This window comes from Halogeometricum sp. S3BR5-2 (assembly GCF_031624635.1).
Classification (GTDB): domain Archaea; phylum Halobacteriota; class Halobacteria; order Halobacteriales; family Haloferacaceae; genus Halogeometricum; species Halogeometricum luteum.
On sequence record NZ_JAMQOQ010000001.1, the window covers coordinates 940386 to 995563 of the forward strand.

Annotated in this window: 56 protein-coding genes and 1 pseudogene (2 of these 57 cut by a window edge); 26 read left to right on the top strand and 31 right to left on the bottom strand. The window is 69.8% G+C overall.

Translation table 11 applies throughout. The annotated features are described in order from the left end of the window. From pyk to NDI79_RS04895, 7 genes are all read left to right on the top strand, one after another. Positions 1-1369, top strand: the 3' portion of a protein-coding gene (gene pyk / locus NDI79_RS04865; protein WP_310927313.1) for a pyruvate kinase. 401 nt of this gene lie to the left of the window's left edge; the window shows 1369 of its 1770 coding nt (coding positions 402-1770); its start codon lies off the left edge, out of view; its stop codon occupies positions 1367-1369. A 116-nt stretch (positions 1370-1485) separates the two neighbouring features. Beyond that, a complete protein-coding gene (locus NDI79_RS04870) occupies positions 1486-1833 on the top strand; it encodes a DUF7312 domain-containing protein (RefSeq protein ID WP_310927314.1) in 348 nt (115 codons plus the stop codon). A 135-nt stretch (positions 1834-1968) separates the two neighbouring features. Beyond that, positions 1969-3762: a DUF7282 domain-containing protein gene (locus NDI79_RS04875; RefSeq protein ID WP_310927315.1), complete on the top strand. Its 1794-nt coding sequence runs from the start codon at positions 1969-1971 to the stop codon at positions 3760-3762. Between the two features lie 37 nt (positions 3763-3799). After that, on the top strand, positions 3800-5065 hold the full coding sequence (locus NDI79_RS04880) for a restriction endonuclease (RefSeq protein WP_310927316.1): 1266 nt from the start codon (positions 3800-3802) through the stop codon (positions 5063-5065). Between the two features lie 35 nt (positions 5066-5100). Beyond that, entirely contained in the window at positions 5101-5727 is a 627-nt protein-coding gene (locus tag NDI79_RS04885) for an NfeD family protein (RefSeq protein WP_310927317.1), read from the top strand. Positions 5728-5811: 84 nt separating this feature from the next. Then, a complete protein-coding gene (locus NDI79_RS04890) occupies positions 5812-7092 on the top strand; it encodes an SPFH domain-containing protein (RefSeq protein ID WP_310927318.1) in 1281 nt (426 codons plus the stop codon). Between the two features lie 158 nt (positions 7093-7250). Next, positions 7251-7877 carry a winged helix-turn-helix transcriptional regulator gene (locus tag NDI79_RS04895; RefSeq protein WP_310927319.1) on the top strand — a complete coding sequence of 209 codons (627 nt, stop codon included), beginning with the start codon at positions 7251-7253 and terminating at the stop codon, positions 7875-7877. Between the two features lie 269 nt (positions 7878-8146). On the opposite strand, the gene NDI79_RS04900 is transcribed toward NDI79_RS04895, so the two are convergent. Continuing rightward, the gene (locus tag NDI79_RS04900) at positions 8147-8395 is read right to left on the bottom strand and encodes a DUF7123 family protein (RefSeq protein WP_310927320.1); all 249 of its coding nucleotides are present in this window, start codon (positions 8393-8395) and stop codon (positions 8147-8149) included. Between the two features lie 246 nt (positions 8396-8641). On the opposite strand from NDI79_RS04900, the gene NDI79_RS04905 reads away from it, so the two are divergent. Beyond that, on the top strand, positions 8642-10474 hold the full coding sequence (locus NDI79_RS04905; RefSeq protein WP_310927321.1) for a flippase-like domain-containing protein: 1833 nt from the start codon (positions 8642-8644) through the stop codon (positions 10472-10474). Between the two features lie 3 nt (positions 10475-10477). On the opposite strand, the gene yjjX is transcribed toward NDI79_RS04905, so the two are convergent. Together yjjX and NDI79_RS04915 are read right to left on the bottom strand one after the other, a co-directional pair. Further along, on the bottom strand, positions 10478-10984 hold the full coding sequence (yjjX, locus tag NDI79_RS04910; protein ID WP_310927322.1) for an inosine/xanthosine triphosphatase: 507 nt from the start codon (positions 10982-10984) through the stop codon (positions 10478-10480). A gap of 36 nt (positions 10985-11020) precedes the next feature. After that, the gene (locus NDI79_RS04915) at positions 11021-11788 is read right to left on the bottom strand and encodes a cobalamin-binding protein (RefSeq protein ID WP_310927323.1); all 768 of its coding nucleotides are present in this window, start codon (positions 11786-11788) and stop codon (positions 11021-11023) included. Between the two features lie 328 nt (positions 11789-12116). Here NDI79_RS04915 and NDI79_RS04920 point away from each other — a divergent pair, with 328 nt between their 5' ends. Both NDI79_RS04920 and NDI79_RS04925 read left to right on the top strand, forming a co-directional pair. Then, the gene (locus NDI79_RS04920) at positions 12117-13088 is read left to right on the top strand and encodes a transcription initiation factor IIB (RefSeq protein WP_310927324.1); all 972 of its coding nucleotides are present in this window, start codon (positions 12117-12119) and stop codon (positions 13086-13088) included. Positions 13089-13204: 116 nt separating this feature from the next. Next, a complete protein-coding gene (locus NDI79_RS04925) occupies positions 13205-13669 on the top strand; it encodes a zinc ribbon domain-containing protein (RefSeq protein ID WP_310927325.1) in 465 nt (154 codons plus the stop codon). Between the two features lie 207 nt (positions 13670-13876). Here the strand turns inward: NDI79_RS04925 and NDI79_RS04930 are convergent, their stop codons facing one another. The 3 genes from NDI79_RS04930 to NDI79_RS04940 form a co-directional block, all read right to left on the bottom strand. Next, positions 13877-14071 (bottom strand): hypothetical protein, encoded by a 195-nt coding sequence (locus NDI79_RS04930; RefSeq protein WP_310927326.1) that lies wholly within the window; start codon positions 14069-14071, stop codon positions 13877-13879. A 181-nt stretch (positions 14072-14252) separates the two neighbouring features. Then, on the bottom strand, positions 14253-15449 hold the full coding sequence (locus tag NDI79_RS04935; protein ID WP_310927327.1) for a 3-dehydroquinate synthase II: 1197 nt from the start codon (positions 15447-15449) through the stop codon (positions 14253-14255). Between the two features lie 123 nt (positions 15450-15572). Then, positions 15573-16592, bottom strand: coding sequence for a DMT family transporter (locus NDI79_RS04940; RefSeq protein ID WP_310927328.1), 1020 nt, complete (start codon positions 16590-16592; stop codon positions 15573-15575). 240 nt (positions 16593-16832) lie between these two features. On the opposite strand from NDI79_RS04940, the gene NDI79_RS04945 reads away from it, so the two are divergent. Further along, positions 16833-17627: a helix-turn-helix transcriptional regulator gene (locus NDI79_RS04945; RefSeq protein ID WP_310927329.1), complete on the top strand. Its 795-nt coding sequence runs from the start codon at positions 16833-16835 to the stop codon at positions 17625-17627. A 102-nt stretch (positions 17628-17729) separates the two neighbouring features. Continuing rightward, a complete protein-coding gene (gene ppk2 / locus NDI79_RS04950) occupies positions 17730-18566 on the top strand; it encodes a polyphosphate kinase 2 (protein WP_310927330.1) in 837 nt (278 codons plus the stop codon). 72 nt (positions 18567-18638) lie between these two features. Here ppk2 and NDI79_RS04955 read toward each other — a convergent pair whose 3' ends face one another. Genes NDI79_RS04955 through trpC form a run of 4 tightly spaced genes read right to left on the bottom strand, consistent with a single transcriptional unit; the run spans position 18639 to position 22374 of the window. Next, the gene (locus NDI79_RS04955) at positions 18639-19433 is read right to left on the bottom strand and encodes a 2-amino-3,7-dideoxy-D-threo-hept-6-ulosonate synthase (protein ID WP_310927331.1); all 795 of its coding nucleotides are present in this window, start codon (positions 19431-19433) and stop codon (positions 18639-18641) included. A 37-nt stretch (positions 19434-19470) separates the two neighbouring features. Continuing rightward, a complete protein-coding gene (gene trpA / locus NDI79_RS04960) occupies positions 19471-20313 on the bottom strand; it encodes a tryptophan synthase subunit alpha (protein WP_310927332.1) in 843 nt (280 codons plus the stop codon). A gap of 1 nt (position 20314) precedes the next feature. Continuing rightward, complete coding sequence (trpB, locus tag NDI79_RS04965; RefSeq protein ID WP_310927333.1) at positions 20315-21562, bottom strand: tryptophan synthase subunit beta; 1248 nt, start codon at positions 21560-21562, stop codon at positions 20315-20317. Continuing rightward, on the bottom strand, positions 21559-22374 hold the full coding sequence (gene trpC, locus NDI79_RS04970; RefSeq protein WP_310927334.1) for an indole-3-glycerol phosphate synthase: 816 nt from the start codon (positions 22372-22374) through the stop codon (positions 21559-21561). The genes trpB and trpC overlap by 4 nt, the downstream gene beginning before the upstream one ends. Before the next feature lie 84 nt (positions 22375-22458). Here trpC and NDI79_RS04975 point away from each other — a divergent pair, with 84 nt between their 5' ends. Continuing rightward, positions 22459-22911, top strand: a complete 453-nt coding sequence (locus tag NDI79_RS04975; protein WP_310927335.1) for an MGMT family protein — start codon at positions 22459-22461, stop codon at positions 22909-22911. Positions 22912-22924: 13 nt separating this feature from the next. Here NDI79_RS04975 and NDI79_RS04980 read toward each other — a convergent pair whose 3' ends face one another. Both NDI79_RS04980 and lonB read right to left on the bottom strand, forming a co-directional pair. Continuing rightward, positions 22925-23848: a CPBP family intramembrane glutamic endopeptidase gene (locus NDI79_RS04980; protein WP_310927336.1), complete on the bottom strand. Its 924-nt coding sequence runs from the start codon at positions 23846-23848 to the stop codon at positions 22925-22927. Positions 23849-23854: 6 nt separating this feature from the next. After that, positions 23855-25948 carry an ATP-dependent protease LonB gene (lonB, locus tag NDI79_RS04985; RefSeq protein ID WP_310927337.1) on the bottom strand — a complete coding sequence of 698 codons (2094 nt, stop codon included), beginning with the start codon at positions 25946-25948 and terminating at the stop codon, positions 23855-23857. A 168-nt stretch (positions 25949-26116) separates the two neighbouring features. On the opposite strand from lonB, the gene NDI79_RS04990 reads away from it, so the two are divergent. Together NDI79_RS04990 and NDI79_RS04995 are read left to right on the top strand one after the other, a co-directional pair. Beyond that, entirely contained in the window at positions 26117-26656 is a 540-nt protein-coding gene (locus NDI79_RS04990) for a nicotinamide-nucleotide adenylyltransferase (protein ID WP_310927338.1), read from the top strand. A 56-nt stretch (positions 26657-26712) separates the two neighbouring features. Further along, the gene (locus NDI79_RS04995) at positions 26713-27306 is read left to right on the top strand and encodes a trimeric intracellular cation channel family protein (protein WP_310927634.1); all 594 of its coding nucleotides are present in this window, start codon (positions 26713-26715) and stop codon (positions 27304-27306) included. Between the two features lie 66 nt (positions 27307-27372). Here the strand turns inward: NDI79_RS04995 and thsA are convergent, their stop codons facing one another. Next, positions 27373-28932 carry a thermosome subunit alpha gene (thsA, locus tag NDI79_RS05000; RefSeq protein WP_310927635.1) on the bottom strand — a complete coding sequence of 520 codons (1560 nt, stop codon included), beginning with the start codon at positions 28930-28932 and terminating at the stop codon, positions 27373-27375. A gap of 250 nt (positions 28933-29182) precedes the next feature. Here thsA and NDI79_RS05005 point away from each other — a divergent pair, with 250 nt between their 5' ends. Next, positions 29183-30013: an amidohydrolase family protein gene (locus NDI79_RS05005; RefSeq protein ID WP_310927339.1), complete on the top strand. Its 831-nt coding sequence runs from the start codon at positions 29183-29185 to the stop codon at positions 30011-30013. A gap of 4 nt (positions 30014-30017) precedes the next feature. Here the strand turns inward: NDI79_RS05005 and NDI79_RS05010 are convergent, their stop codons facing one another. From NDI79_RS05010 to NDI79_RS05020, 3 genes are all read right to left on the bottom strand, one after another. Continuing rightward, entirely contained in the window at positions 30018-30920 is a 903-nt protein-coding gene (locus NDI79_RS05010; RefSeq protein WP_310927340.1) for a glycosyltransferase family 2 protein, read from the bottom strand. A gap of 155 nt (positions 30921-31075) precedes the next feature. Next, positions 31076-31798 carry a class I SAM-dependent methyltransferase gene (locus tag NDI79_RS05015; protein WP_310927341.1) on the bottom strand — a complete coding sequence of 241 codons (723 nt, stop codon included), beginning with the start codon at positions 31796-31798 and terminating at the stop codon, positions 31076-31078. A gap of 124 nt (positions 31799-31922) precedes the next feature. Then, positions 31923-32315, bottom strand: a complete 393-nt coding sequence (locus NDI79_RS05020) for a PPOX class F420-dependent oxidoreductase (RefSeq protein ID WP_310927342.1) — start codon at positions 32313-32315, stop codon at positions 31923-31925. A 137-nt stretch (positions 32316-32452) separates the two neighbouring features. Here NDI79_RS05020 and NDI79_RS05025 point away from each other — a divergent pair, with 137 nt between their 5' ends. The 4 genes from NDI79_RS05025 (at position 32453) to NDI79_RS05040 (ending at position 34872) form a co-directional block, all read left to right on the top strand. Next, positions 32453-32725, top strand: coding sequence for a MarR family transcriptional regulator (locus tag NDI79_RS05025; RefSeq protein WP_008389180.1), 273 nt, complete (start codon positions 32453-32455; stop codon positions 32723-32725). A gap of 100 nt (positions 32726-32825) precedes the next feature. Further along, the gene (locus tag NDI79_RS05030; protein WP_310927344.1) at positions 32826-33614 is read left to right on the top strand and encodes an MBL fold metallo-hydrolase; all 789 of its coding nucleotides are present in this window, start codon (positions 32826-32828) and stop codon (positions 33612-33614) included. Positions 33615-33676: 62 nt separating this feature from the next. Next, positions 33677-34375 (top strand): YkgJ family cysteine cluster protein, encoded by a 699-nt coding sequence (locus NDI79_RS05035; protein ID WP_310927345.1) that lies wholly within the window; start codon positions 33677-33679, stop codon positions 34373-34375. Positions 34376-34461: 86 nt separating this feature from the next. Next, the gene (locus tag NDI79_RS05040) at positions 34462-34872 is read left to right on the top strand and encodes a TRAM domain-containing protein (RefSeq protein ID WP_310927346.1); all 411 of its coding nucleotides are present in this window, start codon (positions 34462-34464) and stop codon (positions 34870-34872) included. A 155-nt stretch (positions 34873-35027) separates the two neighbouring features. Here NDI79_RS05040 and NDI79_RS05045 read toward each other — a convergent pair whose 3' ends face one another. Both NDI79_RS05045 and NDI79_RS05050 read right to left on the bottom strand, forming a co-directional pair. Then, complete coding sequence (locus NDI79_RS05045; protein ID WP_310927347.1) at positions 35028-36755, bottom strand: radical SAM protein; 1728 nt, start codon at positions 36753-36755, stop codon at positions 35028-35030. An 84-nt stretch (positions 36756-36839) separates the two neighbouring features. After that, positions 36840-37685, bottom strand: coding sequence for a DUF429 domain-containing protein (locus NDI79_RS05050; RefSeq protein ID WP_310927348.1), 846 nt, complete (start codon positions 37683-37685; stop codon positions 36840-36842). 135 nt (positions 37686-37820) lie between these two features. Between NDI79_RS05050 and NDI79_RS05055 the strand changes: the two genes are divergently transcribed. The 4 genes and pseudogenes from NDI79_RS05055 to NDI79_RS05070 form a co-directional block, all read left to right on the top strand. Beyond that, complete coding sequence (locus NDI79_RS05055; protein ID WP_310927349.1) at positions 37821-38450, top strand: GNAT family N-acetyltransferase; 630 nt, start codon at positions 37821-37823, stop codon at positions 38448-38450. Positions 38451-38535: 85 nt separating this feature from the next. Next, entirely contained in the window at positions 38536-39321 is a 786-nt protein-coding gene (locus NDI79_RS05060; RefSeq protein WP_310927350.1) for a helix-turn-helix transcriptional regulator, read from the top strand. A gap of 458 nt (positions 39322-39779) precedes the next feature. Then, positions 39780-39938: a DUF7559 family protein gene (locus NDI79_RS05065; RefSeq protein ID WP_310927351.1), complete on the top strand. Its 159-nt coding sequence runs from the start codon at positions 39780-39782 to the stop codon at positions 39936-39938. Then, a pseudogene (locus NDI79_RS05070) lies at positions 39935-40426 on the top strand (Hsp20/alpha crystallin family protein); the annotation flags it as partial. The gene NDI79_RS05065 and the pseudogene NDI79_RS05070, both read left to right, overlap by 4 nt. 279 nt (positions 40427-40705) lie before the next feature. On the opposite strand, the gene NDI79_RS05075 reads toward NDI79_RS05070, so the two are convergent. The 4 genes from NDI79_RS05075 to NDI79_RS05090 are packed head-to-tail and all read right to left on the bottom strand — an operon-like array spanning position 40706 to position 43856. Next, positions 40706-41890 (bottom strand): NAD(P)/FAD-dependent oxidoreductase, encoded by a 1185-nt coding sequence (locus tag NDI79_RS05075; protein ID WP_310927352.1) that lies wholly within the window; start codon positions 41888-41890, stop codon positions 40706-40708. Continuing rightward, entirely contained in the window at positions 41887-42660 is a 774-nt protein-coding gene (locus NDI79_RS05080) for a creatininase family protein (protein ID WP_310927353.1), read from the bottom strand. The genes NDI79_RS05075 and NDI79_RS05080 overlap by 4 nt, the downstream gene beginning before the upstream one ends. 50 nt (positions 42661-42710) lie before the next feature. Then, the gene (locus NDI79_RS05085; protein ID WP_310927354.1) at positions 42711-43028 is read right to left on the bottom strand and encodes a hypothetical protein; all 318 of its coding nucleotides are present in this window, start codon (positions 43026-43028) and stop codon (positions 42711-42713) included. Positions 43029-43073: 45 nt separating this feature from the next. Continuing rightward, entirely contained in the window at positions 43074-43856 is a 783-nt protein-coding gene (locus NDI79_RS05090; RefSeq protein ID WP_310927355.1) for a DUF7388 family protein, read from the bottom strand. A 208-nt stretch (positions 43857-44064) separates the two neighbouring features. On the opposite strand from NDI79_RS05090, the gene NDI79_RS05095 reads away from it, so the two are divergent. Further along, positions 44065-44589: a DoxX family membrane protein gene (locus NDI79_RS05095; protein ID WP_310927636.1), complete on the top strand. Its 525-nt coding sequence runs from the start codon at positions 44065-44067 to the stop codon at positions 44587-44589. Between the two features lie 46 nt (positions 44590-44635). Here the strand turns inward: NDI79_RS05095 and NDI79_RS05100 are convergent, their stop codons facing one another. From NDI79_RS05100 to NDI79_RS05115, 4 genes are all read right to left on the bottom strand, one after another. Continuing rightward, a complete protein-coding gene (locus NDI79_RS05100; RefSeq protein WP_310927356.1) occupies positions 44636-45235 on the bottom strand; it encodes an NUDIX hydrolase in 600 nt (199 codons plus the stop codon). 76 nt (positions 45236-45311) lie between these two features. Further along, positions 45312-45833, bottom strand: a complete 522-nt coding sequence (locus NDI79_RS05105; protein WP_310927357.1) for a DUF7109 family protein — start codon at positions 45831-45833, stop codon at positions 45312-45314. After that, positions 45830-46927: a glycosyltransferase family protein gene (locus NDI79_RS05110; protein WP_310927358.1), complete on the bottom strand. Its 1098-nt coding sequence runs from the start codon at positions 46925-46927 to the stop codon at positions 45830-45832. Before NDI79_RS05110 ends, NDI79_RS05105 begins: the two co-directional genes overlap by 4 nt. Before the next feature lie 49 nt (positions 46928-46976). Continuing rightward, on the bottom strand, positions 46977-48173 hold the full coding sequence (locus tag NDI79_RS05115) for an MFS transporter (RefSeq protein ID WP_310927637.1): 1197 nt from the start codon (positions 48171-48173) through the stop codon (positions 46977-46979). A 184-nt stretch (positions 48174-48357) separates the two neighbouring features. On the opposite strand from NDI79_RS05115, the gene NDI79_RS05120 reads away from it, so the two are divergent. Next, on the top strand, positions 48358-48528 hold the full coding sequence (locus NDI79_RS05120) for an HVO_0758 family zinc finger protein (protein ID WP_310927359.1): 171 nt from the start codon (positions 48358-48360) through the stop codon (positions 48526-48528). Positions 48529-48534: 6 nt separating this feature from the next. Here NDI79_RS05120 and NDI79_RS05125 read toward each other — a convergent pair whose 3' ends face one another. The 5 genes from NDI79_RS05125 to NDI79_RS05145 form a co-directional block, all read right to left on the bottom strand. Further along, entirely contained in the window at positions 48535-49629 is a 1095-nt protein-coding gene (locus tag NDI79_RS05125; protein ID WP_310927360.1) for an aldo/keto reductase, read from the bottom strand. Positions 49630-49669: 40 nt separating this feature from the next. Then, on the bottom strand, positions 49670-50860 hold the full coding sequence (locus NDI79_RS05130; RefSeq protein ID WP_310927361.1) for a DHH family phosphoesterase: 1191 nt from the start codon (positions 50858-50860) through the stop codon (positions 49670-49672). Between the two features lie 80 nt (positions 50861-50940). Further along, positions 50941-51849, bottom strand: coding sequence for an SDR family oxidoreductase (locus NDI79_RS05135; RefSeq protein WP_310927362.1), 909 nt, complete (start codon positions 51847-51849; stop codon positions 50941-50943). Further along, on the bottom strand, positions 51850-52281 hold the full coding sequence (locus tag NDI79_RS05140; RefSeq protein ID WP_310927363.1) for a DUF5791 family protein: 432 nt from the start codon (positions 52279-52281) through the stop codon (positions 51850-51852). A gap of 50 nt (positions 52282-52331) precedes the next feature. Then, positions 52332-55178: the 3' portion of a DUF7286 family protein gene (locus NDI79_RS05145; RefSeq protein ID WP_310927364.1), read on the bottom strand. It continues 210 nt past the right edge of the window; only the last 2847 of its 3057 coding nucleotides appear in the window; its start codon lies off the right edge, out of view; it ends in the stop codon at positions 52332-52334.

Consider the following 55178-nt stretch of genomic DNA (forward strand, 5'->3'; position numbering starts at 1 on the left):
CGCCGTCGTCGCGCGCATCGAGTCGGGGGGAGAACTGGGGGCGCGGAAGGGGGTCAACCTCCCGGGCGTCAAACTCGACATCGACCTCATCACGGAGGGCGACCAGCGCGAACTGGAGGTCGCCGCCGAGAAGAACGCCGACTTCGTGGCCGCCTCGTTCGTCCGCTCGGCCGAGGACGTCTACACCATCAGCGACGCCCTCGAGAACCTCGGCGCCGACATCCCCGTCGTCGCCAAGATAGAGCGCGCGGGCGCCGTCGAGAACCTCGACGAGATAATCGAGGCGTCCTACGGCGTGATGGTCGCGCGCGGCGACCTCGGCGTGGAGATGCCGCTCGAAGAGGTGCCCATCATCCAGAAGCGCATCATCCGGCGGTGTCACGCGACGGGGACGCCCGTCATCACGGCGACGGAGATGCTCGACTCGATGGTCCACTCGCGGCGCCCGACGCGCGCGGAGGCCTCGGACGTGGCCAACGCCGTCCTCGACGGCACCGACGCCGTGATGCTCTCCGGCGAGACGGCCATCGGTGACAACCCCGTGCGCGTCGTCCAGACGATGGACCGCATCGTCCGGCAGGTCGAGTCCAGCGAGGAGTACGCCGAGAACCAAGAACAGCACGTCCCCGTCGCGCAGGACGACTCGCGGACGGAGGCGCTCGCTCGCTCGGCGCGCTACCTCTCGCGGGACGTGAACGCCAGCGCCATCGTCGCCGCCTCCGAGTCGGGCTACACCGCCCGGAAGACGGCGAAGTTCCGCCCCGGCGTGCCCGTCGTCGCGACGACGCCGAACGACCGCATCCGCCGGCAGTTGACGCTCTCGTGGGGCGTCATCCCGAAGTACGCCGACTACCGCGACGGCATCGACGACATCATGGACGACGCCGTCGACGCCGCCCTCGACGCCGACGTCGCCAGTTCGGGCGACACGCTCGTCGTCCTCTCGGGGATGATGACCGAACTGGAGGGGACGAACACGACGAACATGCTGAAGGTCCACGTCGCCGCCGAAGCCGTCGCGACCGGAAGGAAGGTCGTCGGCGGCCGGGTCGCCGGACCGCTGGCCGTCTCCGACGACGGCGACCTCTCGGACGTGCCGGAGGGGGCGCTGCTGGCGCTCACCGCCGCCTTCGACGGCGAGTTCGACGGCGACGCGAAGAAACTCGGCGGCATCATCGACGCCCGTCCCGGCATGACGGGCTACCCCGCCTTGGTCGCCCGCGAACTCGACCTCCCGATGATTTCGGGCGCGCCCATCCCCGACACCGTCTCGGTCGGCACCGAAATCACCCTGCACGCCGAACGCGGCATCGTCTACGAGGGCAACGTCATCAAACACGAGTCCGACCGGAACCGGCCGGTGCGGTAGCGACGCGGAGACCGAGCGACCGCGGCGCACTCTCGGACCAGAGTGGGAGCGACGGGACAGGGAAGGCGAAGCCGAGGGCGGTAGGCCTTTGCCGGCCCGTCGCCTAGGTCGAACCGATGGACACCCGCGACGACGGCGCCGACGACCCCGACGGCCGGCGGGACGGCACCGCCGCCGACGCTGACGCTGACGTCGACCGACGCGGCGGCCCGGACCGCACGCCCCCCGACCCGAGAGCGGAGCGACCGGACGACGCCGCGGGCGCGGACCGCGCTATCGACGCGACCGACGCCCGCGACGGCGCGAACGAGGCCGAGAGCGACGAGGTGGGTATCGCGGAGGCCGTCGGCGAGGACCGCCCGCCGCTCGGACCGCTCGAACCCGGGTCGCCCACGCCCGAGAACGTCCTCTTCGTGGTGCTGGGCGCGTTGGCCACCGTCGCGCTGATCGCCACGTTGCTCTGAGCGCCGAAGCCGGCGATTCCGCCGTGCCGGGACGCCCCGGCGCTCGCTCCTGTCGGCCGCCGAGATTATCAGTTCTGAGTACTCGACCGCAGTCTTTTATGCCGGATACCGGGTAGAGGGGGTAACTGCCGCCCGATGCATCCGACACGCCCACTCGCGGCGCTGGTCGCGGCGCTCCTACTCGTCGCCGCCGCCGTCGCCCCCGCACTCGCCCTCCCGCCCGACGAGCGGACGCGGTCGGTCGCCGTCGACGCCGACGCGTCCCCCGTCTTCGCCGCCGACGCCGCCTCCGCCTCCGTCGACGGCGACCTGACCGTCACGCGCGGCGACGAGGTGACGTTCACCGTCAGCCACTCCGGCCCGGCGAACGTCACCATCGGCGAACCGGGGAGCGGGTTCCACCTCGTCGTCGCCCTCGGCGGAAGCGGCACCGACGAGGTGACCATCGACACCTACGCGTCGACGGCCGCCGACCCCGACGAGTTCGTCGACGGCGGCGACGCGACGCTTTTGTCGGAACCGCTCTCGAAGCCGCTCATGCCGTCGAAGTACCTGGTGAACGTCAGCATCGACGGCGACGAACGCGCCGTGGCGACGCTCACCGTCGAACCGCGCGGGGAGATGCGCGCGGAGTCGTTCGTCGCGCCCGCCGAGTTCGAGGTGACCGAGTACGCCGTCGGCGGCGACGGCGACGACGCGGACGTCGGTCCGCTGACGGGCGTGACGTCCGATTCGAACGTCGTCGCCGCCGGCGACTACGCCGTGATGCGCGTCGAGGAGTCGGGACTGGAGTCGGCGCTGAACGCCGAGGACCTGACCGGGGACGCGGCGTCGAACGGCGTCGAGTGGTCCGTCTCGCAGGTGTCGCCGTCGCCGAACAGCGAGACGGACGGGTTCGTCGCCGGCACCCCCGAGGCCAACGTCACCGTCCTCCCCGCCTTCGAGGACGATATCGTCTACTTCGTCTGGGACACCTCCGAAATCGTGCCGGACGAGGACCGCCCCGAGCGCAACGAGTACGAGGCGCGCCTGACGCTCACCGCGGCGAACGGACTGGTCGAGGAGGACACCGTCGTCGCCGCGACGACGTTCGAGATAGTCGAGTCGGAGGCGTCGCTCGAACCGGTGAACGACGCGACGCAGTACCCGTGGGAGAACGACACGTTCGTCGTGCGCGGGGAGACGACGCGCGCGCCGAACGCAACGCTGGAGGTGCGCCTCCGGTCGCCGCGCCCCGACGCGTTCCTCCTCATCAGCGAGGCCACCGTGGACGCGAACCGGGAGTACGAGACGACCATCGACCTCGGCGGCGCGACGCGAGGCGTGACGGCGACGCTGTGGACGGACGAGTTCTACCCGGAGACGGCCCAGGAGGTGACGCTCGTCGCCCCGAACGCGACCGTCCGGTTCGACGACCAGTCGGCCGGCGACGCCGCGGTGACGCTCGCGTTCGTCGAAGTCCCCGAGGGCGGGTTCGTCCGCGTCCACGACGCCGACGGGAACGGCGTCGGCCGCTCGGACTACCTCGCGCCGGGGCGACACGAGAACGTCAGCGCCGGCCTGTCGCTGCCGCTGTACGAGGAGCAGACGCTCCGCGCGGAACTCGTGAACGACTCGGACGGCGACGCGGCGTACTCGCGGAACGACAGCGAGTACACGCGCTCCGGGTGGGTCGTGAACGACACCGCGCGGGTCGCCTTCGAGTCGCCGCCGACCGAAACGCCGGCCGCGGCAACGGGGACGCAGACGGTCACGGCCACGCCGGCGCCGACGGCGACGCCCTACCCGGTGCTGTCGGAGACGCCGCTGGGTCCGTCCGACGGCACCTCCGAGACGGGCGTTCCGCTGTCGCCGGCCGTCGCCGTCGCGGCGATTCTGGCGGCCGCGGGGCTGTTCGCGCGCGGGACGAAGGGGGAGACCGACGAATGATGGGAACACACGACGCGGACCGACGGGAGGAGCACTGATGGAGAAACTGCCGGAACTGGAACCGGAGGCGTTCGTCTCGTTCCTGGCGGACCTGTGGGACGAGCGGGGATGGGATACCTCGGTCAAGCAGCGCCCCGACGAGACGTACTTCATCGTCGGTCAGCGCGGCGACGGCAAGCGGGGGGTCCTCTACGTCTTCCCGACGACGGAGTCGCACGTGTCGGTGCAACACCTGAAGCGGTTCGTCGGCTTCTGCCGGAAGAAGGGCGTCGACGTGGCCGTGATGGCGACGCAGGGCGCCTACGCCGGAGAGGTGAGAGAGGTCGCCGAGTCGAAGGGTATCCACCTCCTCGACCGCGAGACGCTCGCCGGAACCGTCGAAGAGGGCGGCTTCGAGCACGTCCTGCGCGCCTACGCCGGCGGGGGCGGCGAGGGACCGCTGGACCGACTGCTCGCCGCCCTGCGCTCCTACGGCGTTCCGGTCCCCGAGGCGCTTCCGTTCGACTTCGAGGCGCTTCTCGCCCGATTGCCGGTCGGCGGCGACGGGAGCGGGGACGACGCCGAGGAGGGGCGAGAGGGGTCGAACCGAAGACCGAAGAAGTCCGAGTCGAACTCCGAGACCCCGGCCGAAGCGGGCGGCGGGAAGTCCGACGCGTCCGGCGGCGCGAACGGAGACGGAGACGGAGACGGAGACGACGGCGGACGGACCATCGCGAGCGCGCTCCCCGGTCCGCTGACGGGGGTCCCGCGGCCGAACGTCGTCCTCCCGGCGGCGTTGCTCGTCCTCGTCGTCTTCCTCCTCGGGTCGGCCGTCGGTCCGGCGCTCGGACTCCCGGCCATCGGCGCGGGCGCGGCCGGCGGCGAGGGCGACCTCGCGGTCTCGGCGCTCTCGACGGCCGGGGCGAACGCGACGGCGGAGGTGCGGTGGAACGCGCGGACGGCCGACTCGCTGACCGTCAACGGGACGGCGTACGACGCGCCGCCGAACGAGACGTTCGTCCTCGTGCGGATGAACGTGAGCAACGTCGGGGAGACGCCGCTGTCGATGGACGAATCGTCGCTGGCGCTGGAAGTCGCGGGCGAGCGGTACGGATACCAGCCGCTGGACGGCGTCGTCGGCTTCGATCAGGGCGGACTGTTCGCCCCGGACGACCCGCGCGAGGTGTGGGTCGTCTTCTCCGTCCCCGACGACGCCGAGAGCGCGACGCTGGTGCTCCGCGGCGACGAGTCCGTCCGGTTCGTCCGCGACGGCGCCGTCGAGGCCGAGGCGACGTCACCCCGGCGTGACGGCCGTGCGGCGTGACAACGCTTAATCGACCCCCTTCCCTAGGTCCCCGTATGCTCCGGTCGCCGCTCACGGCGTTCCTCCAGCCCCTCATCCCGCCAGAGCTTCTGCCGTACCTGCTCGTCGTCGCGGGCGTCGGCGTCTCCCTCGCGGAGGCGCTGGCGCCGGGGGCACACCTCGTCGTCCTCGGCGTGGCGCTGCTGGCCGCCGGGTTGGTCGGCCTCCTCCTCGGTCCGGCCGCCGGCCCCGTCGTCCTCGGCGTCCTCGTGCTCCTGTTCGGCGCCCTCGCGCTGTACGGCTATCGCGAACTCGACATCTACGGCGGCAAGGGAAGCGGGAAGACGAGCGACTCCGCGTCGCTCCGCGGGCGGACCGCGCGCGTCACGGAGCGCGTGACGCCGACGGAGGGAGAGGTGAAACTGGACGAGGGCGGCGGCTTCAACCCCTACTACGCGGCCCGGTCGGTGAGCGGCGAGATTCCCGAGGGCAGCGAGGTCATCGTCGTCGACCCCGGCGGCGGCAACGTCATCACCGTCGAATCGCTCGACGACGCGTTGGACGACATCGACCGCGAACTCGAACGGGAGCGCCGACGGCGGGAGAACTGGGACGGGGGAGACGGCGAACGGCGCGGGGATGCGACCGAGACAGAGACGGAAACCGAAACCGAACGCGCCTGAATGCGCCGCGGAGGCGCGACGCGGACGGCGTCCGCCGGTTGTCACGTGCGAAGCCTTATTTGACCAACACACTAACCCCCGACTATGGTAGTGGACCCCGTGACACTGCAGGTAGCGGCGTTCGGAGCCTACGCCGTCGGCCTGTTGGTGCTCCTCCTCGCCGTCGTGACCGTCTACCAGATGGTCGAAATCGTCGACGCCTACGAGAAGAAGGCGCTGACGGTGTTCGGCGAGTACCGCAAACTGCTCGAACCGGGTATCAACTTCATCCCGCCGTTCGTCTCGCGGACGTACGCGTTCGACATGCGGACGCAGACGCTCGACGTGCCGCGCCAAGAAGCGATCACCCGCGACAACTCGCCGGTGACCGCCGACGCCGTCGTCTACATCAAGGTGATGGACGCCCGGAAGGCCTTCCTCGAAGTCGACGACTACAAGCGCGCCGTCTCGAACCTCGCGCAGACGACGCTCCGGGCCGTCCTCGGCGACATGGAACTGGACGACACGCTGAACAAGCGACAGGAGATCAACGCGCGAATCCGCAAGGAACTGGACGAACCCACCGACGAGTGGGGCGTCCGCGTCGAGTCCGTCGAAGTCCGCGAGGTGAACCCCTCCCAGGACGTCCAGCAGGCGATGGAGCAGCAGACGTCCGCCGAGCGTCGCCGCCGCGCCATGATTCTGGAGGCGCAGGGTGAGCGACGCTCCGCCGTCGAGGAGGCCGAGGGTGAGAAGCAGTCGAACATCATCCGCGCGCAGGGTGAAAAGCAGAGTCAGATCCTCGAAGCGCAGGGTGACGCCATCTCGACGGTTCTGAGGGCCAAGTCCGCCGAGTCGATGGGCGAACGCGCCATCATCGAGAAGGGGATGGAGACGCTCGAACACATCGGCCAGGGCGAGTCGACGACGTTCGTCCTCCCGCAGGAACTCACCAGCCTCCTCGGCCGCTACGGCCGGCAGTTGAGCAACTCCGACGTGCAGGAGCAGGCCGGCCTCGACAGCCTCGAGTTCGACGAGGAGACGCGCGAACTCATCGGCCTCGACGACATCGAGGAGATACTCGGCCAGATAGACGAGGCCGCCGAGATGAACGTCGAGGAACTCGAACAGGAGGCCCAGGCCATCAAGGAGGGATCCGACCCCGGGATGAAGAGCGCGGACGAAGTCGTCGCCGAGGCGGACGCGGCGGACAAATCCGACATCAAGAGCGCGGACGAAGTCGTCTCCGAGGCCGACGAGGAGTCCGGAGGGCCCGCAGGCGCCGCGGGCAACGGGACCGAAGCCGAGACCGGTTCCGCCGGCGCCGACAGCACGGACGGAAGCGACGCCGGCGACGGGGAACGCGAGACCGAAAAAGAGCTGTGAGCCTCGAAAGCCCCGTTATCGACGGGTTCGGGCGTGAACGGCGCGGCTGGTAGGAGCGCACTACCGCCGGTAAATCTCGCGAACGGAGATATGTCGGACGCCGTCCGTCGGAGCGAAGAGTTTTTGACCGCCAACCGTCCTACTCAGAACGAGAACCGATGACGAACCGAGGCGTAGACGAGGAGAAACGCGCGACGCTCCGGCGCTTCGCGGCCCTCGGTGCCGCGACGCCGTTCGCGGGTCTCGGGGCGGCCGAATCCGACGAGGAGGAGGCCCCCGAGTCCGGCAGCGACGCGCGCGACGCCATCGTCGGCTACGTCGCCTCGACGCCGGGCGCCCACTTCTCGAAGGTGCGCGACGACCTGCGCCTCGGAACCGGCGAGACCCAGTACCACCTGCGGCGCCTCGTCGACGACGGCGTCGTGGAGTTCAGCCGCGACGGCGACTACAAGCGCTTCTTCCCCGCCGGGCGGTTCACCGCCTTCGAGCAGACGGCGCTGGGCTACCTCCGCCGCGGTACGGCGCGCGGGATGCTCGTCGCCCTCCTCCGAACCCCGGACGCCACCGGGTCGGCGCTGGCCGCCGAACTCGACGTCTCCCGCGCGACGGTGAGCAACTACGCCCGGAAACTCGACGAGGCGGGACTGCTCTCCCGCGAGGACGGCTACGCCGTCGTCCGCCCGGAGACGCTCATCACGCTGTTGATTCGCTACGCCGACTCGTTCGGCCCCGCGGCCGTCTCGCTGGCGGACGACGCCGCGAGCCTCATCCGCTACGACCCCTGATCCCGAGCGGGCGCCGAATCCGCACGGCGTCCGGTCCGTCGTCTCCGCTCCGCGTTCTCTCGGTACTCTTCGACTTTCGCTTCGATGGGAAAAGCGAGCGACCGCTCGGAGACTCGGAGTTCGAGGCGCTCGAATCCGCGGCGGAGGGCCGAAGCGTCGCGGAGACGCGAGACGATTGGGTCGAACGCGAGGCGTGCGACGCCCACGCCGAAACCGCGTCGGTCCGGGGGACGATGAACGCCCGAGTGGTACGGACGCCTAGCGCCCGTTCAGACGGTTACTTTCCACGTCGTCCCCGAGGAGTAACCCCACTTCTCGATGGTCACGTCGTGTTCGCCGTCGATGATGGTGCGCATGTTCGCGCCGACTTCCTTCGCGGAGAGCCCCAGTTCCTCGGCGATGAGGCGGGACTTGAAGTACGTCTGTTCCGCGGCGTTCGCGCGGAGGTACCGGAGGATGTTCTGCTGTTTCTCCGAGAGGTTGGCGACGGGTTCGGCGGTGGACGCGGTTGCGCTCATACCTCTACGAAGGGGTGAGACGGGTATGAGGGGTTTGGTACGGGAGCTTAACAGACCGCGGGCTCCCGGTTTCGACGCCGCGAGCGTCCGGCGTCGGACGCCATCGACGGCGCGGCGGTACGGTCGTCTAACATCCACCTAATCGTGAGAATCACGCCGTAGAGAGCCGCTATTCGGGTGAGACGGACGGTCACGCTCGCCGAAAGCCAGAAACTACATACGGGACCATGGCCGAATAGAGAGGCAATGGGTCGCCCGACCACCGAGCAGTCGGTGACAGAAGTGAGCGTCGTTCTCCCCGCCTACAACGAGGAGGACACCATCGAGGAGACGGTGGAAGAGACGCTCAGGACGCTGTCGTCGTTTCTCCCCGCGGACTCGTTCGAGGTCATCGTGGCCGAGGACGGCTGCGACGACCGGACGCCGGAACTCGCGGAACGGATGGCCGCCCGCGACGACCGAGTGAGACACTTCCACAGCGACGAGCGACTCGGGCGCGGCGGCGCGCTCGAACACGCCTTCGCCGCGGCGAACGGGGAGGTGCTCGTCTACTTCGACACGGACCTCGCGACGGACATGAGCCACCTCGAAGAACTGGTCGACCGCGTCCGGTCCGGACGGTACGACGTCGCCACCGGGTCGCGCTGGATGCCCGGACGCGTCGCCGACCGCCCGACCAAACGCGGCGTGCCGAGCCGCGCGTTCAACCTCCTCGTGCGCCTCTTCCTCGGGTCGTCGCTCCGCGACCACCAGTGCGGGTTCAAGGCGTTCAGCCGCGAGGCGTTTCAGGACCTGCGGACGCAGGTCGAGGACGAACACTGGTTCTGGGACACGGAGATGCTCGTCCGCGCCCAGCGCGCCGGTTACCGCGTCGACGAGTTCCCGGTCGACTGGACGCCGAAGGGCGACACGAAAGTCGATCTCGTCCGCGACGTGTTCGGCATGGGCAGTCAGATCGTCCGGACGTGGTGGCAGGTCGCCGTCAAGCCCCGCGTGACCCAGCGGGTCGCGCTGGCGGCGGGCGCGATTCTGACGCTGCTCGCCTTGGTGTTGATGACGCAGTACATCAGTTTCGGCGCCGTCCTCGACCAGATGCAGGCCGCCGACCCCGTCCTCGTCGCCGTCGCGGCCCTCGTGTACGTGCTCTCGTGGCCCGTCCGCGGGGTGCGCTACCGCGACATCCTCGCGGAGTTGGGGTTCCGCGAGAAGGCGTCGTTCCTGACGGGCGCGGTGTTCATCAGCCAGACCGGTAACCTGGTGTTCCCGGCACGGCTGGGAGACTTCATCCGCGCGTACGTCGTGAAGGCCCGCCGCGGCATCCCGTACCCCTCGGGTTTCGCCTCGCTGGCGGCCGAGCGCGTCTTCGACCTGCTCACCATCACGGCGCTCGCGGGCGTCGTCCTCGTGGGCTACACGGTCACCGGACAGACCGCCGAACTGGCTGAGACCGTCGTCGGCGCGGAGGGTGCCGGACAGGTCGCCGTCCTCGTCGCCGTCGGCGTCGCCCTCGCGGCCATCCTCGCGGTGGCGGTCATCATCGCCTCCGCGCAGTCGGACGGCAACCTCGCCGGCCGACTCGTCCGCCGGGCGAGTTCGGACTCCTACGCGGAACTCGTCGCCAAGGTGGTCGAGCGCTTCGTCGACGACCTGCAGGCCGTCGCCGGGACGCGGCGCGGGTTCGCCCGCATCGGCGTCTCCAGCCTCGGTATCTGGATGCTGGACGTGGCGACGGCGATGCTCGTCCTCGCCGCGTTCGACCCCGGACTGGCGCCGATAGAGTTCGTCTCGGTGTGTTTCTTCGCGGTCAGCGTCGGCAACCTCGCGAAGGTGCTGCCCCTCTCGCCGGGCGGCGTCGGCCTCTACGAGGGCGCGTTCACGCTCCTCGTCATCGGCCTGACCGGCATCTCGCCGGAGTTGGCGCTCGGCGCGGCCGTCCTCGACCACGCGGTGAAGAACATCGTCACCGTCGTCGGCGGCTACGCCTCCATGCTCGGTCTGAACGTCTCGCTCACGACGGCCGTCGAGGAGAGCAAGGAGGTCCGCGAGAGCCGCGAGGCGGAGCCGGCCGAACTGGACTGAACGTCAGTACAACTCGCAGAGAAACGGCGCCGCGGCGGCGACGACGGCCGATTCGAGCGCGTCCGTCCGCGATAGCTTTCCGCCGGTGAACGCGCCCGCCGCGCCCTGCTTTTTCGCCACGTCGGTCGTCCCCAGCACGTCGTCCATCACGGGGCCGAGTTCCTCGCCCGCCGCGATTCGCTTCGAGATTCCGTCCGGGAGACGGAGGCTCGGGCCCGTCCCGCGGCCCCACCGGTCGCCGTCGGTCACGGCGGCCCACATGACGAGAAACAGGTCCTCCCGGCCCTCGAAGCGGGCGACGCCGCCCTCGATGCCGACGCCGAGGTCGTACGCGCCCGCGTCGAGACAGGCCCGCGCGCGGTTCTCCGCGCCGGTTCGGGTCTCGGCGTGGCCCGTCGGTTGCTCTCCGACGCCGGAAGGGACGGGTTCGACCTCGACCGTCGCCTCGGGGAAGGCGCGGACGGTCGCGTCGCGCTTGACCGGGTTGCCGCTGCCGACTGCAACTTGCATGCTCGGAGATACGGAGCGACCGCATTGGGCGTGTCGCTACGCGTCCGCGGGGTGGAGCAGGTCGGCGAGCGTCTCGACGCCGTCGACGAGTCGGGGACTCGGCTGGTTCAGGAGGGAGTCGTCGAGGACGTGGACCGCCGCGTCGACGTCCCACCCGCGGTCGCGGAACGACTCGGGGGAGACGCGGTCGCCGCGGCCGCAGAGGTGGAGGACGACGTGGTCGGGGTCGGCGCGTTCGACCGCCTCCCGGTCGACCTCGCGCGAGCGGTCGCCGGCGTCGACGAACGGACAGCGCCCGCCGGCGGCGGCGACGGCGTCGGGCACCCAGTTGCCGGCGGCCATCGGCGGGTCCGACCACTCCTCGCAGTAGACGACGGGGCCGGAGTCGGGTCCGTCGGGCGTGCGCGCCTCGACGGCCGCGAGTCTGTTGCGGCAGTCGGCTGCGAGCGCTTCCCCCGCCTCCGGACGGCCGACGGCGGCGCCGAGCGTCTCGAAGGAGTCGAGCACCTCGTCCAACCGCGCGGGTTCGACGTGACACACTTCGTACCCCCGGTTCCGCAGTTCTTCGCGGACGTCCGACTGGAGGGCGTCGCTGGTGCAGACGAGGTCGGGGTCCGCCTCGGCGAGTCGGTCGTAGTCGGGGTTCAGCCACCCGCCGACGACCGGGGCGTCGGATTCGGACTCGCAGTGGGCGGTGACGCCGACGAGGCGGTCGGCCGCCCCCATCGCGTCGAGCGTCGCCGTCGCACTCGGGGCGAGGGAGACGACGCGCGTCGGGGCGCCTCGGGTGTCGGACTCCTGCATACCCGAGGTTCACGGCGGCACCCGTCAAGACGGTGGCGCTCGCGGGCGCGTCGCGTGTCACTGATACCATATAAACGTGATTGATATGTAGTCACAAACGGCGATTCGAGGGGCTGTGCGCCGCGTTCGCGCGAGCGATTCCGAACGTCTTATGTATCGATACTCTGTCTGTGATGTACGGAACGCTCCGAGCCTTTTCCACAGCCGTGCCTGTGCTCTGGAGCATTCGTCGCCTACATCCATGAGCGAGAAGAGTACCTTCACTCGCCGGAACGCGAGAACGAAAGAGGAACGAGCGGATACCAACGAGAGCGAGTCGAAGCGGTCCATGGGACAGAAGTGGGGCCGTCGCGACGAGGACGAGTCGGAGACCGAATCCGAGTCCGAGAGCGCCGCCGAGGAACTGACCTGCCCCGAATGCGGCGGCAACGTCGTCGTCGACGACGAACACGGCGAGACGGTCTGTGACGACTGCGGTCTCGTCATCACCGAGGACTCCGTCGACCGCGGGCCCGAGTGGCGCGCGTTCGACTCCCAGGAGAAAGACCAGAAGTCCCGCGTCGGCGCGCCGACGACGAACACGATGCACGACAAGGGGCTGTCGACCAACATCGACTGGCGCGACCGCGACGCCTACGGCAACTCGCTGTCGTCGAACCAGCGTCAGAAGATGCAGCGACTGCGGAAGTGGAACGAGCGCTTCCGCACCCGCGACTCCAAGGAGCGCAACCTCAAGCAGGCGCTCGGCGAAATCGACCGCATGGCGTCGGCGCTCGGCCTGCCCGAGAACGTCCGCGAGACGGCCTCGGTCATCTACCGCCGCGCCTTGGACGACGACCTGCTTCCCGGCCGCTCCATCGAGGGCGTCGCCACCTCCTGCGTCTACGCGGCCGCGCGGATGGCCGGCGTCCCGCGCTCGCTGGACGAGATTTCGGAGGTCTCCCGCGTCGAGAAGAGCGAGGTCGCCCGCACGTACCGCTACATCGCGCGGGAGCTTTCGCTCGAAGTGAAGCCCGCCGACCCCGAGCAGTACGTCCCGCGCTTCGGCTCCGAACTCGGCCTCTCCGACGAGGCGAAGATGCGCGCGCGCCAACTGCTGCAGAACGCCAAGGAGAAGGGCGTCCACTCCGGTAAATCGCCCGTCGGCCTCGCCGCCGCGGCCGTCTACGCCGCCGCCCTCCTCACGAACGAGAAGACGACGCAGGCCGCCGTCAGCGAGGTGGCCGACATCTCGGAGGTCACCATCCGCAACCGCTATCACGAACTCCTCGAAGCCGAGGAGAGCCTCGGAGTCGCCTGATTCGGACGCTCGCGTTCGACGCACGGCGACCGACGGAGTCGATTCTCGATTTCTTCGCCCGGAGAGCGGCGGCGAAACCCGACAGTTAAGCACGGGGGGCGCTTCGGGGTTTGACGATGGCCGGCGCACGACGGCGCGCGATGGTGGCCGCGTTCGTGGGCGTGCTGGGTGCCAGCGTCGGTATCGCCGGCGCGGGCCACGTCTACCTCCGCGAGTGGCGACGCGCCGCCTCCTGGTTCGCCTTCGTCGTCGGCGCGGGGCTGATTCTCCTGTCAGTGTTCGCCGACCCGACGGCGGTCACGCCGTCGACGCTCGATCAGGTTCCCTCCGAGGTGACGGGGCCGCTGTTCGTCCTGCTGTTTCTCAGCACGTTCGACGCCTACTACGTCGCCGCCCGCGACGCGCGGGACGAGGGCGGACCGCGCTGTCCCGCCTGCGGCGGCGAACTCGACCCGGAGGTGCGGTTCTGTCCGTGGTGCGCGACGGAGTTCAAGCGCCGCCCGGTCGAAACCGGCGCCGACCCCGAACCCGTCGACCCGGAGACGTCGGAGGGCGGAAGCGAACATTCGGAGCGGGAGTGAGCGGTGAGAATCCAGAAGGCGAGACGAGTGCGTGCCGATGAGCGCGAGCGTCGGCGCGCGGTCGCGTCGCGTTTCCGTCGGCCAGATGCTGTCGAACCCCCCGAAGTCAGACAGCAATCGGGTGCTGACTACAGAGGGTGAGTGCAGCAGACAGTCATCCGTCATTCCATACAGGACGGGTTGAGCGAACCGGTTAGAGGAGCGTGCTCACTCCTCAATGGCTTCCTTGTACGACTGCCACGCGAAGGGAACGAATATGAGGAGAATACCCACGACCAATACTGCAAAAGGGTTGATACTGGCGTTGAACACGCTTGCCACAAAGGCAGTGAGAAAGACGAAGCCGTAGAGAATCCCGCCCCACCCGCCGGAGACCGAATTAGCGAGGTCAGCAGCCTTCATTACAGGGCCACAAGCGATACTTGCATAAATTGTTATCTCTCCATAATATGAAGGAGAACTCCTGCATCCGTGGTTATCCCTCTGGTACAGGGTTCTGAACTCGTGACCGACTTGCGCTCTCTATTCAGCACGACCGACGAAACCTATCGCCGCGGGAAAATATCGGCGGAGCCGTCGGACGCTACTTCTCGATGATGCTCTCTTCGACGGCCTCGCCGAAGTGCCGGGCGGTGTCCTCGTAGTAGAGCAGAATCTCGTCGCCCGCTTCGAGGTCCGTGACGGCCTTGCGGCCCTCGCGGGTCCGCACCTTGATGGTCTCGGCGTTCTGGAGGAGCGTCTCCACCCTGTCGCCCTCCACGTCGGCCTCGACGCGGAACATCGGTCGCTTCTCTATCTTCACGCGGCCGACGATGGCCTCGCGGGTGCGGCCCTCGCTGTCGACGACCTGGACCTCGTCGCCCGATTTGAGTTCCGAGAGGTACTTCGTCCCGCCGTCGGGCGTGCGCACGTAGGCGTGGACGGCGCCGGCGTTGACGCGGAACGGGCGGGAGGCGACGTACGGCGACTCGGCCGTCTCCGCGTGGACGAAGAAAAGGCCGCGACCCATGCTCCCGACGAGCATCCCCTCGTCGTGTTCGAGGAGGTTACCGGTGTCGACGCAGACGCGGTCGGCCATCCCCGTCCGCTCGACGGCCGTCACCTCGGCCCAACTGAGTTCGAGCGTCTCGCGTTCGGCGGCGTCGCGCGCCTCCGCGGTCTTGCGAATCTCGTCGGGGTCGTCGCTGTCGAGGAGGACGCCGTCGGCGCCGAGTTCGAGCGTCTCGAAGGCCGTGCGCGCTTCCTCCGCAGTGGTGACGCCCGCGATGAGGTCCGTCTCCTCGCCGATGCGGGCGATGAGATTTTCGAGGGGAATGATGGTCCAGTCCTCGCCGACGACGATGGTGTAGTCGGCGTCCTCGGCGGCCGTCTCGGCGAACGACTCGTACTCCTTCGAGAGGATGCGGACGTAGGCACCGTTCGCGCGGTTGTCGCCGCGGCGGAGCGTCGTCAGGTCGGCGGACCCCGAGAAGTCGCCCGGCAGGTCGATGGTGCCGTCGCCCTCGCCGTCCTTGCCGACGATGTACGCGTCGGCGGCGGCCCCCGCCTCGGCCTCGGCGTCGGGGTTCTCCGCCTCCTCGACGTCGTCGATGAGGCTCGCGTCGGTATCCGTCCGGAAGGCGGCCACGTTCACGTCACCCAGCGACCGGACGCGCCCGACGTCCGCCTCGTCGACGAGAACCCAGTCGACGCCCGCTTCGAGGCCCGCCGTTATCCGTCGCTTCCGCGCCTCCCAGTCGCCGACGCTGTCGTCGGCCTTCAACCAGACGCTCCGTGTCATCGTCGGAGAGACTCGGTGGCGGGGTTAAAGCGTGGCGACTCTCCGGAGGTTTGCCGGACGGCGCGGCGGCGAACGGGACGAGAGCGGAGAGGAAAAGGAGGCGAAGGAAGGAAACGAGAGCGCTCAGTCCTGTTCGTTCCAGCGGACGTCGCCGTGGACGGCGGCCGACAGCGTGTCGGGGTCGGCGGCCACCTCGACGTCGACGGCCACCTCCTCCGCGACGCGGGCGCGGAGGCGCAAGAGTTCGACCGCGATGGCGCCGCGGCCCAGGACGGTGAAGCCGAGGAAGATGGTGGCGAACCCGGCGAGCGTCGTCGCGGAGATGGTCTCGCCGAGGAACGCCCACCCGCCGAGCGTCGCCACGACGGGGACGACGTAGAAGACGAGGTTGCCGCGGATGGCGCCCACCTCGTCGAGCAGGCCGAAGTAGGCGATGAACGCCAAGGCGCCCGAGAAGACGCCTACGTAGCCGAGGGCGACGTACGCCGCGGGCGTCCACTGGATGGCGGCGAACGACTCGCCGGCGCCGAGACTCAGCAGGTGACAGACCAGCGCACCCACCGGAAGCGCCCACGCCGTTCGGACCGTGCTCGGGAGCGAGGCGTCCGCCCGGCGGATGAGCACGGCGCCCAGCGCACCGGAGACGGCGGCGGCGAGGAGGAGCGCCTTCCCCACGATGGCGCCGCCGAGGAGGTTCGAGGGGCTGACGCCGACGACGAGGGCGACGCCGACGAAGCCGAGCGCCATCCCGACGGCGCCCGCCTTCGAGAGCCGTTCGTCCGAGAGCAGGAACGCCGCGAGGAACGGCGTCAGGATGGGGTTGAGGCTGTAGATGATGGAGCCGACGCCGCTCGAAGTGTACGTCTGGCCGACGAAGATGAAGGCGTTCGTCAGGCCGATGGCGAACACGCCCGCGGCGAGGATGCCCGCGAGGTCCGAGCGGGACTGCGGGAGCCACTGTTCGCGGGGGAAGCGGTACGCCGCGTAGCCCAACAGCAGGACGGCACCGATGTCGAACCGGAGCGAGACGAACAGCAGGGGCGGGAAGTACGCCGCGCCGGCGGTGGCGGCGACGAACGTGCCGCCGAAGAAGACGCTGGCCGCGAGGAAGAACCCGAAGAGGCGGTACTTCGACGCGGCCACTATCGCCGTCCCCCCCGCATCAGTCGTTGCGTACCGATGCGTCCGTTCCGTGTGAGTGTGGAAGTCATCAAGTAATTCTATCTAATAGCCGTTCGTCCATATATCTGTCCAGAAATAGCTTCGATAACTGCATTAATGTCACGCCGCGACTGGCTGTCCCCCCGCGGGAACCTTTCAGACCTTGACGAACTTTCATCCCTCGAAAAGCGCTATGTGGGGGCCGCGACAACGGGGAGGTAGATGGACACCGCGCTCGAAGAGATAGAGTTCCTCGCGCTGTCGGCCAATCGGGTGCAGGTGCTCGACGCGTTGCGCGAGGGCAGGCACACGCGGCGCGAACTCGTCGAACGCACGGGCGCGTCCCAGCCGACGCTGGGCCGCATCCTGCGGGATTTCACCGACCGGCACTGGATCGAACGCGACGGCGACGCCTACGCGGCGACGGCGACGGGGCGACTCGTCGCGGCGGAGTTCACCGACCTCCTGGAGACGCTGGAGACGGAGGGGAGACTCCGCGAGGTGATGCAGTGGCTCCCCACCGAGGAGATGGGGTTCGACCTCCGATGCCTCTCGGATGCGACCATCACGACGCCGAGTCAGACCCGTCCCGGCGCGCCGGTTCAGCGGGTGCTGGAACTGCTCGAACGCGCCGAGTCGGTTCGCATCTTCTCGTACGCGTTCAACGAGCAGAGCCTCGACGTGATTCGCCGGCGGACCGTCGAGGAGGGACAGACGTTCCGGGGGGTGTTCTCGCCGGCGGCGGTGGACGCCCTCGCGCACGACTCGGCGCTCCGGCGCCGACTCCGCGAACTGACCGACCACGCGGACGCCGAGATTCGCCTGTACGACGGGGAGATTCCGCTGGCGGTGACGATAACCGACGACGTGGCGCACCTGTTTCTCCGCGACGAGAGCGGCCTGCTCCGGGCGGCCATCGATTCGGACGACCCCGAGGTGCTGGCGTGGGCCGAAGAGCGGTTCGAGCGGTACTGGGCGGAGTCGTCGCCGCTGGAGGGCGAGGAACTGGCGGAGTGAGTCCGACGAGAGCGGCGAGCGGCGGGCGCCGGGGGACCGAGCCCGGACGACCCGACCGAACCGAGCCGAGAGACTATCTCGCCGGCCGCCCTCCGTGCACGGATGGGAGACGAGTTCGAGTACAACAAACGGGGCGTCCTGAAGAAGAAACAGTACGAGCGGGAACTGGACCGGCTCCAAGAGGAGTTGGTGAAGTTGCAGTACTGGGTCAGATCCGAGGGGTTGCGCGTCTGCGTCGTCTTCGAGGGACGAGACGCCGCGGGCAAGGGCGGAGTGATAAAGCGAATCACTCGCCGCCTCAATCCGCGCGTCGCCCGCGTCGTCGCGCTCGGAACGCCGACGGACAGAGAGCGCAACCAGTGGTACTTCCAGCGGTACGTCGAACACCTCCCGACGGCGGGCGAAATCGTGCTGTTCGACCGTAGCTGGTACAACCGCGCCGGCGTCGAACGCGTGATGGGCTTTTGCACCGACGAGGAGTACGAGGAGTTCATGCGCTCGTGTCCCGAGTTCGAGCGGATGCTGGTCCGGTCGGGAATCGTCCTCGTGAAGTACTGGTTCTCCATCAGTCCCGACGAGCAGGAGCGACGCTTCCAGAGACGTATCGACGACCCGAAACGGCGGTGGAAGCTCAGCCCGATGGACCTGACGGCGCGGTCGAAGTGGGCGGAGTACTCGAAGGCGAAAGACGAGATGCTCGAACGCACCGACATCGAGGAGGCGCCGTGGCACGTCGTCAACGCCGACGTGAAGCGGCACGCGCGCCTGAACTGCATCACGCACCTGCTCGACCAGTTCGATTACGAAGACCTCACGCCGGAACCGATGGACCTGCCGCCGCGGCAGTCCGATACGGGGTACGAGCGTCCGCCCATCGACGAGCAGAACTGGGTTCCGGCGACGTACGGGACGAACCCGACCGAAGGCGACGACTGGTGAGCGCCGACGCTCGCTCGTCGGCATCGAGACGGGCGGCGGCAGTGGGCGGGCGGAAAAGAACGGAAGGGAAGCTTACGCTTCGAGTTCCAGACCCGCCTCGTGCAGGGCCGTCTCGGCGTCCTCGTCGCGGTGGAGGACCGAACTCACCGCGCGCGTGATGGACTCGGGGTCGTCGTGCTGGAAGATGGAGCGACCCATCGAGACGCCGGCCGCGCCGGCGTCCATCGCGCCGCGGACCATCTCGATGGTCTGTCGGTCCGTCCCGCGGCTTCCGCCGGCGATGACGACGGGGAGGCGCGTCGCCTCGCAGACGCGTTCGAAGGTGTCGGGGTTCCCGGTGTAGGCCGTCTTCACCACGTCGGCGCCGAGTTCCTCGGCGAGGCGGACGGCGTGCGCGAGGTTCTCGGCGTCGTGCGGGTCGGTGTCGCGGCCGCGCGCGTAGTTCATCGCGAGGACGGGGACGCCGAAGCGGTGGGCCTTCTCGGTGAGTTCGCCCAGTTGAGTTATCTGGTCGGGTTCGAACTCGCTGCCGACGTTCATGTGGAAGGAGACGGCGTCGGCGCCGGCGCGCAGGGCCTCTTCGACCGACCCCGTGATGCGCTTGTCGTTCGATTCGGGGCCGATGACCGTCGACCCGTTCAGGTGGACGATGAAGCCCTTGCCGTTCTTCTTCGGGTGGACGCGCCGCGCGACGCCCTTCTGCGTGAGGACGGCGTCCGCCCCGCCGCGCGTGATGGCGTCGACGGTCGTTTCGAGGTCGACGAGCCCTTTCACCGGGCCCAGCGTGATTCCGTGGTCCATCGGGACGACGAGGTATCGCCCCCCTGTCGAGATGCGTTCGAGCCGTGATGTGATTCCTACGTCCATGGTGCAGTTAGTATGGTAGTGTGTAGCAAATAGGGCGTTATGTGCGTTCCGCTTCGGGCGCACGTTGCGCCAATCCGCGCTCGGCCCCCTCTTTCAGTTCCCGCGCCTTCTCCTCCAGTCGGGCCGCCACCGTCTCGGCGTCCTCGTCGTCTTCGTGGCCCTCAGCCACGATGTCGACGAGGGCGCTCCCGACGATGATGCCGTCGGCGCCCGCGGCGACGATTCGCTCGGCGTGGTCGCCCGTCTTGATTCCGAACCCGACGGCCTTCGGGACGTCGTATTCGGCGAGTCTATCGAGGCTCGATTCGGTCTGCCCGGAGACGTCGTCCTGCGCGCCGGTGACGCCGAGGCGCGCCTGCACGTAGACGTAGCCGGAGACGCGTTCCATGATGCGGTCGAGTCGGTCGCCCTCCGTCGTCGGCGCGACGATGAACACGAGGTCGAGGCCGAACTCGTCGCAGGCCTCGCGCAACGGGTCGGCCTCCTCGGCGGGAAGGTCGGGGACGACGAACCCCGACAAGCCCACCTCCGCGGCCTTCTCGACGAACGGCCGCGGTCCTTCTTCGTCTCCGTAGCGATAGATGAGGTTGTAGTAGGTCATACAGACCAGCGGAACCTCCACGTCGAGGGCCTCGACGAACTCGAAGAACCGGTCGGGGGTCATCCCCCCCTCCAGCGACCGGACGACAGCCTCCTGAATCGTCGGGCCCTCCGCGACGGGTTCCGAGAAGGGGAGACCGAGTTCGATGACGTCGGCGCCGCCGCGTTCGAGGGCTTCGACGTATTCGAGAGAAGAGTCGAAGTCGGGGTCGCCCGCCGCGAGGTACGGCACGAACGCCGCGCCGCCCTCGAAGGCGGCGTCGAGTGCGGGGTTGCCCATCTCAGAACCCCCCCGCGAACGCGTCCATGTCGGGCGCGATGTCGATGTCGCGCTTCGACGTCTCCTCGATGACGGATTCGAGGTCCTTGTCTCCTCGGCCGGAGACGTTCACCAGCACCGTCTCGCCGAGTTCGTCGTGGTTCTCCTCTAAGTAGGCGAACGCGTGCGCCGTCTCCAGCGCCGGGATGACCCCCTCCAACTGCGAGAGGCGGTGGAAGGCGGTGAGGGCGGCGTCGTCGTCGACGTTCACGGCCGTGACGCGCCCCTCGTCGACGAGGTGTGCGAGTTCCGGACCGACGCCGGCGTAGTCCAATCCGGAGGAGACGCTGTGGCTCTCCATTATCTGACCGTCCCTGTCTTGGAGGAGTTTCGTCCGCGCGCCGTGGAGGACGCCCTCGGACCCCGTCGACAGCGACGCGGAGTTGGGAGCGACGCCCGCCTCCTCGTCCACGTCGAGGGAGGACCCGCCGGCCTCGACGGCGTAGAGACCCACGCCGTCGTCGTCGACGAACTCCGCGAACGCGCCCATCGTGTTCGACCCGCCGCCGGCGCAGGCGAGCACCGAATCGGGCAGGCCGTCCGTCTTCTCGCGCATCTGCGCGCGCGCCTCCTCGGAGATAACTGATTGAAAGTCGCGGACCATCGCCGGGAACGGGTGCGGGCCGACGACCGACCCGATGACGTAGTGGGTGTCCTCGACGTTCGTCGCCCAGTCGCGCATCGTCTCGGAGATGGCTTCTTTGAGGGTGCCGCGGCCGACGGTGACTGGGTTCACCTCGGAACCGTTCAGCCGCATCCGGAAGACGTTGGGTCGCTGGCGGTTGATGTCGCGTTCGCCCATGTACACCTCGCAGGGCATGTCGAGGTGGGCGGCCGCCATCGCCGTCGCGGTGCCGTGCTGGCCCGCGCCCGTCTCGGCGACGATGCGCTCTTTGCCCATGTACTTCGCGAGGAGCACCTGCCCGAGGGCGTTGTTGAGTTTGTGCGCGCCGCCGTGGAGGAGGTCCTCGCGCTTGAGGTACACCTCGCGGCCGTAGCGCTCGGAGAGTCGCTCCGCGTGCTGGGTGGGCGTCGGCCGCCCGCCGAAGTCGCGGAGGCGGCGCCGGAACTCGTCCATGAAGCCGTCCTCGTTGCCCAACACGTACCGCTCGTACGCGTCGTTCAGTTCCTCGATGGCCGGCATGAGGGCCTCGGGAACGTACTGTCCGCCGTAGTCGCCGAACTTGCCGTCGAAGGTGGTCTCGCTCATTCTGTCGTCTCCGTATCCGTATCCGCGTCCGTCTTCGCATCCTCGGCAGCGTCTGTCGCTCCCGCGAACCGCTCCGTGTTCGCCCGCACGTCGCCGTCCATGATGGCCGTGCCGATGAGGAGGGCGTCCGCGCCCGCCGCGCGCATCCGCCGGGCGTCCCCGACCGTCTTCACGCCGCTCTCGGCGAGGAGCGTCACGTCGTCCGGAGCGTGGGGCGCGACCGACTCGAACGTTTCGAGGTCGACCTCCAACTTCCCCAGGTCGCGGTTGTTCACGCCGATAATCTCCGCACCGGCTTCCAAAGCCGATTCGAGTTCCGCCCGGTCGTGGACCTCCACGAGCGGTTGGAACCCGCGCTCTCGCGCCGCCGTCACGAGGTCCGGGAGGTCTTCACCCACGAACCGCGCGATGAGAAGCACCAGATCGGCCTCCACGGCGTCTAACTGCGACTCCTTCACGACGAAGTCCTTGCGCAGGACGGGCACGTCCACCGCCTCGCGGATTCGTCGAAGGTTCTCCGTCGACCCGCCGAAGTGGTCGGGTTCGGTCAGTACGGACAGCGCCGTCGCGCCGCCGGCGACCATCTCCTCGGCGAGTTCGACCGGGTCGTCGGTCCGTTCGCCGTCGGTCGTCGGGCTGGTGGGTTTGACCTCCGCGACGACCGGCACCCGACCCGCCGCCTCCGTCTCGGCGACGGCGTCGGGGAACGACCGCGCGGAGACGGAGACCCGTTCGTCGCCGCCGGGTCGCTCCCGCGCGGCGTTGAGGATGGAGCGGACCTCGGGGGCGAGTGAATCCTCACTAGCGTTCATCAGTGTACACTAACGTACTCATCTGCACATAAGACTTGCGCGTCGTCGTCAAGGTTCAAGGGCGAACCGGGCGAAGCCGTTCGCATGAACGCCGGTGTGTTCGCCCGCCACTCCGAAGTGCTCGGGCGAGCGGTGCAGATAGGCGTCGCGAGCGGAAGCGTCATCAGCGTCTCCTTTCCCGCCGAGGTGCCGCCGGACGCCGACGCGGAGCACTCGCTGCTCGACAGGGTGTTCGACTACCTGGAGGGAGAACCCGACCACTTCGACGACGCGCCCGTGGCGCTGACCGTGCCGACGGAGCACCGGCGCGTCCTCGACGCCGTCGGGAACGTCCCGTACGGGGAGACGGTCGAACTCCGACGCGTCGTCCGCATGGCGGGACTGGACCCCGACGACGAGGAGGACGCGTCGACGGCGCGAACCGCGCTACGAGAGAATCCGGTGCCGCTGTTCGTCCCGGACCACCGCGTCGAGGACGCCGCGGGCGCGACGCCCGACGAGGTGGCCCGGCGCCTGCGGGCGCTCGAATCCGGGTAGTTTCGTCTCCTCCCTACGTCAGCCGCGCCGCCCAGTCGAGTTCGAGCCCCTCGTGGACGACGAACTCCAGGGCGTTCACGAGGTAGTGCGCCAGCACGACGGCGAACAGGCTACCCGTGAGGACGTACGCCGCCGCGAGGACGAACCCGAGCGTCCCGGTGACGAGGACGCCGAGGCGCCCCTGCGCGTTGTGCCCGAGGGCGAACGCGACCGAGGAGACGAGAGCGAGGAGCCACGGCGAGACGCCGAAGCCGGCGGCGAAGACGCCCACGAGGGCGCCGCGGAAGAGCAGTTCCTCGAACCCGGCGATGACCGGGAGGACGGCGAAGAGGAGGACGGCCCACCCGGCGGGCGTCTCGGGCGCCAGCGCCTCCCGGAGTTCCTCGGCGTTGCCGAGTCCGCGCGCGGCGCCCAGCGCGGCCCCGACTTGGTTGACGACGTACAGGACGACGCCGAGAGCGGTGCCGACGGCGAGGGACGCGGCGGACAGCGAGTCCGCCCCCGCGCCGAACGCCGACGGGGGAATCCGCGCGTACCACGCGCCCGCGAGGAGGAAGACGGCGAACAACCCCTGCGAGAACGCGACGTTGGCGAGCAGTTCGGCGGTCGATAGCTCCGGAATACCTCCGGCTTCGACCCCGTTCTCGTCTTCGTCCTCGTGCGGCGGGTCCAACCGGTAGCGGACGCCGGATTTCGGGAGGACGACTTCCCGGTGGTCCGGGGCGCCCCCGGACGGCTTCCGCGCTCGGTCCGACGACCCCTCGGGGTCGTCCGGCGCCGCTCGGACGTCGCCGTCCCTGCTCCCGTTCTCGTCCTCGACCGCTCGGTGCGGCCGCTCGTCGTCGGGTGAAATAGCGCCTCGGGAGGCGAAAGAGAGGACCAGGAGGCCCGCCGTGACGACGCTCGCGAACGCGGCGAACGTCGCCCAGTCGGGCATCCGGCGTTACTGCGGGCTCGGGCTCGACGGCCCGGACACCTGCTCCGGGTTGAACGCGGAGCCGGTGATGCTCTTGAGGCGGTCGACGAGCGAGTCCTTCTCGGGTTCGCCCTCGAGCGCCACGTCGAGCACTTCGCTGATGTGGCTGACGGGGATGATCTCGACCATCTCCTCGTACTCCTCTTCGATCATCACGTCCTGCATGTTCGCCTGCGGGATGATGACCTTCGAGCAGCCCGATTTCGCGGCGGCCTCTATCTTGTGCGTGACGCCGCCGACGGGGAGCACGTCCCCGCGGACGGACAGGCTGCCGGTCATGGCGAGCGACTGGTCGACGCCGACGTTCTCCAGCGCGGAGATGACCGCCGTGGCGACCGTCACGGACGCGGAGTCGCCCTCCACGCCCTCGTAGGACTGCACGAACTGGATGTGGATGTCCTTCTGGGAGATGTCCTCGTCGGAGAACTTCTTGATGATGGCCGATACGTTCTGGACGGCCTCCATCGCTATCTCCTGAAGTTTCCCGGTGGCGATGACCTCGCCCGGCCCCTGCGAGGGCGTGACCTCGGCCATCACGGGCATCATGATGCCGGAGTCCTCGCCCATGACGGCGAGACCGTTGACGCGGCCGACCTGGTAGCCGTCGGCCACCTGCAGTTCGTAGTCCTTGCGGCGCTCGATGTAGTCGTCCGCGAGCTGCTGTTCGATGGAGCGGCTGCGGCCCTTCGCCTGCAGCACGTGCGCGCGGGTGACCACGTCGGCGTCCTCCGCGCGGGCGATGTCGCCCGAGACGCGGACCAGACCGCCGAGGTTGCGCAGTTCGAGCGTGAGGTGGCCCTTCCGGCCCGCGCGGCGGCGGGCTTCGAGGATGACCTCCTCGATGGCCTCGGAGCTGTATTCGGGCAGGCGGCCGTCCTTCTTGACCTCCTGTGCGACGAAGCGCGCGTACTTGCGCCGCATCTCGGGGGTGTCCTCGATGGTGTCGTCCATGTACACCTCGTACCCGTACCCCTTGATGCGCGAGCGCAGGGCGGGGTGCATGTTCTCCATCGCGTCGAGGTTCCCGGCTGCGATCATGATGAAGTCCGTCGGGACGGGTTCCGTCTGGACCATCGCGCCCGAGGAGCGCTCGGACTGGCCCGTGATGGAGAACTCGCCCTCCTGGATGGCCGTCATCAGGTGCTGCTGGGAGCGGATGTCGAGCGTGTTTATCTCGTCGATGAACAGCACGCCCTTGTTCGCCTTGTGGATGGCGCCGGGTTCCACGCGGTCGTGGCTCGGCGTCTCCATCCCGCCGGACTGGAACGGGTCGTGCCGGACGTCGCCGAGGAGCGCACCGGCGTGCGCGCCCGTGGCGTCCTGGAACGGCGCGGCCGCGCCGTCGGCGTTGTTGACGATGAGGTTCGGAATCATCGCGTCGCTTCCGCGGGAGCCGTAGCGGAAGGCGAGGTAGATGACGCCGGCCGCGAGGATTCCGAGCAGTATCTGCCCGGCGATGATGAGCGAGTAGCCGAGGACGATTGCGATGATGATCCACATGAGGAACGAGCGCATCTGGTTGCGCTTGCGCGCCTCTTCTTTGTGGGCCTCGACTATCTGTTCGCCTTTCCCCGCGGGGACCGTTCGGACCTTGGGGTTGTTGCCGTCGTCGGGGTTGTGGTAGACGAGAACGTCCTGCAGTTCCTCTTTCGGCAGCAGTTCGGACATCGCCTTGGCGAGCATCGATTTGCCCGTCCCGGGCGACCCGATCATCATGACGTGGCGGCGCTGTTTGGCGGCCTTCATGACCACGTCGCGGGCGTGCTCCTGACCGATAACTTGGTCGACGAGGCGGTCCGGCACCTCTATCTCGCTCGTCGAATCGATCCGGAGCCCACCGAGGAGGTCGTCTTCGTCCACGTCGTCGGCGACGTCGGCTTCGACTTCGACGTCGCTCCCGAGGTCGTCGATAGTCCGCTCGTCGACGTCGTCGGTCCCGTCGTCGGGGACCGACTCCGGGAAGACCTCCTCGTCCGCACCGGTGGAGGAGTCGGGGGACTCTTCGGGGATGTCGACCCCCTCTTCCGAGGAGTTTTCGTCGGTATCCATGTCGTTACTCATAGAACTGTTTCGCTACTTCAAAGAAAGGCTGCACGACTGATATACTTTCTCCCCGTGTGCGTTTCCACCACCCTGACGCCATTCGGCTGATTCAGCCCTCCTGCATCGTGAAATCGCGGATTCGTCGGACTCGCCGGGTTTATAAAGGCAGCCGGAGAAATCGAAAGCATGCGGGGGTTCTACATCGGTCGCTTCCAGCCCTTTCACAACGGCCACCACCGGATGGTCGAAGAGATAGCCAAAGAGGTGGACGAACTCGTCCTCGGTATCGGTTCCGCCGGCGATTCCCACTCGCCGCGAAACCCGTTCACGGCCGGCGAACGCGTCATGATGGTGACGAAGTCCGTCGCGGACTTCGACATCACCACCTACGCCGTCCCCATCGAGGACCTGGACAGAAACTCCGTCTGGGTGAGCCACGTCCAGAGCATGTCGCCCGCCTTCGACGTGGCGTACTCGAACAACCCCCTCGTCATCCAACTGTTCTCCGAGGCCGGCGTGGAGGTCCACCAGTCGCCGATGTTCAACCGCGACGTGCTGGAGGGCACGGAACTCCGCGACCGGATGAGACACGACGAGAACTGGCGCGACCTCGTCCCCGACCCCGTCGAGCGAATCATCGACGAGGTGGGCGGCATCGAACGCCTCCAACGCGTCAGCGACACCGACTCGAACGGCGGGCGCGAGGACTACCCCTCGCCGTCGTAGCCGGCGTGTCCGTCCCTCCGTTCGTCTCCACCGTCACCCCCGACCCGTTCGCCGTCATGAACGTCGTCGGCCTTCTCGCGTTCGCCGTCGCGGGGTCGCTGAAGGCGTCCGACGCCGGCCTCGACCTGTTCGGCGTGGCCGTCCTCGGCGTCCTCACCGCCCTCGGCGGCGGCACCGTCCGCGACGTCCTCGTCAACCGACCCCCCGCATCGCTGACGACGACGGGAGACATGACCGTCGCCCTCGTCGGCGTGGCCCTCGCCGTCGCCATCTCGCGGCGCGCCTCCGAACACGCCCGCGTTCTCGACAGTCGCGCGTTCCTCGTGAGCGACGCCGTCGGCCTCGCGGCCTTCGCCGCGACGGGGGCCCTCGTCGGCACGGACGCCGGACTGGCGCCGTACGGGGTGGTCGTCCTCGCGGCGGTGACGGCCGTCGGCGGCGGGTCGCTGGCGGACGTGCTCCTCGGCCGCGTGCCCGTCGTCCTGCGCGAGGACTTCTACGCGACGCCCGCCCTCCTCGGCGGCGGCGTCTTCCTCCTCGCGCGTCTCGCCGGCGCGCCGACCGGGATTCCCGCCGGCGCCTGCGCCGGCGTCGTCTTCGCCGTGCGGATGCTGGCGCTCCGGCGCGAGTGGCGACTCCCGCGGGTCTGAGGGCGCGGCGGTCGCTCCGAACAGGACGACGAACGAAAGAAAACGACAGTCTGCGACGCTACGGTCTCACTCGGCGGCGATGACGTCGTCGATGCGGACGATCATCGTCGCGGCCTCGGTGGCGGACTCGACCGCCTCGCGCTTGACCGCGGCGGGGTCGAGGATGCCGTGCTCGACGGGGTCGCCTATCTCGCCGCTGCGACCGCTGGAGATGACGCCCGCGATGCCCTCGTTCTCGTAGCGCGCGCGCAGGTCGACCAGGGCGTCGATGGGGTCCATGCCGGTGTTCTCCGCGAGGGTGCGCGGAAGCGCCTCGACGGCGTCGGCGAACGCCTCGACGGCGAGTTGCTTGCGGCCCTCGATACCCGCGGCCTCGGCGCGGACGTGGTCGGCGATGGCGATTTCGGTCGCGCCCGCGCCGGGGACGACGCCGCCCTTGTCGAGGGCCGCGACGGTCACGTCGATGGCGTCGTTGATGGCGCGTTCGAGTTCGTCGACGACGTGTTCGGTGCCGCCGCGGAGGAACAGCGTGACCGCCTTCGAGGCGTCGCCGCCCTCGACGAACACGAGTTCGTCGTCGCCGTACTTCTTCAGCGAGACGGAGTCGGCGCGACCGAAGTCGGATTCGTCGAGGTCGGTCGCGGAGCCGAGGCGCTTGGCGCCCGTGGCGCGGGCGATGGCGCGCGCGTCGGACTTCTTCACGCTCTTGAACGCGAGGACGCCCGCGGCGGCGAGGTGACCGGCGACGCGGTCCGAGATGGACTTCGTGCAGAACACCACGTCGACGCCGGCGTCGGCGAACGCCTTCGCGTAGCCGCGGAGTTCGTCGTCCTCGGCCTTGAGCGCCGCGTCCAACTGCTCGACGGAGGTGATGGTGTACTCGGTGTCGACCTCGCCCTTGCGGACGTCGAGTTTCGCGTCGAGGACCGCGACGGTGGCGTCCTCGACGGACTTGGGCATGTTGTCGTTGACGGGGTCTTTGTCGATGACGACGCCCTCGACGAGTTCCGTCGCCGAGGAGGACGCGCCCGTGCGGGTCAGTACGCGCACGTCGTCGCGGTCGAACCGACCGTTCTCGGCGTGGACCATGCGGACCGCGCGGACGACGTGCTGTGCGAGGACGTCGGCGGTCACGTCGCCGGTGCCCTTCCCGGTCATGCTGGACTCGGCGACCGTCTCGAGGAGGTCGTCGTCGAGGTCGACGTCGAGCACCTGCGCGTCGATGGCCTCCTGCGCGAGGCGGGCCGCCTCGGTGTAGCCCTCGACGATGACGGTCGGGTGGAGGTCCGCTTCGAGGAGGTCCTCGGCGTGCGCGAGGAGTTCGCCCGTCAGAACGGCCGCGGTGGTGGTGCCGTCGCCGACCTCCTTCTCCTGTGTCTCGGCCACTTCGACGATCATCTGCGCGGCGGGGTGTTCGATGTCCATCTCTTCGAGGATGGTCGCGCCGTCGTTCGTGATGACGACGTTACCTGTGGAGTCGACCAGCATCTTGTCCATCCCGCGGGGGCCGAGCGTCGTCCGTACGGCGCTCGCGACGGCCTTACCCGCTCGGATGTTCGAATCTTGGGCGGCCTGACCGCGCGTTCGGGAGCTACCGCCGGAGAGGATGTACAGGGGCTGCTGCATTCGTGACGACATGAGTGTGAAACCTCACCCCTGTAGACGACAGCGGTTCTATAAATACCTTTCGTAGCCGGAGTGTCGAAAAATCGCACGACAGGAGCCGAATGAGGGTGCTACTCGGTCGCAATCCGAACGCAGCGAGTGTATCCAAGATACAAAAAGCTTTGGTAACCGCGAGGGTTCGGCGGACGACCAGTCTCGTAGCTGAACAGTTCTGAGAAGCTATTTTACCTCGCCCGAGAACGGTCGAACCGTGCTCGAACTGAACCACGGGTTCCGGGTGGTGGACGTCCACGCGCGGTTGGACCCCGACGGCGAGGAGTCGGTGGCCACGCGGGGACGGGAGACGAGTCCCGAACGGTTGGAGCGGGAACTCCACCAAGCCGGCGTCGTCCGCGCCGTCGTCTCGCCGGGGCGGCGCGCCGAGGGGGAGGGGTACCTCCGCGCGAACAACGCCGTCGCGCGGATGAGCGTCGACCGGCCGTTCGTCGCGTTCGCGCGCGTGAACGGCCCGCGGGACCCGAGCGGACGCGCCAGCGCGCGCCTGCGGAACCTCACCGCCTCCCGGGACGACAGCCACGCCGACCCGGACGACATCGAGCAGTACGCCTACGACGACCGGTTCCACGGGTTCACGCTCGCGCCCGCCGTCGACGGCCTGCCCGACGAGGAGACGCTGGACCGACTGGACGACGTGGGCCTGCCCGTCCTCGTCCACGGCGGCCGGGAGTTCACCCCCGACGACGCCGCCGAGACGCTCCTCAGACGGGAGTTCCCCGTGATACTCGCCGGGTTCGGCGGCTATCCGCTGGAACGGGACCTGATGAACCGGAGCATCGACCTGTTGGAGGAGTTCGACGGCCTCCACCTCGACACGAGTTTCGTCCGCTTCCGCGGCGTGATGGAGCGCGCGCTGTTGGAGCACCCCGACCGAGTGTTGTTCGGGAGCGGCGCCCCCGAGGCGCACCCGAACGTCGGCGTGATGGAACTACTGACGCTCGACGTTTCGGAGGACGCGATGCGCCGGGCGTTCTCGAAGAACGCCGCGCGTGTTATCCCCGAACTCGGGCCCGGCGAGGAGTGAGGGGTCAGCGCCAGTCGTACGTCGCGACGGCGCGGTCGGTCCGCTTCGAACAACCGTGGGGGTTCCGCGCCGTCGACCGGTCGCGGGCGCGGGCGACGAGTCCGTCGGAGATACCCGTGGCCATCCCGCCGACGACGTCCCTCCCCGTCCCGAACCACCCCGTCGGCGTCGCGTCGCCGCGGACGACGTCCCGAGCGGCGGAGAACGCGTCCGTCCGGGCGTGCCTGAGCGTCCGCCGGGCGACGGTGGGACGGAAGCCGTAGTTCTTCGCGAGTCGGTAGCCGAGCGCGCGGTACTTCCAGCCCCAGTCGCGTTCTTTCACGCCGCCGTCGGCCTCGTACTCCGTCCGGACGCTCATCTCCGGGCGCCACGTCACCGCCTCCCCGGCCCCGGCGAGTCGGTGCGCGACGTCGCGCGCGCCGCCGGTGAGGAGGTACTCGTCGAAGCCGTCGAGTTCCTCCAGGGCGTCCCGCCGGAAGGCGACGTTGCCGCCGTTGAAGTAGGTCACGTCGCGGCCGCAGATGGTCCGCCGTTCGAGCGTCTCGGTGGTCATCCCGGCGCGGAGCGTCCGGTGGGAGGGCCCGGTCACCGCCGCCGCCTCTTCGAGGCCGTCGGTGACGCCGTCCAGCCATCGCTCCTCGACGGCGAAGTCGTAGCGCAGGAACGCGATTGCGTCGCCGGAGGCGGCGCGGATGCCGGCGTTGCGGGCGACGTTCAGCGTCCGGTCGGATATCTCGACGAGGACGTCCACGTCGTCTCGGTCGCGCACCATCCCCGTGGTGCCGTCGGCCGAAGGGCCGTTGACGACGACGACTTCGGCGTCCGGGGCGGCCTCGGCCAGGGCGTCGAGGCCGGCCGCGAGGCGGTCCCGACCGTTGAGCGTCGGAACCACTACCGAGAGATGCATACGCGTCCGTACGGACGGAGAGACTTAAATGCCGTCGCTCCGGCCGACGGGAGAAGAACGGCGCGGCGGCCCCGTCGTACCGTCTCTCGCCGGTCGGACCGCCGGTTCGCCGCAACGGGGTGGTGAACCGGGGAAAACGGCGGCGAGAGACGGTATCAGTCCGCGTCGGGGACCGAGGCCGTCCAGTACGACACCGACGCGAGACGTTCGCCGAGCGACGTCCCGCCGAACGAGGTGTCGAGGCCGCGGAGTTCGCTGGCGACGCCGTTCGGCATCTTCCGGTAGACGCCGTACGGGACGACGAAGTCGTGGGTCGCCTCGGTCAGTCTGAGACCGGCGTCGCGGAGGAGGCCGTCCACCTCCGACTCGCCGTAGAGTCGCGACCCCATCGGCAACAGCCAGTTGTACACGAGGCGCGCGCTGGTGTCATTGAACGTGTCGAAGAACACCACGTCCTTCGAGACGCGCGCCATCTCCGCGAGGAACTTCGCGGGCGTGTCCGCGAGGTGGAAGAATCGCATCGCGAACACGGCGTCGAAGTGGTCGTCGGGGAACGGCAGACGCGCCGCGTCGCCCCGGAGGAACTCGATTCGCTCCGCGACGTCCGCTCCGGCCCGCCGCGCCTTCTCGCGTCCCTGCGTCATCATCGCCCGCGAGATGTCGAGTCCGACGATGTTCGCACCGCGTTCGGCGAGCATGACGGTGAACCGACCGGTACCGCAGGCTATCTCCAGAACGTTCTTGCCCTCGACGGGACCGACGGCGTCGAGGACGGCCTGCTTCTCTCGGTGGTCGATGAGTCGCCCGCCGCGGGAGAATCGCTTCGAGTCGTACTCTTGGGCGACGTCGTCCGCCTGGTACCACTCCTTTCCTTTCACACTACACCGTACTGCACGCCGACGGCCTAAAACCGTACTGGATGCGGCCGGACGACCGACCGCCGGCGGGCGCGCCGACGACGGGACGGACCGACCGCGGCGCGCCTCGGCCGCGTCCGCCCGGTTACCCGCTGGTGACGACGTTCTCGGCCGGGATGCGGATGATGACTCGGCCCCCGGACTCCTCGTCGTGGTAGGGGTACTCGTCGACGTCCATGTACCGCCGCGCGAGTTCGTCGATGTGTTCGCGGGCGCCCTCGTCGACCAACTCCGCCTCGCCGCGGACGGAGACGTAACGGTAGGGGTCGTCCGGGTCCAGGACCGAGACGCCCACCTTCGGGTCTCGCTGGACGTTCTTTACCTTCCGGCGGCCGTACGCGCTGTTGAGGAGGACGTACTCGCGGTTCTCGTGACCGACCCAGACGGGCGTCACCTGCGGCGTTCCGTCGGGCATGACCGTCGCGAAGTGGGCGAACGACTCCTTCTCGAAGATGTCGACGTGAGACTCGGGAATCACGTTCCGCCCGTCGACGCGGCGGGAGAAAACGGTTCGCCATCGAATAATAATATGACCTTATTTGTGTATAATGTGACTGCATTGTTTTGACACACTTGTAGCCAAGCTTTACCACGGCAGACGTGTTCGCGTGGAGTATGAGCACCAGTACCGCAGAGATGAACCGTGAGGACCCCCTCTCGGAGGGCGAGTTCCGCGAACGACTCCGAGAGTTACCCCCGAGCGCGAAGCTCGTCGCCAAGGTGTTAGAGGGCGACGCGCCGCTCTCACAGGGCGAACTCGCGGAGGAGTCTCTGCTTCCGGACCGGACTGTCCGCTACGCGCTGAACCGGCTGGAGGAGTCGGACCTCGTCGGGTCGCGCTACAGTTTCAAAGACGCTCGAAAGCAGGTCTACTTCCTGAACACGTAATCGACCGACGACCGTGAACGGCGACCGCAGGACGGACTGACCAAGCCACCTCCCGCCGTTCACCAGTACCGTTTTCTCAGACCCCCGCGAACCCGGAGCCGTGACTTCCATCGCCCGCGCGCCGGTTCCGGTCACCACCCGCGCGCCCGCGGGGTCGACGAACGCCTACGTCGTCGGGTCCGACCGAGCGCTGCTGGTCGACCCGGCCGGCCGGACGGACGAACTGGACGAACTCGTCGTCGAGCGACGCGTCGAGCACGTGACGGTGACACACACTCACCCCGACCACACCGGCGCGGTACGGGCGTACGCCGAGGAGACGGACGCGACCGTCTGGTGTCGGCGCGGCCGCGAGGTCCGCTTCGCCGACGCGACGGGCGTCGAACCCGACCGGACGTTCGTCGAGGGCGAGACGATCTCGGTCGGCGGAGGCGACGGCGTCGCCGTCCTCGACACGCCCGGCCACGCCCCCGACCACGTCGCCTTCGAGGGCGACTTCGGCGTCTGCTGCGGCGACTTGGCCGTCGCCGAAGGCAGTGTCGTCGTCGGCGCGCCGGAGGGGAGCCTCCGCGCCTACCTCGTCGCCCTCCGCCGCCTCCACGCCCGCGACCCGCCCGCCCTCTACCCGGGGCACGGTCCCGTCGTCGACGACCCGCGAGCGACCTGCGAGCGCCTGATCCGACACCGCCTCGACCGCGAACGGAGCGTCCTCGACGCCGTCGGCCGCGGCGCGACGGACGTCGACGCGGTCGTCGACGCCGCTTACGGGAAGGACCTCACCGGCGTCCGCGACCTCGCACGCGCGACGGTCATCGCCCACGTCGAGAAACTCGACGCCGAGGGGCGCCTCCGGTGGGACGCCGAGTCCCGGCGCGTCGAACCCGTCTGAGCGAGGACGCTCGCCCTCGACCGGACCGGGAACGTTTTTCGACCGCGCACCGAAGCGACGGTGTGAGCCACGCCGGACCCAGTCTGGAGGAGGAACTCGAACGCGCCCGCGACCTGTCGGTGTCGGACCTCGCGGACGCCATCGAGTCCATCGGCTTCGAGTGCACCCGGTGCGGCGCCTGCTGTAAGGGACACGGGGAGGAGGGCGACCGGGAACCGCACACCGCGACCGTGTTCCCGGACGAGGTACGGGAGTTGCAGGCGGCGACCGACGACGAACGCGAGTGGCGGGACGTCGCCCGACCGATGCCCTACGGCCTCTCCGAGGGCGACGACGGCCCGGAGGGCGAGACGTTCGAGTGGGCGCTTCAGACCGACGCCTGCGGCGACTGCGTCTTCTACGAGGAGTCCGAGACCGGCGGGGAGACCCGGGGCGCCTGCACCGTCCACGACGACCGACCGCTCATCTGCGAGACGTACCCGTTCAGCGTCGGCCTCGGCGGGACGAGTCAGCCGATGGGCGAAGCCGTAGATGAGGAGGGGATGGTCCGCGCCCACGAGTGCGAGGGCCTCGGCCGCGACATCTCCCGCGGGGACGCCGAGGAACTGGCCGGGGCGCTGAAAGAGCGCGCGGTCCGGGAACTGGAGGAGGCTATCGGCGTCAGGGACGAGTACCGCCCCGTCGACACGGGACCGGGCGAGGTGGTCGTCCACGACTCCGAGGGGGCGAAGCGGCCGGACGGGTCGGTCGTGGACGACTGAAGGGGGCTTCCGACCGTTCGAACGACCCGACTCCGGCGGTACACATTTAACAGTTCCGCGAGAGTTTTGCGTGGAGGTCTATCACGGTGGAAATCTCAGATAAACTCCTGTGTCTGTTCAACACCGACGTGCGCGCGGAGGACGACCGGTACGTGGTCGAGGTTCCGAAGCGCGAAGTCGAGTCCGGCACGGTCGAACCCGGCGAGACGTATCGCGTCGCTCTCATCTCCCGCGAGGCGGTCGAGTCCGACGAGTCGACCGACACGAGTACCGCGTCGACGACGCCCTCGTCCGAACCGCAACCCCCCGTCGAAGTCGGCGAACTGCGCTACGTCGAGATAGAAGACATCGGCAAGCAGGGCGACGGCATCGCCCGCGTCGAACGCGGTTACGTCATCATCGTCCCCGGCGCGGAAGTCGGCGACCGGGTGAAAATAGAGGTGACCGAAGTGAAGTCCAACTTCGCCGTGGGCGAAGTGATAGAGGACGACTTCTGAACCCACCTTTTTGCTGACTCGGGGTCGCTACGCGACCCGCTCGTCGCAAAAAGCTGGACCAAAAAGCTGCCGCGCCTCGCTCGCTGACGCTCGCTCGGCGCGGTCCTAATTCTCTTCTCTTTCCGCACCGCACTGCCCCGCAGACGCCTCTCTTCTCACTCCGCCTTCGGTTCCACCGGGTACGGACCGGTGAACTTCGAGAGGTCCACGTCCGCGACGCTCACCTCGTCCGCGGAGGCGTACGGGCGATTGACGACGATGTCGCCGGCGGTGCGGTTGCCGATGCCCGGGATGGACGTGAGTTCGTCCATGCTCGCCTCGTTCGGGTCCAGCGGATGGGGAACGCCCGTCACGGAGCGGTAGCCGTGGTCGACGATGGCCACGTCGATGGTCTTCCCGAGTTCCAGTTCACCGGGGATGCCCACGAGGAGCGGGTAAGTGCCGAGTTGGCGGCCGAACGTCCGGCCGTCCTGGTGGTATTCGAGGTGGACGTTCGGGAGGACCGTTCCCGCGGGCGCGACGCGTTTCAGCATCGGCCGGTCGATTTCCTCTCGAACTTCCTTCTTGTACTGCTGGAACAGTTTCTTGTGTTCGGCGGCGATGTTCGCGCCGTCCTCGGCCATCTCCGTGCCCTCGAACGCCATCACCTGCCGGATGTTGATGCGTCGGACCATCAGACCGGCGTCGTAGACGCGGTGGAGGAAGCGCTTGTTGTGCGCGAACGTTTCCTCGCGTTCGCCCTTCAGGCCGTGCAGGAGGTTGATGCCGGGCAGGAGTTTCGGCAGGCGATTGGCGGCGCCGTCGCCGTGCGTCGGCGCGTCTTCGGGGGATTCGCCGGGGCGCCAGCCGGCCTCCTCGTTGACGATTTTGACCGCTTCGAAGCACTCGTCGGCGGTGACGTTCAGCGTGTTCTGCTCCTGCACCACGGGGTCGGCGGATTCGAGGCCGAAGGCGGCGGTGTCGCCCGGCGTGTTGTGCTCGGCGATGATTCGGATACACTCGCGGGATTTCTCGGGCCACTCCACCACCGTGATGGGGTTCATGTTGTCGAGGTGAAGCGTCTCCAAGTCGGGCGCCACCTCCCGGATGCCCTCGTACAGTCGCCGGAGGGCGTCGGGGTTCGGCGCCTCGCCGTCGCCGCCGAACGCGAGGATGTCGGCCTGCCGGCCGAGGCGGAAATGTTTCGCCCCCCTGTCGGAGAGATTGCCCACCTCGCGGACGACGGACTCCGGCGTCCGGAACGCCGGGTTGCCGTACATCGGTTCGGTGCAGAACGAGCACCGGTAGGCGCATCCCCGAGAGGTCTCCATCTCGCAGATGAGGTACTCCGGGTGGTTCGGATGCTGTTCGACGACGAACGCCCCCTTCGCGGCCCAGCGGTCGAGTTCGTCGTTGTCGCGGTAGCGGTTGTCGAAGCCCTCCAACTCGTTCGAGACGAGATCGTACGCCGCCGCCTCCACGTCGGCCATCGCGAGGAAGTCGTAGTCGAGGTTCCGCCGCTCCATCTCCTGGGCGCCGGCGTTCTCCTCGCCGACGCCGAAGCGGATTGGGCCGCCCATCACGGAGGTGCCGTCGGCGGTCCACGCGAGTTCGCGCACCTCGTCGGGTTCGGCGGGGGTGCCGCCGACGTACTTGCCGGGGACGGTCATCCCGCCGATGTATATCATCAGGTCGGCGTCGGCCACGTCGGCCCACTTCTGTCTGTCGTCGCGGAGTTCGTCGATGGTGTGGTAGGTGACGTTCTCCTCGGGGACGCCGGCGTCGACGAGGGCCCCGGCCGTGAAGCGCGGGTACGTCGAGATGTACGGCGGCACGCCGAAGTGCGCCGGTTCGTCGACGTAGCCGTCCACGAGCGTCACGGAGAGGTCGGCCGGGTCGGTCATAGGGGAGAGAAAACGGTCGACGGGTAAAACGGTGACTACCTCGGGACTTCGGTGCGGGGGGGTCGAGGCGAAGAGAACGCACGCTCAGACGAAGATGTGTCCCTCGCGCCGCCACGCCGTTCCCGACGGCCGGAGTCGCTCGGCGCTCCGGGTGCGCTCCCACGTCGCCACCGCGGCGACGACGGCGTCGAGGGCGTCACCGTCGGCGTCCGCGACGGCCCGCTTTCGTACGTCGTCGGCGACCGAGACGCCGTCGAGGGCGGCGAGGGCGTCCACGTTCTCCGCCCGTCGCCGCCTCCCCGACTCGTCGTTCGTCTTGTACCGCTCGCGGTGACCGCCGAGGCGGTCCAGCGTCGCGGCGGGGTAGGCTTCGAGCGCCCACGGAAGGTCGGGGTCGGGGTCCCGCATCGGGAGGACGCGCGCCGACCCGGCTTCGACGAGCGGTTTCAGCACGTCGCGGACGCCGTGGAACGTCTGCGCCTTCACGAAGAAGTGGTAGGGCGAGGTGGCTCCGACCGCGCGGTCGGTCTCTCTTCGATAGTACGTCCGGTCTCCCTCCCTTTCGGCGGCGCGTTCGCGCGCCCACGCCGAGAACTCGCTCGCGTCGGCGAACCCGTCCGGGAACCACCGGACGAACGCCGCCCAGTCGTCGACGCCGGCCGCGTCGAGCAGGAACGCCGGGAGGCCGAACGAGAAGTCGAGTCCGAAGGCGGTCCCCCCGCCCGTCTCGGCGAGAAACGACCGGAGCGCCGGCAGGACTGACTCCCGGACGGCGTCGGCTTCGAGGAGGTCCGGCGCGGGAACGCAGGCCTCGACGTCGAGGGCGCCGTCCTCTGCCGTCCCGCGCGCGAGGTATATCGACTCGCCGGCGCGGCGGGCGCCGCTGAAGTCGACGCCGTAGACGGTCGTCGGCGCGCGGAATCCGCTCACGACCGGCGGTTCGGACGGCGGCGGCATAACCTCTCGGACCCCTCCGCCGGTCGCTCCGCGTCGGCCGGCCGTTCGGCGTCCGCCAATTCCGCCGTCACCGAGAGAGGTTTCAGCCCCCCGCGCGGCCGTGTGGGTATGAGCGACGAGGACCGCGCGAGCGGCGAAGCGGCGGACGGACTGACCCTCCGGCCGGTCGACCCCGACGACGCGGCGCGGATTCGAGACATCTACGCCCCGTTCGTCGAGGGGACGGCGGTGACGTTCGCGAGCGAGGTGCCGGACGTCGAGGAGATGCGCGAGGAGATACAGCACAAGCGCGAGGCCGACGATTACCCGTGGTACGTCGCCGAGACGGGCGGAGACGGGAGCGGGGGCGAGGACGGGAGCGTCGTCGGCTACGCCTACGGCGATGCGCTCCGAGAGCGGGACGCCTACCAGTGGGCCGTCGAGACGTCCGTCTACGTCGACCCGGACGCCCAGCGCGGTGGTATCGGGAGCGCGCTGTACGAGCGCCTGTTCGAGACGCTGCGGGCGCAGGGGTACGTCGCCGCCTACGCCGCCCTCGGGATGCCGAACCCCGAGAGCGTCGCGTTCCACGAGGCGACCGGGTTCGACCACCTCGGGACGTTCCCGGCGGCGGGGTTCAAACTCGGCGCGTGGCACGACGTGGAGTGGTACCGTCGACCGCTTCGGGAGGCACCCGCGGACCCCGACCCGCCGCGCCCGGTTTCGACGGTCGACGCCGCGTTTCTCGGTGCGGAATGACGGACCGAAACGGCTCGCCCGAACCGCGACGCGGCGCGGGGCGGGAAACGCACACGACTAAACCGACCCGAGAGATACTCGCGGTATGACACGCGACGACGACGAGCGGCTTCGACGCACCCTCGAACGGCGTTCGGCCGTCGCCTCCCGACTGGCGGCGGCTCCCGCCCGCAAACCCGCGCTCGTCGACGCGCTCGATAGCTCCCGCTCCACGGTCGACCGAGCCATCGACGAACTCGCGGCTGTCGGCTGCGTCCGGCGGGAGGACAGCGAGTACGCGCTGACGACCACCGGTCGCCTCGCGCTCCGAACGTACGAGGGGTACCGGAGCGCGACGGACGCGATCGCGGCGACGACCGAGTTCGTCAACTGCCTGCCCGCCGACGCGCCGCTCGATACGTCCCTCCTCGACGGCGCGTCGGTCAGCATGAGTTCCGAACACGTCCCCGACCAGGCGCTCGCCCCGAGCACCGACCTGTTCAAACGTGCGACGCGAATGCGGGGACTCGCGCCCGTCGTGCTCGGGTTTTATCCGAACACCGTCGCCGAACAGCTTTCGAGGGACGAGTTGACGGTGGAAATCGTCGCGTCCGCGGAGGTGCTCGGGGCGCTGCCGTCGATTCCGGACGTCGGCACCGCGTCGCTCTCGGAGGCGGACGGGCTGTCGCTGTACGAGAGCGGAGGGGAGCTTCCGTACGCGCTCTGGCTGATGGAGACGCCCGAATCGGACTACGCCGGTATCACGGCGTACGACGCGGGAGGCGCCGCCGGCGTCCTCATGAACGACTCGCCGGCGGCCGTCGAGTGGGCCGAATCGGAGTACGAGCGGTACCGCGCCGACGCGAGCGAAGCGAACCCGTTTCGGTCGTGAACACGACTCGGGCGAGCACGGACCGCGAGCGGGCGGTTCGATCAGTCGGTGAGGAATTCACCGCGCTCCGGGAATTACTCGAGACCGTGACGATATACGAGTCGGACGCGTCCGTACGATACGCCCGCTGACGACGGCCCTCCACGACATCAGCGCGGCCCGGTCGGCGGTAACTCGTCCGCCGCCTCCCCCTCTCGGCGGGCGCCCCCGACGCCGACTTCGCCGGTAGCGACCTCCCGAAATCGAGACGCCGAGCGACGCGGCCGTGCCGTCCGCCGTCGTACCGACGGTAGCGTCCGCGGCGGGCCGGAACATCCGTCGACCGGCGCGCTTCGGTGGTCACGAAAGGTCACCGCTCGGCCCGCCGAGCATCACCGAGGGCTGCCGAGGACCGCGACACCGCGGCGAGGTGGGCCGAAGCCCGCGTGTTTATCATCGTGGCGGGGCTAGACGGAGACATGCCTGCGACCCTCGAAGTGAAGTGTACGGATTCGGACTGCGAGATGGATATGTTCGAGATGCACTACACCTACGACATGCCGGACGACGTGGGCGTCGAGGAGTTCGCCTGTCCGTACTGCCGAGGGACCGACTGTCTCGAAGCCATCGAGCTATGAGCGGGTTCAAGGAGTTCGGCGAGTCGGCGGCCCGGAGCGTCCTCGAACGCATCGGCCGCGGCGTCGGCCGGGTGCAGGAGCGGAAACCGCTCCCGTACGACGTCTTGGAGAGCGACGACGCCTACCTCGTCGTCTTCGACGCCCCCGGCGTCCAACGTAGCGACGTGCAGGTGCGCTTTCTGGACGGCGAGGTGCAGGTCCAGATAGACCGCTTCCGCGACTTCCACGAGGGGTTCGAGATGCGCTTCCCCGGCCGCGGCCTCTCGCTGGACGGCAGCGCGAAACTGCCCGACGACGCCGTCGTGGACGCCACGGGCGCCAACGCAACGCTCGCCGCCAACGGGACGCTCCGCGTGGAGATTCCGAAGGACGAACGCGCGCAGGACGTGGCCGTCACCGACGAGGCGGACGCCTCCTCGTCCGACGTGGACGCCACCGGCGCCGGTGCGGGCGCGGAGACGACGATGGGCGAGACGATGGCCCGCGACGACACCGAGGGCGAGACGATGGCCCGCGACGACACCGAGGGCGAGACGATGGCCCGCGACGACACCGAGGGCGAGACGGACCGCGACGACGTCGACAGTTCGGGAGACGGCGCCGGCCTCGACGCCACCGGGTCCTCGACGGACATCGACGCGACGGACGCCGCCGACGGCGTCGGGTCGACGGACTCCGTGGGCGAAGGCGACGATGACGACGAGGACGAAGACGACAACTCCGCCGGCCTCGACCGCTAACCGGGTTCGATTTTGACCTGACGCCGGTCAGTCGACGGTCATCCCCTCGACCACCTCGAACGCTTCACTTCCGTCGAACCGACGCGGGTCGTACGCTTCTTCGACGCTCTCCCCGCCGAGCATCGCGGCCGCGACGGCCTCGCCCGAGGCGGGCGCCCACATGAACCCGTGGCCGTGCCACCCGGTGGCGACGAACACGCCCTCGGCGACTTCGCCGAGCAGCGGCTTTCTGTCGGGCGTCGCCGTGCAGAGGCCCGCCCACGCCCGCGCCACGTCGGCGTCGTAGTTCGCCCGGCGGTCGAGGACGCCCGTCGCCGCCTCGACGAACCAGTCGTCGCCGTCGCGGGACCACTCGTCGGGGTCGAACTCGACGGCCTCGGTGCCGTCGCCCGCGAGGAGGCCCTCGGGGTGCGGGCGGAAGTACGCCCCCGCCGTCGCGTCGTAGCAGATGGGACCGTCGTAGGGACGGCGGCTGACGAGCGCCTGCACCCGGTAGGGTTTCGTCGCGAGGGGGACGCCCGCCGCCGCGAGCACCCGCTTGGTGTGCGCGCCCGCCGCGACGAGCACCGAGTCGTACCGCTCGGTCACCGCGCCGCCCGGACGGACGACGCCCGGCGGGTCGGCGCGGACTCCTACCTCCTCGCCCGTCCGAATCTCGACGCCCGCCGCGCGGGCGCGGTCGGCCGCCGCCTCGACGTAGGAGGCCGGGTCGGTCCACATCGCGTCCGCGGCGACGGCGGCCGTCCCCACGTCGTCGGTTCGGAGGGCGTCGCCGAACCGCTCTCGAAGACCGGCGCCGTCCGTCGTCGTCACGTCGCGGCCGTGGGCGCGCATCCGCTCGGCCGTCTCGGCGACGGCCTCGCCGGTCCGCCCGTCGTCCGCGCGGGCGAGGAACACGTACGGGCAGGGCGTCGTGGAGAAGTCGTTCGCGTCGTCGGCGTCGAACGCGCGGAACCGCGAGAGGGCGCGCGCGGCCATCCGCACGTCCACGTCCTCGGCGTAGGCGTCGTAGAGGATGCCGGCGGCGCGCGAGGAAGACCCCGCGCCGACGGCGTCGCCGCGTTCGTACGCCGTCACCGCCGCGCCCGCCGCCGCGAGGTCGGCCGCGGCCGTGAGTCCGACCGCGCCCGCGCCGACGACGGCGACTCGCCGGCCCGACCCGTCCGGAATCTCGAACGGCCGCGCGAAGTCGTCTTCTCGTTCTCCCGTCATCGGTGCTCCGCCGGCAGCAGCGACTCGAACGACCGCTCCGAGAGCCAGTCGATAAGGGTCTCTAAGTCCTCCTGCGCCTCGGTCAGGAGTCGCTCCCCCGCCTCGGCGGACGCGCGGGTGGGGCGTCCGACGGCGCCGCTGTCGGTGAACTCCGCGGCGTCGACGGGCAGCGACGCGCCCGCGACGGTCGTTCCCCACGAGTCCGCGCCCTCCTCTTCCGCCGCCGCGAGGGCGTCCTCGCGAACGAGTTCGGGCGCGGCCGCGTAGACCATGCTCGTCTCCATCTCGTCGGCGTGCCCGATTCCCTCGGTGCCGAACAACTCCTCCGCCGTCCCGTCGAGATTCGACCACCAGTTCCACGGGACGACGAACGCCGTCTCCTCGCTCCGAAGGCGGCGGGCGGCGCGTTCGAGGGCGTCGTCGTTGCCGCCGTGGCCGTTGGCGACGACGACTTTTCGAAGGCCGTGGGCCGCGAGGCTCTCGACGGTCTCCTCGACGTACGCCGCGAACGTCTCCGGCGAGACGGCGAGCGTTCCGTCGAACTGCCGGTGGTGGTCGCTCACGCCGACGGGAATCGGCGGCAGGAGGATGGCGTCCTCGCGGTCGACCGACTGGGCGACTGCGCGGGCGGCGAGGTAGTCGGTGCCGAGGGGGAGCGCCGGTCCGTGCTGTTCTATCGCGCCCGTCGGCAGGACGGCGACCGAGGCGTCCTCGAATCGCTCGGCGGCGGTGGTCGTCGTGTGCTCCTGAAGGTGCGGCGAACGTTCCATCGTAGTCGTCGCTCGTCCGGACGCTACTTATTCTTCGACGAATCGGCGGTTCAGACGGCGGTCGTGAGGAGATACCCGGCGACGACCGAGAGGAGCAGTCCGCCCGCGACGACGCCCGCGACTTCGAACCAGCGGCGGGGCGCGCGGTCGCTCCCGCGGTCCACCGAATCCGGGCGAACGTAGAGAAGCGCGCCGAACGCGCCCGAGACGACGGCCGCGCCGAACCAGCCGGCCACCTCGACAGAGAGACCCGCCGAGAGCAGCCCCCACCCGGAGAGTGCGAGGAAGTAGAGCGCCGGGACCGCCTGCGTCAGCGCGAGGAAGTCCGCGCGAGCGATTCGGACGGGAGCGGACTCGGTCGACTCCATGAGAGGACGACGTGTCGGACGAGTAATAAGATGTCGGACGCGAGACTACTCCGAGAACTCCTCGACGCCGCGGGCGGGGTAGCCGACGACGAGGTCCGCGCCCGCCTCCTTTATCGAGGAGACGCGGTCGCGGACCGTCTCGACGTCGCCGACGAGGGCGTAGTCGCGGACGGCTTTCCCGAGCACCTCGCGGGCGCGGCCCTCGGCCCGGGCGTCCGTCGCCGCGTCGGACGGGAGCGCCTTCGCCACGGGCCGGCGGCGGGCGGCGTAGGCGCCGACGCCGTCCAGAATCTCGTCCTCGTCGTCGGCGAGCACCGTCGGCGCGTAGACGGCGATTTCGCCGTCGTACCCCGTCGCGCGGAGGGCGCGGAGGTCCGCCTCCGTCGACCGCGAGAGCAGTTCGTACTGCGTCCCGCCGGCGGCGAGGGCGACGCGTTCGACGCCCTCGGTACCGACCCACGCGTCCGGCGCGCGTTCGAGGCCGGCGGCGAGGCGCGGCGCGACGGCGCGGCGGCGTTCCTCCTCGGAGAGGTAGGCGGCGTGGCCGGCGACGAAGACGCGGCGAACGTCTTGCGGAACCCAGTCCCAGAGGCTGTCGTCCCCCGTCGGGTCGAAGCCGTCGGCGCGGACGGGCATCGTGAGGCGGACCTCTCGGTCGGCCGCGAGTTCGCGCAGCACCTCGGCGTCCGGGAGGTGCTCGCGGCCCTCGTAGTCGACGGCGACGGTGTCGAACGGCGTGTCGAGGGCCGCCCGCACGTCGCACTCTTTCGGCTTCAGGGCCACCGCGTCGAGACCCGTCCGCGAGACGGCGCACTCACCGGTCAACATCGTGTATCACTACTCACGGGAAGAGAACTATCGTCGTCGCGGAACTCGATCCATCGTCTGTGCGACCATGTGACCTCTCGTTGCCGACCGGACGGCATAAACGCGTCGCTCAGGGTCACTTCTTGCCTACGGGCGTTTTCACGAACTGGGACTCGGTTCCGAGTTACTTGTCCCTTCCCCCGCAACGACTAGGTGTGTGGTGAGCACGATGGCGACCGACGCGTCGGTACGACCGCGAGAACTGCTCGATTTCGACCTCGGGAACACGGCGGCCGGTTACTGGGTGGCGGTGCTGCGCGTCGTCACCGGCTACTGGTTCCTGCAGTCGGGGCTCGGAAAACTGCTGGCGGCCGAACCGTTCGACGCCACCGGATGGCTGGTGAACGGGACGCAGGGGAGTCCCGTCCACGGCTTCTTCGCGTGGGTCGGCGGGACGCCGTGGCTGATGGAGGTGGTGAACGTCGCCGTGCCCGTCGGGGAGACGCTCATCGGACTGGGTCTCCTCCTCGGCGCCCTGGTCCGACTGGCCAGCCTGTTCGGGGCGTTCCTGATGACGTGGTTCTACCTCGGGAACGCCGAGTGGGGGCACGGACTGGTCAACGGCGACCTGTTCGGTCTGCTGCTGTTCGTCACCCTCGGCCTCCTCGGCGCGGGGCGCGTCCTCGGCGTGGACGCCTACCTCGAACGGATGGAGTTCGGGCGGACGCGCGCGGCGAAGGCCGTCCTCGGTTGAGGGGGAGCGAGCGGCCGCGGCCGCGCGTCTCTGTTCTTCTGTGACCCTACAGCGGCAGTTCCGCGTCCGGGTCGACCACCCGGTCGGGTTCGGGCGGCGCCTCCCAGTCGGTGGCGAGTTCGAGCAGTTGGACGAGCATCCGACCCGTCGCCCCCCAGACGGTGTAGCCGTCGACGTGGAAGAAGTGGATGCGGTGGTCGCCGTACTGGGGGTGCATCCGCTGTTCGGACTCGTAGTTGTCCAGATTCGTCAGGTCCGACTCCGCGAGGACGGCTATCTCGGCCACCTCGCGTTCGTCGGGGTCGTACTCCCTGTCGGGGACGCGCGCGACGAACGGCGTCACGGAGTAGTCGGTGACGGTGCCGATGTCGTCGAGTCGGCCGAAGAACTCGACTTCGTCGCGGAGGAGGCCGATCTCCTCGTACGCCTCGCGGAGCGCCGTCTCGCGCAGGTCCTCGTCGCTCGGTTCCCGGCCGCCGCCGGGGAAACTCATCTGGCCGGGGTGCTCGCCGAGGTGGTCCGCCCGCTTCGTGAACAGGACGTGGTCCTCGCCGTCGCGGACGAGGACGGGGGCGACGACGGCCGCCTGCCGGTCCGCGTCCGCTACCGTCTCGGCGTCGTGCGACGACACCCGCGAGAGGTCCATGGTGGTTCGAACCGTCGGAGGCGCTTAGCCTTAGCTCTCGCGGCGAGCCGACTTCTATGCGGATTAAACGGGATAGTCAGTCGAGCGCTGCCTCTAACCGCGAGCGAACCGACTCGACGTCTGTGCCTGTCTCGCCGCTCACGTCCACGTTCGCGCCGTCGGATGCCCACAGTTCCGCGTCGTAGGTCACGTCGAGGAGACGTTCGATGCGCGCCTCGTCGCCCGCCCTGACGGCCGCCTCGGCGTCCCGCCGCAGGCGGGCGAGGGCCGCGTCGGCGGCCGCCCCGCGGTCGACCGTTCGCCGGTCCAGGTCGAGGATGTGCGGCAGGTCCTCGGCGTTCTCGGGGAGCGACGGGAACGCCGCCGGGCCGGGGACGAGGAGTTCGGCGCCGTCGCCGTCGCCGTCGCGGTCGTACGCGACGAGGTAGTACTCGCGCACCGCGTCCTCCACCGCCGCCGACAGCGCCTCCGCGTCGGCGTCCCGCCCCTGCTTGAACGCGAGTTCGTCCAGCGCGCGCCGGAGTTCCGCCCGGGAGAGCGCACCGAACAGGTCGACGACGCCGGCGAGGTCGTCGTACAGCGCCTCGGCGTCGGTCACGACGACACCTCCTCGGCGTCTCGCTCGGCGGCGGCGACGACGTCCGCGGGGTCGAACGGCGCGTCCGACCACGCGGGCAGGCGGCGGTCCTCGCCCTCGGGTTCGACCACGGCGTCGGCGTAGGCGGCCACCTGTTCGCGCTCGCCCGCCCGGTCGAACGCGAAGTCGTTGAACGCCGCGTCGGCGGCGTACTGGTCGACCAGTCGGAGCGCCGCCTCGCGGTAGCGGTCGGGGAGCGTCCCGAAGTCGGGGTCGACGCCGCGGTCCGCGAGCGTCCGGAACAGCGTCTCGCCGACCGACTCGCTCATATCGGAGAGGCCGGTCGGCCCGGAGACGGCCCGGTGGTCGTGCTCGTAGGCGCCGAGGTCCACCTGCGCCGTCCCGTCGAAGCCGACGGCGTCGAACGCGCCGCCGAGGACGCCGACTTCGAGCCCCCACGACCGCGGCGCGCGGAGCGACCGGGCCACCTCGCTCGTCGCGGCGAACTCGCCGGAGAGCGCGTACCGGAAGGCGTCGAGGTAGTCGACGACGGGCGCGCGCGTCTCGTCGGCCAGCGCGCGGACCAGCGGCGCGTAGAACAGGCGGAACAGCCGACCGTACAGGCGGCCGTCCTCGACGCGGGCGTAGTAGCCCTTCGAGAAGCCGTAGCCGTGAGCGAGGGGGAAGAGCAGGCGGGGGACGTACGAGCGGTCGTACGTCTTCGTGTCGGCGTCGTGGACGACGACGAACTCCTCCTCGGCGGCGCGGCCGAGGGCCAGCCATACGTCGCGTCCCTTTCCCCTGACTCCGTTCAGTCCCTCCGCGTCGAGCAGGTCCGAGACGCGCGGCCCGTCGCACCACAGCACTTCGAGGGGGAGGTCGTACTCCGAGAGCCACTCGCGGAACGGTCCGACGCGCTCGGCCGGCGCGCGGAGGGGGACGACCACGCGGGCGGGGTCGACGCCTTCGAGCGTCGAGAGGACGCGGTCGGCCGCCAGCCCCGCGTACTCGCGTTCGGTCATCGGGACGACCACCGCCGCCCGCGCCGTCGGCGCGTCGGGCACCGGGTCCGAGAGGTCGTGAAGCGTCGTCACCCGCTCCTGCACGTACTCCATCGGCCGACAGTGAGGACCGCCCGAAGAAAAGCGGGCGGGTCTCCGTCCGTCAGTTCGGGAGTCTGTCGAGACGCTGGAGTGCGAGCAGCGCGCTCACGACGACGGCGAGGCCGAGCGAGAGCCCCGTGAAGATGGCGTCGTACGAGAGGCCGCCGGGCGGAAGCGGTTCGACGACCGGCAGCAGGGCCGTCGCGGCGCGGACGACGTCGTAGGCGCCGTGGCCCTCGCGGAGCACCCCGACGGCGGAGGACCCCGTGGCCTGCACGATCATCATCCCGGCGGAGTAGACGGCGTAGGCGCTGCCGCGGTGTTGGTCGGGGAGCGTGTCGAGCAGGTAGGTGTCGAGCGCCGGAAAGAGGCTGTGAACGACGTAGCCGACGACGGCCGTGAGGAGGAGGATGGGGACGAGGCTGGTGGCCGCCGTCAGCGCGAGGACGGCGACGACGAACACGACGACGATGGAGAGGAGATACGGCACCTGCGGCAGGCGGTCGGCGAGGCGCCCCGAGACGAAGAAGGCGGGGACGCCCGCGGCGAACAGCAGCGTCAGCGTGTTCTTCGCCGTCGCGCTTCCCAGCCCCTTCGTCTGCATGTACAGTTCGTAGAAGTTGAACAGCCCCTGCCAGACGAACCCGGTGGTGCCGAGGATGGCGACGCCGAGGAGGATGACCCGCCACTGGGCCCGCGCGGCGCCGAGGAGGTCCCTGTCGGCCGCGCCCGCCGCCGGGAGTTCGGTGCGCCGGGCGGTGCGGTAGAAGGCGACGGTGGCGAGGAAGGCGGCGACGCCGATACAGACGAAGACGACGCGCCACTCGACGAACACGGAGAGGACGAGCGTGACGAACGGCGCGGCGATGACGGCGGCGAGTTGGGCGGCGGTGCCGTGGATTCCCAGCGCCCGCCCGACGCGCTCGGGGTAGAGTTCGCTCACGAGGGGGTTGGCGGCGACCAAGTAGACGCCCGAGGAGAGGCCCATCAGGAGGGCGCCGGCGCCCACCATGACGATGGAGTCGGCGGCAGCGGTGAACGCGGAGGCGACGGTGAGTATCCCGCCGGTGGCGAGGACGACGCGGTGGCGGGGGACGCGTGTCAGGAGCCACCCGGTCGGGAGGCGGGGGACGGCGCTGCCGACCCACACGAGCGTCGCGACGAGGCCGGCCGTCGCCTCCCCGATGCCGAAGACGGCGATGAACTCCTCTAAGAGGGGGGCGAATATCACCCGCGCGAGGTTGACGAGCAGCACCATCGAGCAGAGCGTTCCGAACAGCCGACCTCGTGACACGCCCGTGCGTTTCGCTCCGGGGGGGTCAAGCGTTCCGGAACGCCGCTCCCGCGCTCTGACCCGCCCTCGAAACCGCCCGACGACGAGCGTGCGAATCGGTGTCATCTCCCAGCGACTTTTTAAGTAACGCTGACAAAACCCAAGCGGTATGAAAACGACGCGGAAGGGGTTGCGCGAGGGGGAACTGGAGAAAGATACGTACGACCGCCTCGCGTGCAGCGAGTGCGGGGAGACGCTGAAGACGCGGAACGACCCCGAGGAGGTGTTCTCGGTTCGGACCTGTCCCGACTGCGGCACCGAGTGGAAGGAACTGGGCTGAGCGCGTCTACTCGAACACCGCGTCGAACGCGCGGGCGCCGAGCGGTTCGAAGGTGCCGGCGGCGACGTTCTCCGCGACGTGTTCGGGCGACCCGGTGCCGACGAGGGCACCCGTGACGCCGGGTGCGCTCCGCGCGAAGTTGAGCGCTCGCTGCGCGGGCGTCTCCCCCGAGAGCTGTTCGTCTATCGGCGAGGGAATCGAGTCGACGAGGTCGCCCTGCGAGAGGCTGGCGCTGGCGAACGCGTCGAGGCCGCTCTCCTGGACGTACCTGAGCGCGCTCACGTCCTCGTCCTCCTCGGGGTGGCGGTGCGCCTCGACGGTGAACGCGTCGGCCATCCGCACGTTGAACGGGAGTTGGACGGCCGCGAACCCGCAGTCGTCGGCGCCCGCGGACTCCGCGGCGCGTTCGGCGCGCGCGACGACTTCCGGCAGCGAGAGATAGCTGTCGTGGCCGCGCGGGACGCGGAACGCCTCCCACGTCGCCACGCCGTAGACGCCCAACTCGCCCGCGAGGCGGCGCTCCTCAAGCGTCTCGAACGCCGCCTCCAACTGGTCGTAGACGTCCTCTCTCGACCGCTCGGTCAACTGCGTCTCGGGATTGTGGACGTAGTAGCAGTCGATTTTCTCGACCCGGAGGTTCTCCAGCGAGCGGTCGAACATCGCGTCCAGAAAGCCGGGCGCGATGCAGTGGCTCCCGCGGGCCAAGTCGTCGGCGTCGACGAGGCCGGTCCGGACGAACTCGTCGCGGACGTACGCGCCGGGGTCGTCGGGGCGCGAGCCGTCGAACGGGACGAACCCGCCCTTCGTCGCGACGACGACTTCCTCGCGGGAGACGTCCGCGGCTTCGAGGGCGTCGCCGACGGCGCGTTCGCTGCGCTGACAGCGGTAGTTTATCGCCGTGTCGAGGAGGTTGACGCCCGATTCGAGCGCCTCCGTCATCGCCTCGCGGTAGCGTACGTCGGCCTCGTCCGTCGGGTCGCCGAGGTAGGTGCCGAGGCCGATGCTGGAGACGACGCCCGGCCCGAACCGACGGAAGTACGTCCGCGCGAACGCGTCGCCGAATCGGTCGCGATACTCCCACGTGCCGGCTGTCGTCGCCATGGGCGGGGTAGGGCGCGGGCGGGTAAACGCGCTCTGGTCGTCACACGTCGCCCGACATCGCCTCGAACAGGCGCTCGCAGAGCGTCGTCCGGGCGAGGGCGTCGCCGCCGTCGGTGAGGATGCGGCCGTCTCGCTGGGGAATCTGCCCGCCGCCCATGCGGGCGTGGCCGCCGGCGGAGGCGCCGGGGACGTTGTCGAGGGCGTGTTCGAGCGTCCGCCCCATGTGGACCCGGTCGTCGCGGGAGCGACCCGAGAGGAAGAGCGTGCCGTCGCGTTCGCCGCAGACGACGACGGCGGTGACGCCCTCCAACTGGATGAGTTCGTCCGCCGCCTGCGGGATGGCGTCGACGTTCGACAGCGTGCCGACGTCGCTGACGGCGAACGGGCCGCGCACGTCCCGGCCGGCGATGGCGCGCGCCTTCAGTTCGAGCACTTCTTTAGACACCTCGGGGTTGGCCACCCGGTCGAGCACGTCCTCGTCGACGCCGGGGTAGAGGTAGCCCGCGGCGGTGAAGTCGTCGGCCGAACAGCCCGCGGTGAGCCGCTTCGTGTCGGTGAGGATGCCGTAGAGCAGTCCCGTCGCCACCATCGAGGGGACGGTGTACTCGGTGCCGACTTCGCTGGCGTGACGGTCCGGCGGGACCGGCCGCGCGCCGACGTCGCGGAAGTACTCCGCGACGATGCTCGAACAGGCGCCGTAGTCGGTCCGCACGTCGGTGAACCGCTCGCCCGTCCCGTCGCCGGGGTGGTGGTCGACGACGGCGAACGGGAGGACGCCGTCGGCGCCGGCGAACCCGCGCGGGCGATTGTGGTCCACGAGGACGACGTCGCCGGCCGCGAGGTCCGTGACGTGGTCGATGGATTCCAAATCGAGGTCCAACACCGTCTCGAACGCGCGGTTCTCCTGGTGTCGTATCTGTCCGGTGTACTGGATGTGCGCGGTCGCGCCGACCTGTTCGGCGAGACAGGCGACGCCGATGGCCGCGGCCATCGAGTCGGGGTCCGGGTTGGGATGCATCAGCACCGCCACCTCGTCCAACTCCGACAACCGCTCCAGAAATCGGGTCCCGGTCGGACGCTTGAAGTGCAGGGTGACGTACAGACCGCCGACAAGCGCCACCGCGGCGACGACGATAGCCACGACTAACCCCGGATGGTCCGCGAGGACGGATCGGGCCCCACCCACCACCTGCGCGACCCCCGTCGCGCCGACGGCTGCCCTCGGATCCATACCGTGCGGTCCCGTGCCACACGTATGAAGATTCCCTTTGTTTCACCGTCACGAGAACGACAGTATGTGGGGAGAAAACGCTAGCCCGCGCCGCCGTCCGCGCGGTAGTCGTCTATCGCCGCGCGGTAGCCCTCCCGGAAGGTGGGGTAGGCGAACTCGTAGCCGAGTTCCCGGAGGCGGCCGTTCGAGCACCGTTTGCTCGTCAGAATCCGCCGCCGCGCCGCCTCCGAGAGGTCGCCGTCGGCCAGGCGGTCCTCCTTCGTCCGCTTGTCCGGTCGGGCGACGCCGCACTCGTCGGCCAACCAGTCGGCGAACGACCACTTGGCGACGGGTTCGTCGTCGACGACGAGGAGCGTGTCCGTCCCGCGGGCGCCCTCGTCCGAGAGGAGAAAGCGCACCGCGCCGGCGGCGTCGTCGCGGTGGACCATGTTGAGATACCCCTCCGTGACCGGTCCGGAGAGATAGCGGTCGAGGCGGTAACGGTCCGGGCCGTACAGGCCGGCGAAGCGCGCGACGGCGCCGTCGATGCCCGCCTCGGCGGCCCCCTCGACGGCGACGCGTTCGGCCTCCGCGAGGACGCGCGTCTTGTCCGTCGTCGGGTCCAGCGGCGTCTCCTCGTCGACCCAGTCGCCCCCGTGGTCGCCGTAGACGCCCGTCGAGGAGGTGTAGACGAGTCGCTCCGGCGGCGACTCGCGGTCCCCGTATTCGTCGAGGACGTTCCGCAGACCGTCGACGTAGACCCGTCGGGCGGCGTCGGCGCCGCGGCCGCCGGAACTCGCGGCGAAGACGACCCAGTCGGCGTCCGGGAGCGAGGAGAGCGACTCGGGGTCAGTCGCGTCGGCGCGCGCCGGGTCGAGGCCCGCCGATTCGACGGCCGCGAGGCCGTCGTCCGAGCGACGGACGCCCGTCACGTCGTGGCCGTCGCTCGCCAGTTGTCGGCCGAGTTCGAGGCCGACGTAGCCGCACCCGACGATGACTGCGCGGGCCATCTACCGGTCGTTCCGCTCGGCGATGTAGCCGTGGATGGCCGCCAACTGTTCGAGCGTCATCGCGTTCCGGCCCTCCAGCGCCTGCTGTATCTCCTGCCCGGAGAGACCGAGGTCGACGTTCGAGGCGATGGTGTCCACGTCGAGGACGCCCGTCGTCATCCCGAGGAGGAGGTGGTCGCGGAGTTCGAGCACGATGGCCTCTTGGTCGGGGTACTCCTCCGAGAGCGCCAACAGCGCGGCCGCGTCCTCGACGCGCATGTCGGGCGCGGGGCCGTCGGCGACGGCGGCGACCTGTTCCTCGTCGACGTCGGCGTCCGCCGCCGCCGCCTCGACGCCGACCGAGTCGACGACGGTCCGAATCTGCGCCTCGTAGGCTTCCCGCAACTCAGCCGGCGAGAGCGACGCCGGGTCGTCGGCCGCGTCGTAGAGCATACCCCCACTCGCCGCGCCGCGGGCAAAACGGTTTCCGTACTCCTCCGCGCTCACTCCCGCGGACACCGCCCCGTCGGCGTGTCGCACCGCGGTCCCGGCGCCGCGCCGGACCACGCCGGGGACGCCTCGAACGCGTCGCCGTCGACGTCGCCGACGCCGTTGCCGGCGGGCGGGACGACGGCGACGACGACAGTCCGCACCTCGAAGCCGATTCGCCCGTTCGAGCCGACGACCTCCCGACTTCCGTCGCCGTCGACGTCTAACCGGACGACCGACCCGTCGCGGACGTACGTCGTCGGCACGGCGCCGCCGCCCGCTGAGACGGCGAAACGGGCGTACGCGCCGCGTGCCTCGACGATCCAGAGGTTCGTCGTCGCGACCCACGGGTTCAGCGTCGGCGAGAGCGGAAGCCCCGCCGGAACAGACCCGAGCGTGCCGTTCAGCGCGCGGTCGGTCAGGCGGTCGGCGCCGCGAGAGGCCGCCTCGGTCGTCAGTTCCGTCGCGAGCGTCCGCGTCCGGGAGGCGGTGTCGTTCGCGGCCGCTTCCGGGACGCGGACTCCCGGCGCGGTCGTCGCCCCGCGCAACTCGACTCTGAGCGCCGTGGCGAGTCGGTCCCGCGCCGCGCCGTCCTCGACGTCGGCCTCGGCGGCGACGGCGGCCGCGAGCGACCCGTTCGACGCGGCGACGGCGCGCCCCCCCGGCCCGTCCCAGCGTGCGAGCGCGACATCCACCGCCTCGGCGCTCTCTCGACGCGTCAGCGTCGTCTCGCGTCGAACCGCGATTGCCGCTCGGAGTCGAACGGCGGTCAGTGACCGGTCGACCTCCGCCGCGAGTCGGTCCCGCCGGCCGCGGAGCGTCGCGTCCTCGCGGACGGCGAGCGTCCGGTCGGCGGCGACGAGCGCCCGCCCCGCCGTGCGGAGCGAGACCCCGCCGCCGCCGAACACCGCGCCGACGACCGAGTCCGCGAGGTCGCCGTACGGCAGGGTGAACAGGTTGGTGTTCCGCGCCGCCAGCGGGGTGTACGTCGCGCCGTCCGCGACGCCGTCGACCCCCGCGCCGCCGACGCCGGACAGCGAGAGGTACGCCGGGTCGCCGTCGGGGACGAACGCGTCGGGGTCGGCGGGGTTGACGGGGTCCACAGCATCCGAGTCGTTCTCGGCCGCGCGACTGGCGAGCGCCCTCCTCACCGCGTCCGCGTCCACGTCGCGGGAGGCGAGCGCATCCCGCAGTCGGTCGTTCCGCCCGCCCGCCGCCGCGGCGCGTTCGTCCAGCGCCGCGAGCACCCGGTCGAGGTACGCCGCGCGCGCCGCGACGCGGGTTCGGTCGGCGACGCCGTCGTACTCGGCCGGCGCGTCCACCAGTTCCGCGCGTCGGGCGCGGACCGCCGCCGCGAGTTCGGCCGCCGCGTTGGCGTGACCGGTCGCCGCGTCCCGCGCGGCCACCTCGACGGAGACGTTCCGAACCCGTTCGCGGAGTCCCGCGACGTCCGCGTACACCCACCCGCGGAGGGCTTCGGGACGCTCGCCGAGGTGACCCGTCGACGCTCCCGGAACGCCGACGTCGCCGTCGCCGTCTCTCCCGGCGTCGAGGGCCGCCCGACGGGCGACTGCGTCGGCGCCGCCCCGGTCGGCCAGCGCCTCCCTCGTCGCTCGCGGGACGCCGGCGAGGTTCGGCCCCGAGAGGGCGCCGCCCCGGTCGAACAAGGGGGTCACCGGCCGGTCCGGGCCGGGAAGCGGGCGGAGCGACGCGACGACGGCGACGCGGACGCGGTAGCTGTCGTGCCAGCGCGCCGTCGTCGCCCGTCTGGTGCCGTTCCGCGCCCACGTCCGCGAGACGGTGCGGCGCACCACGACCCGTCGAGCGGTCGTCTCGAAGGCGCGTTCGCCGACGCCGACGGCCGGCGGGGAGGCGGGCGCCTCGGCCGCGCCGACCGACACCTCGGCGCTCAGGTCCTCGTCGACGAGCGTCCACTCGCTCGATTCGCCCGACGCGGACGGCGGGTCGGGAGCCGGCTTCCGCCCCTCGTCCGCGTCGGTCACCGCCGAGACGACGGTCTGGTCCGTAGTGTAGCCGTCGCGGCGGAGCGAATCGAGCGTCGGCGCGCCGTTCCCGCCACCGTCCCCGAGCAACGCCAGAAAGGCGTCGTCTGCGGTGCCGCCGACGCTCGCGGAGAACGTCTGCGTCGACAGCGGCGGGGGTGACGGATTCGGACGCGGTGCGGCGTCGACGAGTCGGTCGGTTGCGCGTCCGCCGACGACGGACGGGAGCGCGTCGGAGAGCCCGGTTCGGAGCGTCGCCGCGCGGACTCCCCGGCCGGCGTCGGGGTCGGCTCGGCCGAAGGAGGCACGCTGCGCCGCGAGGACGCCCGCGTTCGTCGAGAGTTCGACGTGACGGTTGGCGACGACGTTGTCGACGGGCGCGCCGGCGTGCTGGGCGAGGCCGCGCGCCTCCGCGACGGCGAGCAGTCCGGCCGTCGTCCGGCGCTTCAGTCCCGGCGCGTACACCGGCGAGCGGTTCAGTCGCCGCTGGAAGTCGGCGGTCCGGTCGTGGAGCGCGAGCACCGGAACCACGACGGTCACGCGGCGCGAGACGGTTCGCTCGGCGACGACGCGCCCGTTTCGCGCGGCGACCAGCGAGACGTTCCGGACCGTCGCCGTCAGCGACCGGCCGCCGTCGACCGGCGACACGGAGACGTCGTGCAACGCCGGTCGGACTCCCGTCTCCGAAACCGCCGGGAGCGACGCCCGCGCCACCGCGTCCCCGCGGCGGTGTTCCACCGTCGACAGCGCCTCGCGGGCCGAGAGCGCGATTCTGAGTCGCAGGTAGTCGCGAAAGGTCCGATTCCCGTCGAGGGCGCGACCGACCGTCGTGTTCGCCGGCGTCGTCACCGGGTCGGC

Coding starts and splice junctions, on each gene's coding strand:
- NDI79_RS04935 (WP_310927327.1), bottom strand. CDS start 15,449: ATGACACGGAGCGTCTGGTTGAAGGCCGACGACAGCGTCGGCGACTGG.
- NDI79_RS04895 (WP_310927319.1), top strand. CDS start 7,251: ATGACGAACCGAGGCGTAGACGAGGAGAAACGCGCGACGCTCCGGCGC.
- NDI79_RS05115 (WP_310927637.1), bottom strand. CDS start 48,173: ATGGTGCTGCTCGTCAACCTCGCGCGGGTGATATTCGCCCCCCTCTTA.
- NDI79_RS05045 (WP_310927347.1), bottom strand. CDS start 36,755: ATGACCGACCCGGCCGACCTCTCCGTGACGCTCGTGGACGGCTACGTC.
- NDI79_RS05010 (WP_310927340.1), bottom strand. CDS start 30,920: ATGCATCTCTCGGTAGTGGTTCCGACGCTCAACGGTCGGGACCGCCTC.
- trpB (WP_310927333.1), bottom strand. CDS start 21,562: ATGAGCGAGACCACCTTCGACGGCAAGTTCGGCGACTACGGCGGACAG.
- yjjX (WP_310927322.1), bottom strand. CDS start 10,984: ATGCAAGTTGCAGTCGGCAGCGGCAACCCGGTCAAGCGCGACGCGACC.
- NDI79_RS04995 (WP_310927634.1), top strand. CDS start 26,713: ATGAACGTCGTCGGCCTTCTCGCGTTCGCCGTCGCGGGGTCGCTGAAG.
- NDI79_RS04920 (WP_310927324.1), top strand. CDS start 12,117: ATGGGACAGAAGTGGGGCCGTCGCGACGAGGACGAGTCGGAGACCGAA.
- NDI79_RS05125 (WP_310927360.1), bottom strand. CDS start 49,629: ATGGCGACGACAGCCGGCACGTGGGAGTATCGCGACCGATTCGGCGAC.
- NDI79_RS05065 (WP_310927351.1), top strand. CDS start 39,780: ATGCCTGCGACCCTCGAAGTGAAGTGTACGGATTCGGACTGCGAGATG.
- NDI79_RS05120 (WP_310927359.1), top strand. CDS start 48,358: ATGAAAACGACGCGGAAGGGGTTGCGCGAGGGGGAACTGGAGAAAGAT.
- NDI79_RS05095 (WP_310927636.1), top strand. CDS start 44,065: ATGGCGACCGACGCGTCGGTACGACCGCGAGAACTGCTCGATTTCGAC.
- NDI79_RS04915 (WP_310927323.1), bottom strand. CDS start 11,788: ATGCAGGAGTCCGACACCCGAGGCGCCCCGACGCGCGTCGTCTCCCTC.
- NDI79_RS05140 (WP_310927363.1), bottom strand. CDS start 52,281: ATGCTCTACGACGCGGCCGACGACCCGGCGTCGCTCTCGCCGGCTGAG.
- trpA (WP_310927332.1), bottom strand. CDS start 20,313: ATGGGCAACCCCGCACTCGACGCCGCCTTCGAGGGCGGCGCGGCGTTC.
- NDI79_RS04975 (WP_310927335.1), top strand. CDS start 22,459: ATGAACGCCGGTGTGTTCGCCCGCCACTCCGAAGTGCTCGGGCGAGCG.
- NDI79_RS05090 (WP_310927355.1), bottom strand. CDS start 43,856: ATGTTGACCGGTGAGTGCGCCGTCTCGCGGACGGGTCTCGACGCGGTG.
- NDI79_RS05085 (WP_310927354.1), bottom strand. CDS start 43,028: ATGGAGTCGACCGAGTCCGCTCCCGTCCGAATCGCTCGCGCGGACTTC.
- lonB (WP_310927337.1), bottom strand. CDS start 25,948: ATGAGTAACGACATGGATACCGACGAAAACTCCTCGGAAGAGGGGGTC.
- NDI79_RS05135 (WP_310927362.1), bottom strand. CDS start 51,849: ATGGCCCGCGCAGTCATCGTCGGGTGCGGCTACGTCGGCCTCGAACTC.
- NDI79_RS04890 (WP_310927318.1), top strand. CDS start 5,812: ATGGTAGTGGACCCCGTGACACTGCAGGTAGCGGCGTTCGGAGCCTAC.
- ppk2 (WP_310927330.1), top strand. CDS start 17,730: ATGGGAGACGAGTTCGAGTACAACAAACGGGGCGTCCTGAAGAAGAAA.
- NDI79_RS05075 (WP_310927352.1), bottom strand. CDS start 41,890: ATGACGGGAGAACGAGAAGACGACTTCGCGCGGCCGTTCGAGATTCCG.
- NDI79_RS05100 (WP_310927356.1), bottom strand. CDS start 45,235: ATGGACCTCTCGCGGGTGTCGTCGCACGACGCCGAGACGGTAGCGGAC.
- NDI79_RS05025 (WP_008389180.1), top strand. CDS start 32,453: ATGAGCACCAGTACCGCAGAGATGAACCGTGAGGACCCCCTCTCGGAG.
- NDI79_RS04945 (WP_310927329.1), top strand. CDS start 16,833: ATGGACACCGCGCTCGAAGAGATAGAGTTCCTCGCGCTGTCGGCCAAT.
- NDI79_RS04990 (WP_310927338.1), top strand. CDS start 26,117: ATGCGGGGGTTCTACATCGGTCGCTTCCAGCCCTTTCACAACGGCCAC.
- NDI79_RS04880 (WP_310927316.1), top strand. CDS start 3,800: ATGGAGAAACTGCCGGAACTGGAACCGGAGGCGTTCGTCTCGTTCCTG.
- NDI79_RS04885 (WP_310927317.1), top strand. CDS start 5,101: ATGCTCCGGTCGCCGCTCACGGCGTTCCTCCAGCCCCTCATCCCGCCA.
- NDI79_RS04955 (WP_310927331.1), bottom strand. CDS start 19,433: ATGGACGTAGGAATCACATCACGGCTCGAACGCATCTCGACAGGGGGG.
- NDI79_RS04875 (WP_310927315.1), top strand. CDS start 1,969: ATGCATCCGACACGCCCACTCGCGGCGCTGGTCGCGGCGCTCCTACTC.
- NDI79_RS05130 (WP_310927361.1), bottom strand. CDS start 50,860: ATGGATCCGAGGGCAGCCGTCGGCGCGACGGGGGTCGCGCAGGTGGTG.
- NDI79_RS04925 (WP_310927325.1), top strand. CDS start 13,205: ATGGCCGGCGCACGACGGCGCGCGATGGTGGCCGCGTTCGTGGGCGTG.
- NDI79_RS04905 (WP_310927321.1), top strand. CDS start 8,642: ATGGGTCGCCCGACCACCGAGCAGTCGGTGACAGAAGTGAGCGTCGTT.
- NDI79_RS04980 (WP_310927336.1), bottom strand. CDS start 23,848: ATGCCCGACTGGGCGACGTTCGCCGCGTTCGCGAGCGTCGTCACGGCG.
- NDI79_RS05055 (WP_310927349.1), top strand. CDS start 37,821: ATGAGCGACGAGGACCGCGCGAGCGGCGAAGCGGCGGACGGACTGACC.
- thsA (WP_310927635.1), bottom strand. CDS start 28,932: ATGCAGCAGCCCCTGTACATCCTCTCCGGCGGTAGCTCCCGAACGCGC.
- NDI79_RS04900 (WP_310927320.1), bottom strand. CDS start 8,395: ATGAGCGCAACCGCGTCCACCGCCGAACCCGTCGCCAACCTCTCGGAG.
- NDI79_RS05110 (WP_310927358.1), bottom strand. CDS start 46,927: ATGGAGTACGTGCAGGAGCGGGTGACGACGCTTCACGACCTCTCGGAC.
- trpC (WP_310927334.1), bottom strand. CDS start 22,374: ATGAACGCTAGTGAGGATTCACTCGCCCCCGAGGTCCGCTCCATCCTC.
- NDI79_RS04870 (WP_310927314.1), top strand. CDS start 1,486: ATGGACACCCGCGACGACGGCGCCGACGACCCCGACGGCCGGCGGGAC.
- NDI79_RS05080 (WP_310927353.1), bottom strand. CDS start 42,660: ATGGAACGTTCGCCGCACCTTCAGGAGCACACGACGACCACCGCCGCC.
- NDI79_RS04930 (WP_310927326.1), bottom strand. CDS start 14,071: ATGAAGGCTGCTGACCTCGCTAATTCGGTCTCCGGCGGGTGGGGCGGG.
- NDI79_RS05060 (WP_310927350.1), top strand. CDS start 38,536: ATGACACGCGACGACGACGAGCGGCTTCGACGCACCCTCGAACGGCGT.